The following is a 57671-nucleotide window of genomic DNA, read 5'->3' on the forward strand; positions in this document are numbered from 1 at the left end:
TGGACGCCTCCCAGGGGGCCAGCCACTCGCTGTTGCGGGAGCGGACGGCGGTCCATTCCTTGCGGTCCCGGTACCGGATGGGGCGCAGCACGATGTCACCGCATTCCAGCGTCACCGGCCAGTTGAAGCTGCCCCCCACGGGAGCTACTTGGTCAGGCTGGGGGTGAGGCTGGCAGCGAACTCGGGCAGCCATTCGCGAAGGCCGGGGCCAAGGTCTTCGCTGTCGCAGGCGAGCTGCACGCAGGCCTTGAGGTAGCTCAGCTTGTCGCCGGTGTCGTAGCGGCGGCCGCGGAAGACCACGCCGTACACGCCATAACCATCGCCGTCCCCTGCCGCGAGTTCCTGCAGGGCGTCCGTCAGCTGGATTTCGCCGCCACGGCCGGGGGCGGTGCGTTCCAGGACGTCGAAGACGGCGGGGTGCAGGACGTAGCGGCCGATCACGGCAAGGTTGGACGGGGCGTCCTTGGCGTCGGGCTTCTCCACCAGGTGGTCGATGCGGACGTAGTCCTCACCTTCGACGTCCTTGACGGCGGCGCAGCCGTAGGCGCTGATCTGGGACGGGTCCACCTCGATGAGGGCAACGACGGATCCGCCGGTCTTCGCCTGGACCTCGATCATGGTGCTCAGCAGCTCGTCGCGGGCGTCAATGAGGTCATCGCCGAGGAGGACGGCAAACGGCTCGTGGCCCACGTGCTGCTTGGCGCGGAGGACGGCGTGGCCCAGGCCCATGGGGTCGCCCTGGCGCACGTAGTGGATGTCGCCCAGGTTGCTGGCGGCCTGGATGGACTCGAGCTTGGCCGTGTCCCCCTTGCCCTCAAGGGTGGCTTCCAGCGTGGGAACGCGGTCGAAGTGGTCCTCCAGCGCGCGCTTGTTGCGCCCGGTGATCATCAGGATGTCATTCAGTCCGACGTTGACGGCTTCCTCCACCACGTACTGGATGGCGGGCTTGTCGACGACGGGAAGCATTTCCTTGGGCATGGCCTTGGTGGCCGGCAGGAACCTGGTGCCGAGGCCGGCTGCGGGAATGACGGCCTTGCGGACGGGAGCGTTGGGTGTAGTCACTCGACTAATCTAACGGAGGGACAAGACATTATGTACTTGAGGAGTATTCGAGCCGCGGGAACGGCCCCTTTTCCGGGCCGCGTCTCGGGGAAGGACCAGGCATCATGGCGTCCAAGGAAGAGATCCGTTCCGGGCACCGGGCGGGGCGCGCGGCATTGACCCGTGCCGGGCTGGACAGCGCCGGGGCTGGTATCGCACGGCATGGCCTGGCATGGGCAACCGGGCTGACGGGCGGGAACCCGGGCACCTTCGCCGCCTACCTCGGCGTGGGTTCCGAGCCGCCCACTCTTCCCCTGCTTGCGGCGCTGCATGACGCCGGTCACCGGATCCTGCTTCCGGTCTGCGAGCCGGAGCTGGCGCTGAGCTGGGTGTACTGGACACCGGAGTCAGGGTTTGTCCGGAGCCGCTACGCACCCATCCAGGAGCCGGAGGGGCCGCGCCACGGGACAGCCGTCATGCGGGGCGCCGACGGCATCTTCCTGCCCGCCACCGCCGTCGACCTGTCCGGAAACCGGATCGGCCAGGGCGGCGGGTACTACGACAAGTTCCTGGCGGCGCTGTCCGCCCTCCTGCCCTCCCAGGCGCCCGAGGGCGGCACGTTGCCTCCGCTGCCCACCGCCGCCGTCGTGTACGACGGCGAGGTCCTGCCCGGCGGGAGCATCCCGGCAGAGTCGTTCGACCGGAAGGTGGCGGCCGCCCTGACCCCGGGCGGGCTGGTGCGGCTGCAGCTCGGATAGCCCATCAGTGGCTTATCAAAGGGCGCACTGCCGGGGTGATAGAATTGGCACTCAGGCCCTGCGACTGCTAAGGGACGGATTGGGCCGGGAGACATCCCGGCGCTGACCCGGACCGGACAGCACGGGACCTGCTCGTTTGCCCCAAGGAGGATTTCAAGTGCCCACGTATGCATATGCCTGCAAGGACTGCAGCCACGCCTTCGAGATCGTGCAGTCGTTCAGCGACAGCTCCCTCACGTCCTGCCCCGAATGCCAGGGGACCCTGCGCAAGAAGTTCAACAGCGTCGGCGTGGTCTTCAAGGGCTCCGGTTTCTACCGGACGGACTCCCGCGACTCCAAGGGCAGCACTGTTTCCCCGGCTCCGGCCCCCGCAGCGGCTCCGGCTCCCGCCGCCGCGTCGGCAAGCTAGGCCCGCCTTAGTAGCCGCGGCCCTGCGTCCGCTTCCTTTATCCACATAGCCCGACCGGTGCCTGCCCGGGGTGGTTCCCGGCTCCTAGGCTCGGGTTATGGCCACCCTTCCGCGACCCGCCCGCGCGTCTTCAACCCGTACGTCTTCGAAACGTGCGCCTTCAAAACCTGGGAGCCCGCCGCGGAGGAGCAACCCTCAGGGTCCACCTGACCGCCGGCTGGTGCGCTGGCTGGACCGCAATCGGAGGCTGGTTGTCGCGCTGCTGCTGTGTCTGGCGGCGGGACTCGCCGTCCACCAGCTGACGCCCGCGCCGGCCTCCACCGTGGCCGCGTTCGCTGCTGCCCGGGACCTGCCCGCGGGTGCGGTCCTCGGCGCGGACGACGTCGCCGTCCTTAACGTCCCGCGCACCCTCCTGCCGGACGGCAGTTACGGCGGCACGGACCCGCCCGCCGGCAAGCAGCTTGCCGCGGCACTCCGCAAAGGCCAGCTGCTGTCCGATTCCCAGATCCTGGGGCCCGGCATGCTCGCCGGCAGCCCGCCCGGCTCCGCCGCAGTACCGCTGCGGATGGCCGATCCCGCCTCCATCCAGCTGCTCTCCCCCGGCCAGCTCGTCAACGTGGTGATGACCACCGGCGACAGCTTAGACCAGCCGGCAGCGTCGCAGCTGCTGGCGGCCGCCGTGCCCGTCCTCTGGACGTCACAGCACGGCAGCCAGGCCGGCCCCTGGCCGGCGTCCGGTGAGGCGGACGGCCTGGTGGTCGTGGCGGCCGATGCCGACCAGGCCCGCAGACTCGCCGGCGCTTCCACCCAAGGGAAGCTGTTCTTCGTCCTGGTCACAGCCGCGCCCGGTTAGCGCACCAGCGCGGCCGTCGCGCCCGGCTGAGGACGGGCAGTCCGCTCTCAGCCCCAGTGCGGCGGCTTCTGCTCCCGGAGCCAGGAGTCGTGGTCATTACCGCCGCGCTCATCGCCCCAGCCGCGCGGATCATCCTCTGCCGCCTTGTTCGGGAGCACCCCTGCTGGGACCACGACGGGAACGGCCGGCTGCGGCGCGTTGTCGCGGCCGCGGACTTCGTCGCGGTCCCGCGCGTCACCGCTGTCGGCGGTGCCGCCGCTGTTCTGGTTGGCGCCGTCTGCACTCATGCCGTCGGCCTCCTTACTGCTCTGGGCTGTACTGCCCTGTTCTGTTCTGTCGTGCGGGCCGCCGGCCTGTTCACCGGAGCTCTGCTCACCGCCGGCCTGTTCACCGGACTCCTGCTCACCGGTGGCCTGCTCCCGGCCATTGTCCCGCGGGGCGGCGGGCCATCCGGACGTGGTCCGGCTTTCCGACCCCTGCGCTTCGTTGACGGCGAGGTTTTCGACGTCGTCGTCAAAGAAGCCCGGCGAGGCCTGCTTCCGGTGGGTGGCGGCTGGCTTTTCAAGGCCCAGGTAGCCGCCGATGCGGTCAGCGCAGGCCGACGGATCGGTGAAAACCTCTATGGTCCATAGTGGCATGTAACGCCAGCCGAGTCGCTCCAGAAGCTGCGGACGGAGCCTGCTGCGTTCGCGGACCGTCAGACGGCGGTACTGCTCGGTGCCGTCGGATTCAATGGCCACGGGCCGGGGAATTTCGGCGTCGTCCTGTCCGAGGGTGCTCAGCGGATCGGCTGCAGCCACCATGTTCAGCGCGCCGTCGTACTGGTGCCAGACCCGGGCGCCGCGGGCCCGGAGCCGGTCGCCGAGATCCGCCACCAGGGGGTCGGCCCCCAGGGCCTGTTCGCTGGCGGCCGCGCGCGATGCCGGGCTGCCCAGGTCGGAGTTGCCCGCGATTTCACGGTCCAGCAGCTCGTAGAAGTCCACCGCGCCGTGGTTCAGCCGGGTGACGTCGAGGTCCTCGGGCCGGAAGCAGCTCAGCACGTGCAGGGACCGGCGTGCCCTGGTCATGGCGAGGGCGAACTTGGCCCGGCCGCCTTCCGCTGACAGCGGGCCCAGGCTGTGCAGCGCCCGCCCGTGCGGGGTGCGTCCGTAGCCCGGTGAGAAAATCACGTGGTCGCGGACCAGACCCTGGGCGCGTTCCAGGTCCACCACCCGGAAGGATTCCTCCCCGGCCGTGAAGAAGCTGGCCAGCAGCGGATAGTTGGGCAGCTGCAGGCGGATCGATTCACCGATCCGTGCCGCGTGCCGGAGGCTGCCGGTGACAACGGCCAAGGACGTCCGCGGCCGCAGCCGCGCGTGTTCAAACACCAGCTCCACCGCGCGGTTGACCTCGGCCACCACCGACTCCACGCCGTCATGGTCGGCGCTGGGCAGCCCGGTGCCGTCGGGCAGGTACTCCACCGTGAGGGCACGGTCCAGCCCGGTAGCGGACTGGCCTTCCGGCAGCCGGCGCAGCCCGCCGTCGTAGAAGCCCTTGCTCAGTTGCCGCACCAGGTCTTCGTCGACGGCCCGGTACAGGGTCCGCAGGTTCCAGACGGGCAGCACGGCGGACAGGGCCTTGTAGGCGCTTTCCACCCCCTGATGGGAGCTCTCGCCGGCGGCGAGCCGCTCCACGCTGACGGTGAAGGTCCGCGGGCTGGCAATCCGGTCGTCGCCAAATGCGATGACCTGCTTGGCCCGGGCGACGGCGGGCAGGACCGCCTGCAGGGACGTGGCCTCGGCGTCGAGGATGACAACCGCGTCGAACCGCTGCTCCACGGGCAGGACCGCCGTCAGGAGGTAGGGGCTGACCGACCAGACGGGCACCAGCATGGGCAGCAGGTCCGGCGCCTGGCCGGTCAAAGCCGACAGGGTGACCCGGCCGTCCTTAAGCAGGCTGCGCAGCAGCTCGGCCTGGCGCGGGTGCTCCGCGATGGCGGCCCGCCACCGTTCGGCGAGCGTCCAACGCAGGCGGGCCGCGCCGCTGGCGATGTGGGCGTTGTCCGCGAGGCGGTACTCGGCCTCGAGCTGACGGAGGGCGTCGCCGTCGGACATGGCCAGGTAATCGTCCCCGCTGATCATGGCTTCCAGCGCGGACTGCCACCAGGCGAGTTCCAGTTCCGCGGCGACCGACTCGGCCGGCACCTCGCGCTCGGCCAGGTCGGCGAGGAGTTCGCCGAGCCCGTGCTCGCGCATGTTCTCCACCAAGAGCGTCCGCTCCGGCAGGGTTTCGAGCGTCCCGGTGTCGGCCACCAGCCGTTCGAGGCGCTCCATGAGCTCCTCGTAGGGTGTGCTGCGCAGTTCCCCGCCGGCCGGGGTGTGCCGGACGGCCTGGCCCAGTTCGGCGAGCTCCGCTTCAAGCTCCCGGTACAGGGAAATGATCTCCCCCAGGCCGGACGGAACCGCCGGGTGGCGCTGTGTGGTGGCGTAGTCGGCCCACGCGGCCCGCTGCTCCTGGACCAGGACCAGTGAGCTGTGCAAATCGGCAATGTGGACGCCGGGGCGGACGTATTCCTTCGCCACCCGCCGCAGCCGCGAACGCTGCATGGACGGCATCTCAATGTTCCGTTCGCGCCGCCAGGAGGAGGCCGCCGTGGCCGAAATCAGGTCGTGGACCGGGCGGTCGAAAATATCCGGGGTGAATTTGTCCAGGCTTTCGCGCACCGCCACAAGGAGCCCCACCTGGTCGCCCCACTCGGCGAACGTGCGGCCCAGGCGGATCTCGGCGTGTTCGGCGACGCCGTTCATCAGGTCCCGCAGCTGCGGAAGTTTGCCGGCCACGGACCGGGCCACCTGCTGGGCCTCCTGGGTTTCCTTGCGGGTCAGCAGGCGGGCGCCATGCCACGGGCTGGTGGTCGACGCGCGGCTGAAGCTTCCCAGTTCAGCGGCCCGGCGCAGCCGCCCGGCCAGTTCCTCGCGGTCCCGGATGTTGTCCAGGACGCTGCGCTTGAGCCGGACAGTGGTGGCGGGCGCCGGCTGGATGGACGTCAGTTCCGCCAGCGACTGCATGGCCTCGTACGGCGAGCAGCCCCAGCGCTGGCGGACGTTGTGCAGCGAGGCGACGTGGTCGCGCAGGGCGTGCCGGTGCTCGGTCAGGGTGGCGTGCAGGTTGCTCAGCTGCGGCTCGAGGGACTTCTCGTTGCGCACGATTGCCCTGACCAGCTGGCCTTTGAGCTGCAGCGGTGTGGTGTTGCCGGCGAGCTGGAACAGGGTGGAGTCCAGTCCGAGGGTTTCCAGTTCGGCGGAGATCTCACCCAGGCTGGCCCGCCGGTCCCCCACCACAAGGACAGTCTTGCCCTGGTCGACCAGGGCGCCGATGGTGTTGATGGCCGTCTGGGTCTGCCCCGTGCCGGGCGGGCTGCTGACCACCAGCGAGTCCCCCGCGCGGACGGAGTCGACGACGTACTGCTGGTCCGTGTCGGCGTCGAGCAGCAGCAGTTCATCGGCGGGATCCCGCTCGTCGGTGCTGGGAAAGCGCCCGGGTTCGAGCCGGGGAATGTCGACGGCCTCGCCGGCGGCGGCGCGTCCCAGCGCCGTCACGAGCGGGTGGTTCGCGTTGATCCACGGGTCGTCCAGGCTGCCGGAGAGGTCGGCGAAGGTGGAGACCAGGAGGTTGTGTTCGACCTCGGCGCCGGGGATGGGCTGGATGAGTGTGCCGAGGCGGTCCAGGACCGGCAGCGGGTCGAACCGGGCGGTGCTGTACGCCATGCGGGTGACGGCGTTGACGTCGAAGACGATCCCGTGGATGGTCTTCAGGTGCCGGATCAGCGCCGGGTTGATTTTGGCCTGTTCGGTGAGCTGCAGTTCGTAGTCGTCCTCGCCCTGCCGGACCGTGAGGGAGATGGCGGCCAGCATCACGGGAGCCGAGATGCGCTGCGGCTTGCCGCCCACGGCGGAGGTCCACACGACTGTGCCTGCGGAGAAGTACCCGGCGTCGATTCCGCGGTCGTTGGCGAGTTCGAAGATCTTCGACCGCAGGTTGCGGGACGCCCTGGCCGCCACCACGTACTGCTGGTGGTCCCGGATCAGGGTGGAGAGCCGGGTGCGCCGGCCGGCCATCAGCTGCGCCAGGCCGGAGGGGTGGGCATGGGTCAGATCGATGGAGCCCTCAGGCGTTTTGGTGAAGCGCAGCATGGTGTCCGCTCCGGTGACGGGTTTGAGCCCCGACAGCCATTTCCTGAGCTCCTCGGAGCCCTCGGGGTGGCCTTGACCAACTGACACTGCTGCCTTCTTTTCTGTGCTCGCGTTAACTTTGCCCACGTGATCCGTGCTCGCGCGGGACGTCCTGGACCATACCGGCATGCCTTCGAGGGTAGCCCGAATCCGTTGCCGGTGAGGGTTCGCAACACTGGCGGGACCCAAATTCGGCTCGAATTTGCACGATGGCCGAGCGGCCGCCGCCAAACGGAAATGGCCGGTCCCCAGAGGGTCCCGGCCATTTCATCAGCCCGCTGCGGGGGCTACTCCCACTCGATGGTTCCCGGCGGCTTGCTGGTCACGTCGAGCACCACGCGGTTGACGCCGTCCACCTCGTTGGTGATGCGGTTGGAGATCCTGGCCAGCAGGTCGTAGGGCAGCCGTGACCAGTCCGCTGTCATGGCGTCCTCGGAGGACACAGGGCGCAGCACGATCGGGTGGCCGTACGTGCGGCCGTCGCCCTGGACGCCCACGCTGCGGACGTCCGCCAGCAGCACCACCGGCATCTGCCAGACCTCGTTGTCCAGGCCGGCGGCAGTGAGTTCGGCGCGCGCGATGGCGTCCGCCTTGCGCAGCAGGTCCAGACGTTCCTTGGTGACTTCGCCAACAATCCGGATGCCGAGGCCCGGTCCGGGGAACGGCTGGCGCCCCACGATTTCCTGCGGCAGGCCCAGCTGGGCACCGACGGCGCGGACCTCGTCCTTGAACAGGGCGCGGAGCGGTTCCACCAGTTCGAACTGCAGGTCTTCCGGGAGGCCGCCCACGTTGTGGTGGCTCTTGATGTTTGCGGCACCTTCTCCGCCGCCGGATTCGACGACGTCGGGGTACAGGGTGCCCTGGACGAGGAACTTGATCTTCTCGCCGTGTGCGGCCGCCTCGGCGATGATGGCCAGTTCGGCTTCCTCAAAGGCGCGGATGAACTCGCGGCCGATGATCTTGCGCTTGGTTTCCGGGTCACTGACGCCGGCCAGGGCCGACTGGAAGCGCTCCTGCTCGTTGGCAACGTAGAGCTTGACGCCGGTGGCCGCCACGAAGTCGCGTTCCACCTGCTCGGCTTCGCCCTCGCGCAGCAGTCCGTGGTCCACGAACACACAGGTCAGCTGGTCGCCCACGGCGCGCTGCACCAGGGCGGCGGCGACGGCGGAGTCGACGCCGCCGGACAGGCCGCAAATGACCCGGGCGTCGCCGATCTGTTTGCGGATCCGGTCGACCTGCTCCTCCAGGATGTTGCCCGTGGTCCAGTTCGGTTCCAGCTTGGCGCCCTTGAAGAGGAAGTTTTCCAGCACCTGCTGGCCGTAGGCCGAGTGCTTCACTTCGGGGTGCCACTGCACGCCGTAGAGGCACTTCTCCTCGTTGGCGAAGGCGGCGACGTCGGCGCCTGCCGTCGTCGCGAGGACTTCAAAGCCCTCGGGAGCCTCGTGCACGGAGTCGCCGTGGCTCATCCAGGTGCTCTGGTGCTGGGGCATGCCGGCCAGGATGGAGCGGCCTTCACCGACCGTCGTGGTCTCGGTGGCGCCGTACTCGCGAAGCCCGGTGCGGGCGACCTTGCCGCCGAGGGCGTTCGCCATGGCCTGGAAGCCGTAGCAGATGCCGAAGACGGGGATCCCGGCTTCAAAGAGGTCCGCGCCGACACTCGGCGCGCCTTCGGCATAGACGCTGGAGGGGCCGCCGGAGAGGATGATCGCGGCGGGGTTCTTGGCCAGGAGCTGCTCGGTGCTGTAGGTATGCGGAACCACTTCCGAATACACGTTGGCTTCCCGGACGCGGCGGGCGATCAGCTGCGCGTACTGGGCACCGTAGTCAACAACCAGCACGGGCTTGTGGGACGTCTGGGATGCAGTGGGAGTAGTCACCGTCCTAGAGTACTTTGCGGCGCCGCCCGCCCGCACATTGAGAAGCCCGTCCCGGCCCCGAAACAACGGCCCGGGTAAGCGAACTCACACGGGGCCCGACGGCGGCCTGCCGCGGGTTCAGTAGCGCTGCGGGGCCTGCGGGTTGGCGGCCAGTTCGGCCTCCACTTCGGCGTGGAACTTCTTCTCGACGTAGAAGGACAGGAACGGCACCACGCCGCCAAGGGCCAGCACGATCATCTTCAGGAACGGCCAGCGCATCAGTGACCACAGCCGGAAGTTGGACATCAGGTACACCACGTACATCCAGCCGTGCACGATCAGCACCGCGACGGAGAGGTTCACCCCGCCGATGACGCCCGGCGGCTCGGCGTCGGCGAATCCGAAGCCGAACGGCTCCCCGGTGACGGCGTTGGTTCCGCCTAGGTAGAGGTACTGGCCGAACGCGTACCGGGCGATCAGCTCGGCGCAGAGCAGCAGCAGCATGGTGCCGGTCATGTAGGCGAGCACCTTGTAGAACTTCAGCGCCGAACGGATCTGGGCCTCAGTTCCGCCGAAGCGGCGCTTTTTGCCGCGCGCGCTTCCCGGTGCGTTGGACTGCTGCGGCTGGACGGCCGGCTGGGGCTCGATCATGATTGCACTTTCGGTTCGGTGGGATGCGGTTCGGTGGGATGAGGTGCCGGAGAATGCGGTTCGGGGTCCCCGGCGGCTTCCTGGGCGGCGGCTTCCTGCTCCGCGTCATGGGCGTCTTCGAGGTCGCGGCGGTAGTCGTCCTTCACCAGCCGCCACCAGATGAACAGCGCGAAGCCTGCGAACACCACCCATTCGGCGGCGTAGAAAAGGTTCAGCCAGTTGATCTTTCCGGCGGGCGGCTGCGGCCCGACGTTCAGCGGCCTGACGATGCCGCCGGACGCGGCGGCGCTGACGTCGGTACCGCCGGCAAGCTCGGCGTTCGCGGTGACGAATCCGGGGTAGCTGCTGACTTCCCAGACATTGATGAGTTCCGCGACGGACACGGCGCTGGCCTGCCCGGGCCCGGCGTCGGTCGCGGGCAGCGGCGCCTCGGACGGCAACAGCCGCCCGGTCAGTTCAATGGTGCCCGACGGCGGTGCTGGCGCGTCCGCGGGGGCGGCAACCCAGCCACGGGCCACGGGGATCCACATCTGCGGCGAGGCGCCGGCTCCGGACAGCACGGGGGCGTCCGTCACGGCCAGGGCGGAGACAATCCAGTACCCGGTGGCGCCGCCGTTCAGGCGGCCCGGGACCAGGACCTGCTTCTGGGGATCGTAGCTGCCGGTGACGGTGACCATCTGGTCGGCAACGGACCCCGGGAAGAACTCCCCGGGCTGGAGCACCGCTGTCAGCGGTTTGGGGTCCTCGGTGGTGGTAGCCACCGGGGCCTCCGGGGTGGTCGACCGGCCGAACTGCCACTGGCTGAGCAGCACAAACACCCCTGAAACGACGATCGCGAACACCAGTCCTGCGATCCAGCGGGGTTTGAGGGCAGTTTTCAGCACCCCTTAACCGTACTTCGTCCGCGTGTAGAACAACGAAACGGCAGATGGGACCGTCAGTGGTCGAAGAAGACCAGGCTGGAGTTGATGAGTTCGGCGATGACTTCGGGGTCGTAGGCGCGGCGGAGGGATTCGCGGAAGGATTCCTTCGACAATGACCGGGCAATGGTCGCCAGCACATCGAGGTGCTCGGAGAAGGAACTGGCCGGGGTCGCGATCAGCAGGACCACGGTGGCGGGCCCGTCGGCCGCGCCGAAGTCCAGTGCTTTGCCGTACTTGGTGACGCCCACGGCGATGGAGGTCCGGGAGACGAACTCACTGCGGGCGTGCGGCAGGCCCACGCCACCGGGCAGCCCGGTCGCCATCTGGTGTTCCCGGGCATTGACGTGCTTAAGGAATCCCTCAAGGTCCGAGATCCGTCCCGCGGCATGCATGCGCCCGGCCAATTGGCTGGCGGCGTCGAACTTGTCCGTGGCGTCCATCTCGAGGATCACCATGTCCGGGGTGGTGAGCTCGGCGTCGTACCGGTCCAGTGGTTCCGCCAAGAGGTATCCCTTCAAAATGGCGTCAATGCGCCGGCAGCCCCGGGTTGGGGCTGCCGGCGGACGCTGCCGGTCAGCGCAGCGGAACGATGTCCTCGACGCCCATCCGTGCGGCGTCAGCGGATTCGTCGTCCGGCTGCTCCTGGCTGAGCCGTTCGGCGTCGACTCTGGCCAGGTAATGCTTAATTTCACCCTCGCGCTGGGCATCGCTCCAGCCGAGGACATCTCCCATCAGTTTAGCGACTACCGGCGCGGCGGACACACCGCGGTCCCACGCCTCGATGGAAATCCGGGTCCGCCGGGTCAGCACGTCCTGTACATGGCGGGCACCCTCGTGCGTCACCGCGTACACGGCTTCAGCGGCGAGGTAATCGTCGGCACCCGGCAGGGGCTCCGCGAGTTCAGGCTTTTCCTCAATGAGGGCCAGCACTTCGGGCGCCATCGAACCGTACCGGTTCAGCAGGTGCTCGATCCGCGCCACATGGACGCCGGTCTCTTCGGCCATCCGGTTCCGCTTGTTCCACGCGGCTTTGAAGCCGCTCGCGCCCAGCAGCGGAATGGATTCCGTGCAGCTGGGCGGGACGCGTTCGTCCATGCTGCGGGTCGCCTCGTCGACGGCGTCCTTGGCCATGACCCGGTAGGTGGTCCATTTGCCGCCGGCCACCACAACCAGCCCGGGAACCGGGTGCGCCACCACGTGCTCGCGGGACAGTTTGGCGGTGGAATCGTTCTCGCCGGCCAGCAGCGGGCGGAGCCCGGCGTAAACCCCCTCGACGTCCTCACGGGTGAGCGGACGTTTCAGCACCTGGTTCACGTGCTCCAGGATGTAGTCGATGTCCTTGCTCGACGCGGCGGGGTGGGCCTTGTCGAGGTGCCAGTCGGTGTCCGTGGTGCCGATGATCCAGTGCCGGCCCCAGGGGATGACGAACAGAACGGATTTCTCGGTCCGCAGGATCAGCCCCACGGTCGACTGGAAACGGTCCCGCGGCACCACGAGGTGGATGCCCTTGGACGCCCGCACCTTGAGCTGCCCGCGGTCGGTGACCATGGCCTGCGTTTCGTCCGTCCAGACGCCCGTCGCGTTAATGACCTGCTTGGCCTTGATATTGAAGGAGGTGCCGTCCTCATGGTTCACCACCTTCGCGCCGACCACGCGTTCGCCTTCCCGGAGGAAGTCGACCACGGACATCTGGTTCACCGCATGCGCGCCGTAGTAGGCGGCGGTGCGGACCAGGTTGGCACAGTACTTGGCGTCGTCCACCTGGCCGTCGTAGTACCGGATGGAGCCGACGAACGCATCGTCCTTGAGGCTCGGCGCCGCGCGGAGGGTCCCCCGGCGGCTCAGGTGCTTGTGGAATGGCACGCCGCGGCGCTGGCCGGTGGAGATGGACATGGCGTCGTACAGGGCGATGCCGGCGCCCACGTAGGGCCGTTCCATGAACGGCTTGGTCAGTGGGTAGAGGAACGGGACAGGGCGGGCCAGATGCGGCGCGAGTGCGGAGAGGATCAGTCCGCGCTCGTGCAGCGCCTCCTTGACGAGGGCGAAGTCGAGCATCTCCAGGTAGCGCAGGCCGCCGTGGATCAGCTTCGAGGACCGCGAGGAGGTGCCCGCGGCCCAGTCATTGGCCTCGACGATCCCGACGCTCAGGCCGCGGGTGACAGCATCCAGCGCAGCGCCGGTCCCGACGATTCCGCCGCCGACAATCAGGATGTCGAGTTCCTTGCCCGGGTCCGTGGTGCCCCTGAGTACCGCGAGTGATGCCTCGCGTTCCGCAGGCCCAAGGGCACCACCGGCCTTGGGAGAACCGCCGGGAAAACTGTTCATGTCACGCCTCCATCCGGATCAGAGCTGGTAGTGCACCACACTACTTCCAAGTTCCCCGGATGGGCAGGGGGCGTCAGTTGCCGGCGTAGGGCGAGACGACGACGTCGACGCGCTGGAATTCCTTCAGGTCCGAATAGCCGGTGGTCGCCATGGAACGGCGCAGTGCCCCGATCAGGTTGGACGTTCCGGACGTGTGGTGGCCCGGCCCGAAGAGGACCTCCTCGAGGGGCCCGACGGTGCCGACGTTGACCCTGTCTCCGCGGGGCAGTTCAAGGTGGTGCGCTTCCTGGCCCCAGTGCCAGCCCTTGCCCGGGGCTTCCTGGGCGCGGGCGAGAGCGCTGCCCAGCATCACGGCGTCGGCGCCCATGGCGATGGCCTTGACGATGTCACCGGAGGCCCCCATGCCGCCGTCGGCGATCACGTGGACGTAGCGGCCGCCGGACTCGTCCATGTAGTCGCGGCGGGCTGCGGCGACGTCGGAGATGGCGGACGCCATGGGCGAGTGGATGCCGAGGGCGCGGCGGGTGGTGCTTGTGGCGCCGCCGCCGAAGCCCACCAGGACACCTGCGGCACCGGTCCGCATGAGGTGCAGCGCCGGGGTGTACCCGGCGGCCCCGCCGACGATGACGGGAACGTCGAGTTCGTAGATGAACTGCTTGAGGTTGAGCGGCTCATGGTCCTTCGAGACGTGCTCGGCGGAGACGGTGGTGCCGCGGATCACGAAGATGTCGACGCCTGCGGCCACCACGGTTTTGTAGTGTTCCTGGGTGCGCTGCGGGGTAAGGGAGCCTGCCACGGTGACACCGGCGGCGCGGATCTCCGCGAGCCGGGACGTGATCAGCTCCGGCTGGATCGGTGCCTGGTAGAGCTCCTGCATCCGGCGGGTGACGGCCGGGCTGTTGGTCTCGTCCTCGAGCACGGCGATCTGGTCAAGGACGGCCTGCGGGTCCTCGTAACGGGTCCAGAGGCCCTCCAGGTCCAGGACGCCGAGCCCGCCGAGGCGGCCCAGGGCGATGACGGTCTCCGGTGACATGGCCGAATCCATTGGCGCCGCGATGACCGGCATATCGAACTTGTAGGCGTCGATCTGCCACGCGACGGACACATCCTTGGGATCGCGCGTCCGTCGGTTGGGGACGATCGCAATGTCATCCAGGGAGTAGGCACGACGCCCACGCTTGCCTCGGCCAATCTCAATCTCGTAAGTCACTGGTCTAGGTTATCCCAGCGGACGGACGTGACATCCCTAGACTGGTCCGAGACCGCCCGCCCGAAAGGCTGCAATGACTACTGATGACTACATGAGCGACCCAACTTCCTTCCCCGCGGTCCGGGCCGAGCATCCCCTTGACTACTGGATCTCCCCGGAGCTGGCACGGGTCAGTCCGCCCACCGCGCCATCCCGCTTGCGGCAGCTGGCTGATGCTCAGGGCACCCTCGCCGCCGCCTGGAGCAGCGCCATCGGATCCGGGCCCCTCCTGCTCCTGGCCGGCGGGTTCGGCTCGGCCCTGTCAGGCGACCCCGCATGGGTGTTGATCCTCGGCCTGCTGGGCGCTGCGCTGACGGCGCTGGGCCTGGTCTCCTGGAAACGCGTCCGTTCCACACTGCCGAACACGGACAGGATCCTCATCGCCCGCGGCCCGGGGTCGGCGCGCGGCGGCGTCACGATGGTGTCCGTGCTGGCTCTCATTTTGGCCGGCATTCTGGCCACAGCGTTGCCGGGGACCGCTTCCCGGGGAACTGCGGCGCTGCTCGCCCTGGGCGGCGCGTACGTGCTGTTCCTGGCCCTCCTGGCAGCCCTCATCCTTGTCCCGTCCGTTGTCCTGGGACGGGCCCGGCGGTCCTTCCGGCGCAGGGTCCAGACGGACCCGGGGCTCCGCGCAGCAGTGGAAGGTGATCTGGCGGTCTGGCGGGACCCGCACGGGAACGCGGCTTACGGCCCCCTGTAGAGGAGGAGCGGAACCGCGGCCAGTAGTCTGGCGGGATGACGAATCGCTGGGTCTTCGACGGGCATATCGCCGGGATCGGCACGGAGTCCGGCCTGCGCGTGGTGGTGGGTTTCTGGCAGCAGTCCCCTTTCGGGGCCTTCGCCGACGCCATGGTGCAACTGCCGTCCGGCCACCGGATCCTCCTCGCCCCGTCCGCTGAGGTGGGCGGGTTCATCGCCGAGGTCTACAACTTCGATGAGGTCCGGGTGGTCGACGTCGCCGCCTCCCGCAGCGGGCACCGGCTCAGGGTGGACGCCGGCCCGCTCCGGATCCGCGCCGCCGTCGGGGCCCGGACAAGCCTCGGCGCCCTTGCCCGGCTGGTCCCCCGGCCGGTGGCCGTGCATCCGCGGTGGCTGCGGGCCATCAGCCCGCTCGCAGCCCGGCTCAGCGCCGGGGTCCGCACCGCGGGCGCAGCCCGCGGCGGGCGGCAGGAGTTTTACGGCGTGACTGACCTGCACCGCATCGACTCGGCGAGCGTGCAATGGGACGGCGGCGACGCCGGGGCGCTGGCCGCCATCCGGCCCGCCGTCACGTTCGGGTTCAGCAGCGTTCCCCCGGATCCCAGCCTGGCACGGGTCCGGACGACAGTGGTTCGGACCCACGGAAATAATCGATAGCCCACATCGACTTGACAGGAATTGTCAACTATTTACAAATCCTGAAAATCCCTTTACGTTTGCTTTCGGCCGGCCGGGGATCTCGCCCGCCGGCCTCCACACCCAGTTCCGGGCGATCCGCTGTGCCCGGCCGTAGAAAGCAGAACCCATGGGAAGTGCATCACTCAGGAAGTCCCGCGTCCTGGCCCTGTCGCTGGCCGCCGTCGTCGGCACCATGACCCTCGCCGTCAGTCCGGCGTTTGCCGCCCCCGGCACCGGACCTGTCGCCTCGGAGAACGTCCCGGCGCCGGACGTCAACGCCGGCGAGGCGTACACGCAGTTCATTGTGAGCTTCAAGAAGACCCCCGGGAACGCCACCCCCAGCGGCCGCGCCAACGCCTGGGGCCAGGCCGCCCGGCAGCAGGGGGTCAGTGTCAAGGAGCTGCGAGCCCTGGCCACCGGGGCAACCCTGATCGCCTCCGACAAGGCCCTCTCCGACCAGGCCGCCCGGGACTTCATGAACGAGATCGCCGCCTCCGGCCAGGTCGATGCCGTCGAGCCCGATGCCCGCATGACGGCGGTGCTGACGCCCAACGACCAGCGCTACCCCGAGCAGTGGGACTTCACCGCGGCGAACGGCATGCGCATCCCGGGTGCGTGGGACGTCTCCACCGGCACCGGGTCCACCGTCGCCGTGATCGACACCGGCATCACCGCGCACGCGGACCTGGACAGCAACGTGCTGGCCGGCTATGACTTCGTCTCGGACGCCACGGCGGCCCGGGACGGGAACGGCCGGGACGCCAACGCCCAGGACCAGGGCGACTGGTACGCCGCCGGCGAATGCGGGCAGTCCGCCGCCTCTAATTCCTCGTGGCACGGCACGCACGTGGCCGGCACCGTCGCCGCCGTCACGGGCAACGCCGCCGGTGTCGCCGGCGTCGCGCCCAACGCGAAGGTGGTCCCGGTCCGGGTCCTGGCCAAGTGCGGCGGTTCACTTTCAGACATTGCCGACGCCATCATCTGGGCCGCCGGCGGCACCGTCTCCGGCGTGCCCGCCAACGCCAACCCGGCGAAGGTGATCAACATGAGCCTGGGCGGCTCCGGCGCGTGCGGCACCACATACCAGGCCGCCATCGACGCCGCCGTGTCCCGGGGAACCACCGTGGTGGTGGCGGCAGGCAACAGCAACCAGGACGCATCCGGCTTCCGCCCGTCCAACTGCAACTCAGTAGTCACCGTCGCGGCCAGCAACCCGAGCGGCGCCCTGTCCTACTACTCGAACTACGGCGCCACCGTGGACCTCACGGCTCCCGGCGGCGACACCCGGGTCAGCGGCGGCGGCATCCTCTCCACGATCAACACCGGAACCACGACGCCGGGCGGCGCCGGCTACGCCGGCTACCAGGGCACCTCGATGGCCACCCCGCACGTGGCGGGCCTCGTCGCCCTCATGAAGTCCAAGTCCCCCGCCCTCACTCCGGCCCAGGTGGAGTCCACGCTCCGGCAGGGCACCCGGGCCATGCCGGGCGGCTGCACCAAGGGTTGCGGCGCCGGCCTCTCCGATGCCACGGCCACCATGGCCCTGCTCGGCGGCACCACCCCGCCGCCGTCGGGCAACCTGCTGCTGAACCCGGGCTTCGAGAGCGGCGCGGCGTCCTGGACCTCCAACCGCGCGGACACCTTTGAAACCGGAACCAGCGCCCGCACCGGCAGCGGCTTCGCGGGCCTGAACGGCTGGGGGTCGGCGACGACGTACACGCTCGACCAGACCATCACCGTCCCGGCCTCCGTCTCCGGCTCCACCTTGTCCTTCTACCTCAAGACCCTGACGGACGAGACCACCACCGGCACCGCCTACGACACGCTGAAGGTCCAGGCCATCAGCGGCGGCGTCACCAGCACCCTGGCCACTTACTCCAACCTGAACAAGTCCACCGGCTACGTGCTGAAGACCCTGGACCTGTCCTCGTTCAAGGGAAAGAGCGTCACCCTGCGCTTCCTCGGCGTGGAGGACTCCTCGCTCAAGACCTACTTCTTCGTGGACGACACCTCGGTGACCACCTCGTAGTACCACCGGGCGCCTCCAACAATGGGCATGTCCTCCCCGCAGGGAGGGCATGCCCATTCCTTGTGCCCCGGAGTGGGCATATGGCCACTATGTCCACCGGACGCCGCCGGCGGAGGGCATGCTCATTCTTGTGCCCCCGGCGGGTCAGGTCCCCTCGGCCTCGTCTACGGAGAGCTGGGATTCAAACATCCGGAAGTAGCGGCCGCGCAGGGCCACCAGCTCCTTGTGGGTCCCCTGTTCCACGATCCGGCCGTCCTCGAGCATGTAGACGACGTCGGCCTTCTCGATCGTGGCGAGGCGGTGGCTGATGGCGATGATGGTGCTGCTGCGGTCGGCGAAGAGCCGGGTGAAGATCCGGTGTTCGGCGAGGGCGTCGATGGCCGAGGTGGGCTCGTCCATCACCATAAAGGAAGCGTTCCGGTAGAAGTTCCGTGCCATCGCGAGCCGCTGCCACTGGCCGCCGGACAGCCCGCTCCCCTTCCGTCCGCGCGGATCCTCCATCCAGTTGCTGACGTGGTTGTCCAGGCCGTTCGGCAGTTTGTTGATGAACTCCAGGGCCTCGGCGTCGGCGGCGGCGCGGCGGATCCGGTCGTCGTCGCGCGGGGACTCGACGTCGCCGAACAGGATGTTCTCCGCGGCGGTGGCGAACTCGTACTTCAGGAACTCCTGGCTGAGGACCGCCAGATGGCGGTGCCAGGACTTGACGTCGACGGCGGCGAGGTCGACGCCGTCGAGCAGCACCTGCCCGGAGTCGGGGCGGTAGAGCCCGGCGAGGATCCGGATGAGGGTGGACTTGCCTGCCCCGTTCTCCCCCACGATCGCGATGTGCTGGCCCTCATGGATGGTCAGCGAGATGCCCTTGATGACCTCCAGTTCGCTGCCGGTGTAGGTGAACCGGATGTCCCGCAGCTCCACGGTCCTGGGCGCCTGCAGCAGCGGCGGGGCCGAGTCGGAGTGCACGGGCATCGCCATGAAGAGCTCGTAGTCCTTGAGGTTCGCGAGGTCCTCGTCGATCGAGCTGAGCGAGGAGACCAGGCTGTTGGCGGTGGACAGGGCCCGGCTGACGATCTGCTGGACGTAGAGGAACTGCCCTACCGGCTGGGCCCGGGCGATGATCTGCCCCACCACCCAGATCAGCGACACCACTTCGGCGCCGTACTGCAGGGCGTCCGCGGCGAGCTGTTTGGGGATGTAGCGCTTCTGGAAATCCAGCCGCCGCCGCTCGTCCGCGTCGCGCAGCCGCGACCGCAGCCCCATCAGGTACCCGACGATCCCGTAGAGGCGCATCTCGGCGATGTGCTGGGGCCGCAGGAGGTTGGTTTCGATCATCCGCCGCTGCCTGCGCGAGTCGACCTGGGTGTTCCAGTGCGCGATCTGCTCGCGGGAGAGCTTGAACTGCAGGTACACGCTGGGCACAATCGCGACCAGGACGATCACCGCGATCCACCAGCTGACCAGCAGCAGCGCGCCGATGGCGAGAATCACCGAGACGAGCTGGGTGAAGATGGCGGCGATCCGGTCCAGGACCCGGGCGTAGGAGTCGGAGAAACGCTTGGCCCGGTCGTACAGGTCCACCGTTTCCTTGTCGTCGTAGCGCCAGAAGTCGAGGGCCAGGAAGCGCTCATACATGAGGTCGCCCACGATCGCGCCCACCTTGAAGCTCATGAGCTGTTGGATGTAGCGGTCCACGCTGCTGAACGCGCCCCAGAACAGTCCCAGCGCCGCGGTGATGATGACGTAGACGATCGCCTGCTGCCCGGCCTCGGCGTCGCCCGCGTAGGCCGCCGCGAGGGCCGTCGTCGTCAGCGCCGCGAAGTAGGTGGTGACCAGCGGCAGCAGCGCCGAGATCAGCGACCCCAGCACCTTCATCACGACGGCGGCGGGCGAGGCCCGGAAGCTGACGCGGAGCACCTGGGCCACGGCCCGGGCGTAGGGCCTCAGCGCGAGTTTCCGCTTGGGCTCACGCGCGGGCAGGAGTTCGGACATGGCTCCAGCCTAGTTGGGGCCGCCGCCATGACGGCCGCAGACACCAGCAGGCCATGGGGTGGGATCCCCATGGCCTGCATTTCGCGGAGTCAGCGCGGGTCAGCGCGAACCGTAGTTCGGTGCCTCCACCGTCATCTGGATGTCGTGCGGGTGGGATTCCTTCAGCCCGGCCGCGGTGATCCGGACGAACTTGCCGCGGGCCTTGAGCTCCGGGACGGTCGGGGCGCCGGTGTAGAACATGGTCTGGCGGAGGCCGCCCACCAGCTGGTACGCCACCGAGGCCAGCGGGCCGCGGTAGGCCACCCGGCCCTCGATGCCTTCGGGGATGAGCTTGTCATCGCCGGAGACGTCGGCCTGGAAGTAGCGGTCCTTGGAGTAGGAGGTGTTCTTGCCGCGGGTCTGCATCGCCCCGAGCGAGCCCATGCCGCGGTAGAGCTTGAACTGCTTGCCGTTGACGAAGATCAGGTCGCCCGGGGACTCGTCGCAGCCGGCCAGCAGGGAGCCGAGCATCACGGTGTCCGCGCCGGCGACCAGCGCCTTGCCGATGTCGCCCGAGTACTGCAGCCCGCCGTCGGCGATCAGCGGCACGCCCGCAGGAATGGCGGCCTTGGCGGACTCATAGATGGCGGTGATCTGCGGGACGCCGACGCCGGCGACCACACGCGTGGTGCAGATCGAGCCGGGACCAACCCCCACCTTGATGCCGTCTGCACCGGCGTCGATCAGCGCCTGGGCGCCTTCGCGGGTGGCGGCCTGGCCGCCGATGACGTCCACGTGCGCCGCCACCGGATCGGACTTCAGGCGGCTGATCATGTCCAGCACACCCTGGGAGTGGCCGTTGGCCGTGTCGACGAAGAGGGCGTCCACGCCGGCGTCGATCAGGGCCATGGCCCGCTCCCAGCCGTCGCCGAAGAACCCGATGGCCGCGCCGACGCGCAGGCGGCCCTCGTCGTCCTTGGTGGCCAGCGGGTACTGCTCGGCCTTGGTGAAGTCCTTGGTGGTGATGAGGCCCTTGAGCCGGCCCTGCTCGTCCACGAGCGGGAGCTTTTCGATCTTGTTGGTGGCCAGCTTGTGGGAGGCTTCCTCGCGGCTGATCCCGACGTGACCCGTGACCAGCGGCATCTTGGTCATAACGTCGCTGACCAGCCGGATCGCGAAGTCGGCCTCCGGCACAAAGCGGGTGTCGCGGTTGGTGACGATGCCCAGCAGGCGCATGCCCTCGTCGACGACTGGCAGGCCGGAGACCCGGTAGTGCGAGCAGATCTCGTCGAGCTCGGCCAGCGTGGCTTCCGGGCCGATGGTGAGGGGGTTGGTGATCATGCCGGACTCGCTGCGCTTGACCCGGTCCACCTGGTCGGCCTGGTCGGCGATGGAGAGGTTGCGGTGGACGACGCCGAGGCCGCCCTGGCGGGCCATGGCGATGGCCATGCGCGACTCGGTGACGGTGTCCATCGCGGCGGACAGCAGCGGGGTCTGCACCGAGATGCGCTTGGAGATCCGGGACGAGGTGTCGGCTTCGGACGGGATCACGTCCGTGTGGCCGGGCAGCAGGAGGACGTCGTCGTAGGTCAGTCCAATGAAGCCGAAGGGGTCGTGTTCGGGCTGGGTCATGAGTGCGCCTCTTACCTTGGTTGCGGGTTCACGGGTAGGGGTTGCAACAGATGACCAGCCCGTCATTACGGGCATGGCCTGTGCAGAAGTGTTGAATAAATAGTAGAACCTTGGCGCCGATCCCCATATTCCGGGGCAGTAATGTGAGCAACGGCACCGGCCGGGTGACGGCGGCCCGTTACGTCCAGCCGGTGGCCGCCAGCAGTCGCTGCTCAAACATGGGGATCATGGTCTGGACGTACGTCTTGGTCAGGTGGTTGTCGTCCTTGTACACGTACACGTTCCCGACGACGGCCGGGCAGGTTCCGCCGGCGCAGATGAAGTCGCTGAGGTCCATCAGGTACAGCCCCGGCACCTGCCCGCGGTACGCGTCCAGCGGTGAGGACGCGGCGAGGGACTCCCCGAGCGGCACGTTGCAGTCGGCGGCGTCAGGACCCTTTTTCTGGACGCATTCGGGCATGTTCGTGGCGAACCGGGGGTTGTCGCGGATGCCCACCACTTCCATGCCGGCCTCGGTGAAGGGCCTGATCCCCTCGAGGTACTGCGGCACCTCTGTTTCGAAGGGCGCTTCCTTGTGCGTCAGCGACGCGACGGTGAAGACGGCGTCGGGCTTGTGGTCCAGGACGTACTGCGCGCTGGCCTTGTTGAAGGCGTTGCATTCGGCGTCCCGTTCCGGGGATTCACCGCCGAAGCGGCAGTTGCCCTTCAGGAGGGTGACCACTTCCCAGCCGTGGGCACGGGCGATGGGTCCCAGCGCCGCCATGTACTGCTGGGCGTGGGAGTCGCCGAGCACCACGATGCGTTTGGTGACGGTGTCCGGGCGGCTGTTCTGCAGGCAGCCTGCCAGTAGCGGGTCCGCGGGGACGTTCCCGTCCGTGCACAGCCCGTCGATGTCGGCCCACTCGTTCTTCATGGCCACGGGCGCCGGAATGATCTTGGCCTCCGGCGTCGGCTTGCCCGCGTTTTCGGGGGCAAGGGCGGCGGCGCCGGGGGTCAGCTCCTTCGGCTGCGCGGCCGCGACGGCCTCGTCCGCCATCATTTTGCTCTGCCACACGGAGACCGGTCCCGCGAGCAGGGCGCCGCAGGCCGCGATTACGACGGCGGTGCGCCAGACGCGGCGCTGGGGCCAGTGCCATTCGCGCAGCGGCTTCTCCACGAACCGGGTGGTCAGCACGGCCAGCACGATGGATGCGGCGACGATCAGCAGGCCCTGGAGGAGGTTGGGCGCTGCGATGCCCGTGGCGGCGAGGGACAGCACCAGCAGCGGCCAGTGCCACAGGTACAGGGCGTAGGAGTTGTCCCCCAGCGCCACGAGCGGTTTCCAGGTCAGGAAACGGTCCACGCCGAAGCGGCTGCCGCTCCGCCCGGCGACGATGATGGCCGCCGCGGCCAGCGTGGGCCACAGCGCGATGAAGCCGGGGAAGGAGCGGTCCACGGTCAGCAGCAGCCCGCAGGAGAGCATGGCGGCGAGGCCGGTCCAGCCCAGGACGACCCGGAGCACCTTGCCGGGTTTGAGGTGCGGCAGGGCGAGGGCCAGGAGAGAGCCGAGGGCGAACTCCCACAGCCGGGTGCGGGTGTCGAAGTAGGCGTAGGCCTGGTTGGTGGCGGTCTGCTCGATGGAGAACACCAGCGACACCACGAAGATGGCGCCGAAGGCCGCAGCCAGGAGCGCCGGGTAGCTCACCCTCTCCCCCACCGGGGTCCGGTGCAGGAACCGCAGCAGCAGGGCCGCCCCGGCGAACACCAGCGGCCAGAGCACGAACACCTGGCCCTGGATCGACAGCGACCAGAAGTGCTGCAGCGGGCTGGCCCCGGCGTGGTCTTGGGCGTAGTAGTCGACGGCGGTGTCCGCCAGAAGCCAGTTCTGGCGGTACAGCAAGGAGGCCCATGCCTGGTCCAGCACATCCGGCCAGCGGCTCTGGGGCAGGACCACGCGGGTGCCGGCCAGGACGCCGAGGACCACCACCACAACGGCGGGCAGCAGCCGCTTGAGCAGGTGGAGCCAGTGGCTCGCCAGGCGCAGGGGCTTGCCGGCCTCGACCTTGCGGGCAAAGCTGAGGGTCATCAGGAATGCCGAGATCAAAAGGAAAATGTCCACGCCGCCGGAGACGCGCCCCAGCCACACGTGGTAGGTGACCACCATCAGCACCGCGAGGGCACGCAGCCCCTGGACTTCGGGCCGGTAGCCTGTTTTTGCGCGCGCCGGCGAACCCGCCGCAGCTTCCTTCGGGCTGGTGATGGTTCGCTGATTCGACACAGAGAGCCCCTTCAGGCCGGTTTCCAAAGCATCAATGTTACCGATCCGTAATTTCTCTGGCGAATTCAGGCGGCCGGGAAACCGCCGCCGCGCCGGTCTTCCACGGGCCGGGCGGCCCTCCTGTGGCGCGCTGGCGAGGTCTTCGCTACGGCCGCAGCAGGCCGCGCAGGGTCTGGATTGTGTCCGCGTCCGCCGGGGCCTTGTCCTCCCGGTAGCGCTTGACGCGCGCAAACCTCAGGGCGATCCCGCCCGGGTAACGCGGCGACTGCTGCACGCCGTCGATCGCTATTTCGACGACGGTGACCGGCTCAACCCAGACGGTGCCGGCCGTGCGCCGCACCTCGAGCTCCTGGAACCTCCCGGTCTGCCAGCGCAGCAGTTCGTCAGTGAGGCCCTTGAAGGTTTTGCCCACCATGACGTAGCCGCCGGGTTCGCCGAACTCGCCGCCGGGGTCCAGGGCGCCAAGGTGCAGGTTGGAGAGCATGCCGGTGCGGCGGCCCGAGCCCCATTCGCACGCGAGCACCACCAGGTCATAGGTGTGCACCGGTTTGACCTTCACCCAGTTGGATCCGCGCCGTCCGGCAGCGTAGGCCGATCCGATGGCTTTCACCACCACGCCCTCGTGGCCCGCGGCGAGTGCATCCCGCGACACCCGCTCGGCAACCTCAGGATCGGCGGTGATTTCCCCCGGAATCCGGTGCGCGGGTGCCACGCGCTCCAGGACCTCAATGCGGGTGGCCAGCGGTTCGTCCAGCAGGTCGCGTCCGTCGATGTGCAGCACGTCGAAAAACCAGGGGTGCAGCAGCGTTTCCCGGACTGCGTCGGCACCGAAGCGGGACATGGTTTCCTGGAAGGGCCGCGGCGCGCCGTCCTCGTCCAGGGCGAGGGTTTCGCCGTCCAGGATCACGTCCTGCACCGGCAGCCCGCGGACCAGGTCCGCCACCTCGGGCAGCCGGTGTGTCACCTCCGCGAGGTTCCGGGTGTAGATGCGCACGTCGTTGCCGGAGCGGTGCACCTGGATGCGGGCGCCGTCGAGCTTGTATTCCACCGAGGCCTCCCCCGTGGCTTCCAGGGCTGCACGGGCACTCCCGGCGGTCGCGGCGAGCATGGGTTGTACCGGACGGCCCACCACCAGGCCGACGGCGTCCAGCTCGGCCGGGGTGCCGGTGAGCGCCAGGAGGGCGGCACCCCCGAGGTCGCCGGACAGCATGGCCGCACGGCGCACCGCCTCTACGGGCCTGCCAGCGGCGCGGGCCACGGCATCCGTCAGCACTCCCTCCAGGGCGCCGGTGCGCAGTTCCCCGAGCAGCACGCCGGCGATGAAGGACTGCTCGGACGCGGTGGCCGCCGCCATCAGCGTCCGGAGGATGGCGGCCCGCTCCCCGCCCGAACCGGTACCGGCGGTTGCCAGGAGCCGGTCCAGCGCGGCATCAAAATCGGCCACGGTGAGGCTGGGCTCCGCGGCCGGTTCTTCCTTGGCCGCCGCCATGCCGCTCCAGCCCACGCCCACACGGCCCTGGCGGGGCTTGGCACTAAGCAGTCCCACCGCCGTCGGGATCTCCGCCGGCTCAAGCCGGCCCAGAAGCTGGGCCAGGGCATCCACCTTGGCCAGCCGGGACCGAGTTGATGCGACGGCTGTTGTGGTTTCCACGAGCTCAAGGAGCAGCATGGCACCAATCCTGCCATGGCACTGGACATCGTCCGCGTGCTGCTTCCACAATGGGCGCGTGGGGATCATCGTGGCGAACCTGTTCATCACCCTCGACGGCGTCTACCAGGCGCCGGGCGGCCGTGAAGAAGACCCCGAAGGCGGCTTCGTTTTCGGCGGTTGGCAGGCGCCCGTGTCCGATGAAGGATCCGGCGCTGCCATCGCGGCCGACATCGCGACGATGGATGCCCTCCTCCTCGGCCGGAGAACCTACGACATCTTCGCGGCTTACTGGCCCCACCAAGCGGATGCGATCGCCGGGGCACTCAACCGGGTGCCCAAGTTCGTTGTGTCATCTTCCCTGCAGGACCCCGCGTGGGCGGGCACCATGGTCCTTCCGGATGCCGCGGCAGCGGGCGGGCTCCGGGACCAGTACCGGCAGGTGCACATGTTCGGCAGCGGGGTCCTCATCCGCTCGCTGCTGGCGGCAGGGGTCCTGGACCGCCTCCACCTCTGGCTGTACCCGGTGGTCCTCGGGCAGGGCAGACGTCTCTTCGACGGCGGAGCGGTGCCCGCCACGTTCCGCCTCGCCGAGCCGGCGCGCAGCTTCCCCGCGGGTGCCGTCTCGCTGGTCTACGAGCCTGCGGGCGGCGTAAAAACGCAGGAAATGACGGCCTGACGGCCCGGGCCGGCCTGGCCCGGAACCATCCATGGCACACAAAAAACCGGCCCAGCATTGCTGGACCGGTTTTTTGTTGCGGCGGTGTGCCGTTGACGCGAAGGTCAGTGGCTGTGGCCTGCGTGCTCGTCCTCTTCGGCCGGCTTCTCGACCACGAGGGTTTCCGTGGTGAGCACCAGTGCCGCGATGGACGCCGCGTTGCGGAGAGCCGCACGGGTGACCTTGACCGGGTCGATGACGCCGGCGCTGATCAGGTCCTCGTACTCGCCGGTCTTGGCGTTGAAGCCCTGGTTGATGGCCGCGTCGGCCACCTTGGCGACGACGACGTAGCCGTCGAAGCCGGCATTCTGGGCGATCCAGCGCAGCGGCTGGGTCAGGGCCCGGCGGACGATGCCGACGGCGGCAGCCGCGTCACCTTCGAGGGCCTGGACGGCCGGATCCTCATCGAGCGCCTTGAGGGCGTGGATGAGGGCGGAGCCGCCGCCGGCCACGATGCCCTCTTCGAGGGCGGCGCGGGTCGAGGACACAGCGTCTTCGATGCGGTGCTTCTTTTCCTTGAGCTCCACCTCGGTGGCGGCGCCGACCTTGATGACGCCGATGCCGCCGGCCAGCTTGGCCAGGCGTTCCTGCAGCTTTTCCTTGTCCCAGTCGGAGTCGGTGCGGGTCAGCTCGGCGCGCAGCTGGGAAACCCGGGCTGCGACGTCCTCGGCCGATCCGGCGCCGTCAACGATGGTGGTGTTGTCCTTGGTGACCGTGATGCGCCGGGCGGTACCCAGCACCCCGAGGCCCACCGTGTCCAGGCTCAGGCCCAGCTCCGGGGAGACAACCTGCGCACCGGTGAGGGTGGCGATGTCCTGCAGCATGGCCTTGCGGCGGTCGCCGAAGCCCGGGGCCTTGACGGCAACAACGTTCAGGGTGCCGCGGATGCGGTTGACGATCAGCGTGGAGAGGGCCTCGCCCTCGACGTCCTCGGCGATGATGAACAGCGGCTTGGAGCTCTGCAGCGCCTTTTCCAGCAGCGGCAGGAAGTCCTGGACCGAGGAGATCTTGCCCTGGTTGATCAGGATCAGGGCGTCTTCGAGGACGGCTTCCTGGCGTTCCGCGTCGGTGACGAAGTACGGGGACAGGTAGCCCTTGTCGAACTGCATGCCCTCGGTGAGGACCAGTTCGGTCTGCGTGGTGGAGGACTCCTCGATGGTGATCACACCATCCTTGCCGACCTTGCCGAACGCCTCGGCCAGCAGCTCGCCGACCTCGTCGCTCTGGGCGGAGATGGACGCGACGTTGGCGACCTGGGTGCCTTCGACCGGGCGGGCGTTCTCCAGCAGGCGGGCAGCCACGGCCTCAACCGAGACCTCGATGCCGCGCTTGATCTGGCCGGGAGCTGCGCCGGCCGCAACGTTGCGGAGGCCTTCCTTGACCAGAGCCTGGGCCAGCACCGTGGCGGTGGTGGTGCCGTCGCCGGCAACATCGTTGGTCTTGGTGGCGACCTCCTTGGCAAGCTGCGCGCCAAGGTTCTCGTACGGGTCGTCCAGTTCGACTTCACGGGCGATGGTGACGCCGTCGTTGGTGATCGTGGGGGCGCCCCACTTCTTGTCCAGCACGACGTTGCGGCCGCGCGGGCCGAGCGTCACCTTGACCGTGTTGGCGAGCTTATCGATGCCGGCTTCAAGCGACCGGCGGGCAGCGTCGTCAAACGCAAGCTGCTTTGCCATGGTTTTGTCCTTTCAAGACAGAACCCCGCGCAACTGACCCGTCAAAGAAGGATCGGCGGCGCGGGGTCCAAGAGAGTTACTTTACGACGATCGCCAGGACGTCGCGGGCGGACAGCACGAGGTACTCGGTGCCGCCGGTCTTGACTTCAGTTCCGCCGTACTTGGAGTAGATGACAACGTCGCCGACCGTGACGTCGACCGGAACGCGGTTGCCGTTGTCGTCGAAGCGGCCGGGGCCTACTGCGACAACTTCGCCTTCCTGCGGCTTCTCCTGTGCGGAGTCCGGGATAACCAGGCCGGAAGCCGTGGTCTGCTCGGCTTCGAGCGGGCGGACAACAATACGATCCTCAAGAGGCTTAATAGAGACCGACAAGGACCTCTCCTTTTCGTCAGCAAATTCGTGGACTTTAAAGCGGTGGCGCCAAGGCATGCAGACCGTCGTCGCGGTGCCGGCAGCAGCCTGGCTGCAAAGCTTCAGGTGTTAGCACCCTCCTAGGGAGAGTGCTAATGACGACTCTATGTAAGGAGTTAGCACTCGGTCAAGGCGAGTGCCAGAAGTTCGTTCCCGGTGAACGCCGGGGAGGAGGTTTACGCCCGCCCGCCCAGGTCCTCGAAGTCCACGTCCTCGCCGTCCTCGGCGGCCCGTTCGTTCCGGTGCCGGTAGATCACCAGGGCGCCCGCCGCGGCCAGTGCGGTCCCGGCGGCCAGGAAGGCAATGCCGCCGGCGCGGACAGCGGCGTAGTTGTCGCGGATGTCCTTCGCCTCATCGGTGGCGTCCGCAATGTCCTTGCCGCCCACCGAATAGACGGTGGCGTTGAAGGAGTCCAGGAAGAAGATGATGACCAGCAGCGCGGCGCAGATCCCCGCGATCGCGATTCCGGCGATCAGCGCCGGCCGGGCGTAGCGGGCGAGCCCCCGGCGGGCGGGGCGGCCGCCGCCGTCGCCGTCCTGGGGAGCGTCGGCGTCCGGCCGGTAGTTCTCGTCCGTGCCATTGTTTGCCGTGCCGCTGTAATCCATGCCGTCAAGCCTATCGGTCGGAACGGACCGGCCGCGCCCTGAACTAGGCTTGATCCCATGGCTGACGCACCCCAGGACCAGATCGCGCCCCTTCTCAACCCCGAGGGCTGGGAGCTGCTGGCGTCGCTGGGCCCGTACCGGGAGGACGAGGCGTTCCGCCTCAACGCGTCCCTCCGGAAGGCCGGACACTCCCCCGAACTCGTCTCCGCCGTGCTCACCCAGTCGCGGCTGCGGACCAAGGCCGAGGCCAAGTTCGGCGAGTTCGCCCGGCAGATGATCTTCACCCAGGCGGGCCTTGAGCAGGCCACCCGGCTCACGGTGGCGGCCCGGCATGCGCAGCGTTTCGCGGAAGCCGGCGTGCAGCACGTGGCCGACCTGGGCTGCGGACTCGGCGCCGATGCCATGGCACTCGCGTCCCTGGACCTCCGGGTCACGGCGGTGGAAATGGATGAGACGACGGCGGCCTGCGCCACGATGAACTTGATCCCCTTCCGGAACGCCACCGTGGTCCACGCGGACGCGACGGCGGTGGACCTGGACGGGATGGACGGCGTATGGCTGGACCCGGCCCGCCGGACCACGTCCACATCTGGCACGAAGCGGATCTGGGACCCGGAGGATTTCTCCCCGCCGCTGTCCTTCGTCGAATCCCTGGCCGCCGCGGGCCTGGCCGTGGGCGTGAAGATGGGCCCTGGCATGCCGCACGATTCCGTGCCCGTGGACTGTGAAGCCCAGTGGGTCTCGGTGGGCGGGGACGTGACCGAAGTGGCGTTGTGGTTCAACGCAGTCCGGCGGCCGGGCATCCGGCGGGCGGCCCTGGTCCTGGGCCCCGCGGGGGCAGCGGAGCTCACCAGTTCCGAGGACTTCGACGGCGGCCCGGTTGCCCCGGTGGGGCCGGTGGAGGGGTACCTCTACGAGCCTGACGGCGCCGTCATCCGCGCGGGGCTGGTGGCCGACGTCGCCCTCCAGCTGGGCGGGCACCTGGTGGACGAACACATCGCCTACATCTGCGCCCCGGAACTGCACGACTCGCCGTTCGCCCGGGCCTACAAGGTGCTCGAGGTGATGCCCTACAACGTCAAGGCCCTCAAGGCCTGGGTGAAGGACCAGGGCATCGGCGTCCTGGACATCAAGAAGCGCGGCACGTCGGTCACGCCGGAGGAGCTGCGCAAACAGCTCCTCCCCTCAGGGAAGAACACAGCAGGGAAAAACACAGCAGGGAAGGCGTCGGGGAAAAGCGGCAAGAAAACGGCCACCCTGGTCCTGACCAGGATAGGCGAGGAGCGGGTGGCCGTTGTGGTGGAGCCGGTCTAGGACCGGCACCCGGTCTTTAGATTTCAGGAACCGGCGGGCTACTGGGCCCGCATGAAGTCCTCGGCCGCCCGGACCTGGGCGTCGCTGGGGCGTATCCCCGTGTACAGGACAAACTGTTCCAGCGCCTGGATGGTGGCCACTTCCGCCCCGGTGATCACGGTTTTGCCAGCCGCCCGGCCGGCCTGGACCAGCGGGGTTTCGGCCGGCAGCGCCACGACGTCGAACACCACCTTCGCGGCGTCGATCACCTCCTGCGGGAAGGACAGCGAGCCGGACTCCGGGCCGCCCGCCATGCCGATGGGGGTGACGTTGATGATCATGTCGGCTGTGGCGGAGGGTTCGACGTCGGCGCGCCAGGCGAAACCGTAGAGCCCGGCGAGCGCCCGGCCGGCTTCCTCGTTGCGCGCCACGATGGTGACGTCGCGGAACCCGGCATCGCGCAGCGCTGCCGCGGTGGCCTTGGCCATGCCGCCGGCGCCCCGCAGCAGCACCGAGTGCGACGCCGGGACAGCGTTGCGCTGCAGCAGCTGTTCGATCGCGGTGTAGTCGGTGTTGTAGGCGGTGAGCCGGCCGCCGTCGTTGACAATCGTGTTGACCGAGTCGATGGCCTTCGCGGAGGGGTCCATCACGTCCACGAGGGCGATGACATCTTCCTTGTACGGCATGGACACGGCGCAGCCGCGGATTCCGAGGCCGCGCACGCCGGCGATCGCCTGGACGAGGTCCGTGGGGGCGAAGGCCTTGTAAATCCAGTTCAGGCCCAGCTGTTCGTACAGGTGGTTGTGGAAACGCGTCCCGTTGTTGCTCGGCCGGGCCGAGAGCGAGATGCAGAGGGTCATGTCTTTATTCAGGATGGGCACCACCCCATTAAACGCCAGGCCGGCAGGTCAAGGGCGGTTTGCCGGGCCCGGCGTTTCAGCCGCAGCCGGTTCCCGGCGGCTGCGGCCCGACGGCGACCGGCAGGTTTCCGGGGGCTGTGGCATGACCGGCCAGCACGGCGGCCAGCGCGTCGAAGGCCCCCTGGCTGCGGCCGTACAGGGCGATCCTGGCCGGCGCGTCCGACTCCGCCAGCGGCCACGGCGCATCCAGCGCCACCGCCACGGCAGCGCCGTCCTCCGCTGCCGCCGTGGCGCCGCGCCCGATCAGGGAGACCAGTGGTCCCGCCCCGACACGGATGCCGGCCGTCCGCGCGGCGGCGGCAAAGCGGGCCCGGTCCTCGGCCGTGCCGCCGGTGACGCGGACGCTGGCGGGCACGATCGGCCCGCGGCACGGGCCGGCCAGCACGGTGATGGCCGCTTCGGAGACGTCGCGTGAGGTTTCGGCGCCGCTGCCCGGGGGTGTCCCCGCCCCGGCGCCGGTGCGGCCGCGCCAGATCATCATGGTGACGACGCGCTGGGCCGCCTCGGCAAGCCGTTCCGGCGGCAGGGCACCGCTGTGCAGCGCGCCGATGATCGCGGCGTGGGCCGATTCCACGTTCACGGGCATCAGGAGCAGGTCGGCGCCGGCGGCCAGGGCCAGCGGCGCGGCAGAGTCATTGGGGTACCGGTCCTTGACCGCGGCCATGTTGAGGGCGTCGGTGACGGCGACGCCCTGGAACCCCATCCTCCGCAGTTCCGCGTAGGCCGCCGGGGACACCGAGGCGGGCACTCCGGCCTGCAGCGCGGGGACATCGATGTGCCCGGCCATGACCATCGGCAGGCCGGCGTCGATGGCGGCCTGGAAGGGCACCAGGTCCCGGGCCCGGAGCTGGTCCAGGCTTGCGCCCTGGACGGGCAGCCCGGCGTGGGAATCCACGGTGACCGAGCCGTGGCCGGGAAAGTGCTTCGCGGCGGGCAGGAGCCCGGCGGCCAGCATCCCCTGCGAGAAGGCAACGCCGAAGCCTGACGCCGCGCCGGCGTCGCCGGACATGGACCGGGCGCCGATGGTGGGGTCGGCCGGGCCCATGGTGACGTCGGAGGCCGGGGCGAAGTTCGTGTTGAAGCCGAGGCCCGCCAGTTCGGCGGCCATTGCCTGGCCGCCGGCACCCGCGAGGGGTCCGCTGCCGGCCGCGCCGTAGCTCATCGGGGCTGGCCACTCGGTCAGCGGCGCCCGCAGCCGGGCCACCACGCCGCCTTCCTGGTCGACGCCCACCAGGCCGGGCCACCAGCGCCCGCCGGACCGCGCCGCGGCCTGGAGCCGGCTGGTGACGCCGTGCATCGCCGCGGTGTCCACCGTGCCATCCGGTGTTCCCGGGACGTTGTCCCCCATGATGATGGACCCGGCCAGCTGCAGGCGCTCGATGACGTCCGCCTGCGCCCTGTGGTCCCGCCCGCGGTAGAACGGCATCAGAACCTGCCCCGCCTGCTGCTCGGGGGACATCGCTGCCACCGCCCGCGCCGCGGCGTTCGCGTCCCGCTGCTGCGGGCCCCAGCCGAGCGGACGGGTTCCGGCGCGGGGCAGGCCGTCGGGGATGTCGGGGGTGTCAGCTCCCCCGGGGGCTTCGGGCGGGTGCCCGGAAGGGGCTGCCGGGGCTGGCGGGGCCGTCGGGGCTGTTCGGGCGGGGTCGTTGGCACTTCCCCCGGGATCCGCCGTCGGAGGCCCGGAGCAGGAGGCGGTTCCGATGACGAGTCCCAGAACCGCCGTCAGGGCCGCCCCTATCCGGAGTCTTTTGTGAACACTGTCACGGGTTCGCTGCAATCTGGCCACCGGTTCGATGCTACCCCTGCACTAGACTTGGACCACCGTTGCCCCGCCGGTTGTCCGGCGGATCCCCCCATGGCGCAGCCGGCTCAGGCACGGACATCGACAGCTGAACAATGAAGGGACCACATGAAGATTGATTTCGCTTCATCCAGGCAATCAACTCTTGGTGTGGAATGGGAACTGGCCCTCGTCGACGCGGAAACGGGCGAGCTGGCCTCCGTGGCGCAGGAAGTGCTCCGCGGCGTGGCCGCCGCGCATCCCGAACTCAATGAGGATGACGAGCACCCCCACATCAAGCAGGAACTGCTGCTGAACACCGTGGAACTCGTCACCGGCATCTGCACCACGGTTGCGGAAGCGAAAGCTGACCTGCTCAGTTCGCTCCAGGCGGTGCGGGACGTCACCGACCCCATGGGCGTGGAGGTGTTCTGCGCCGGCAGCCACCCCTTCAGCCCGCCGCAGCTGCAGCCTGTGACGGACAAGGAGCGCTACGCCAAGCTCATTGATCGCACGCAGTGGTGGGGCCGCCAGATGGTGATCTACGGCGTCCACGTCCATGTGGGCCTGGACAGCCGGGACAAGGTCCTTCCGGTACTGGACGGCCTGGTCAACTACTTCCCGCAGTTCCAGGCACTGTCCGCCTCCAGCCCGTTCTGGGGCGGGGAGGACACCGGCTACGCCTCGCAGCGCGCGCTGATGTTCCAGCAGCTGCCCACCGCCGGGCTGCCGTTCCAGTTCGCCCGCTGGGAAGACTTCGAGGCGTACGCCCAGGACATGTTCACCACCGGCGTGATCGACGCGCTCTCCGAGATCCGCTGGGACATCCGCCCGGTCCCGAACCTGGGCACCATCGAGATGCGCATCTGCGACGGCCTGTCCACGCTGGAGGAAGTGGGCGCCATCGCCGCCCTGACGCAGTGCCTGGTGGACGAGTTCTCCACCACCCTGGACAATGGCGGCACCATCCCCACCATGCCGCCGTGGCATGTGCAGGAGAACAAGTGGCGCGCGGCCCGCTACGGGCTGGACGCCATCATCATCCTCGACGCCGCCGGCAATGAGCAGCTGGTCACCGACCATATCCGCGAGACGGTGGCGCGGCTGGAGCCGGTCGCGGCGAAGCTGGGCTGCACCGCGGAGCTGGCCGACGTCCTGAAGATCATCGAGCGCGGCGCCGGGTACCAGCGGCAGCGGCGCGTTGCGGCGGAGCACGGCGGCGACCTGCGCGCCGTCGTACTGGACCTGGTGGAGCAGATGCGCAAAGGCCCCCAGGCCTGAATCTGCCGCCTGAATCCGGCGTCCGGCCCCGCCTGCCTCAGGCCGAGACGGTGGTGACCGGCAGCGAGGAATCCGGGGCGAAGCCGATGCCGCTCGGGGCAACCCCCGCCATCACCAGCTGCGCGCCGAGCGCCGCGACCATGGCGCCGTTGTCGGTGCAGAGGGCCAGCGGCGGGACGGTCAGCCGGATCCCGGCGGCGGTGCAGCGCTGTTCCGTGAGCTGGCGCAGCCGCGAATTCGCCGCCACCCCGCCGCCCAGCAGCAGCTCGGTGATGCCGTTCTCCCGGCACGCCAGCACCGCCTTGGACGTGATGATGTCCACCACGGCCTCCTGGAACGCGGCGGCGATGTCGGCCACCGGCACCTCCTCGCCGCGGGCCTCGAACTGCTCCACGCAGCGCGCGACGGCGGTCTTGAGTCCGCTGAACGACCAGTCGTAGCGGTGCGGGCCGGGTTCCTCCGCGGTCCCCATGTACTTGGGCTGGCTGAGGCCCCGCGGGAAGCGGATGGCCTTGGCGTTGCCGGTGCGTGCCAGCTTGTCGATCGCGGGGCCGCCCGGGTAGCCCAGGCCCAGGAGCCGGGCCACCTTGTCGTACGCTTCGCCGGCGGCGTCATCGATGGTGGACCCGAGCAGCTCAACGTCCCCGGTGATGTTCCGGACCCGCAGGATTTCGGTGTGGCCGCCGGAGACCAGCAGGGCGCCCAGATTCTCCGGCAGGGCGGCGGACGCCGGCCGGCCGCCGTCGTCCGTCTCAAGCAGCCCGACGCCGACGTGCGCGACGAGGTGGTTGATGGCGTAGAGCGGTTTGCCGGTGGCGACGGCGAGAGCCTTGGCGGCGCAGACGCCCACCATCAGGGCACCCGCCAGGCCCGGTCCGGAGGTGACGGCAATCGCGTCGATGTCCTCCAGGGTCACGCCGGCCTCCGCCAGCGCCTCGCGGAGCGTGGGGACGAACGCGTCCAGGTGTGCGCGGGAGGCGATTTCCGGGATCACGCCGCCGAACCGGACGTGTTCCTCCATGGAGGAGGAGACCGTATTGGTCAGCAGCTCCGTCCCGCGGACAATCCCGACGCCGGTCTCGTCGCAGGAGGATTCGATGCCGAGGACCAGCGGCTGGCCTGGCTGGGAGTGGGTCATGGGCGGTCTGCTTCCCTCGGCGTCGTGTCGGGTTCGGAGGCTCCTGTTTCCGGGGCGCCTGGTTCGGGGGCGGCTGTTTCAGGGGCGCCAAGGCGCAGCCGCATGATCAGCGCGTCGACGCCGTCGCGGTAGTAGCGGGGCCGGACATGGATCTGTTCAAAGCCGTAGCGGTGGTAGAGCTGCTGGGCACGCGGATTGTCGGCCCGGACTTCCAGCAGCACGTCCTCGGCCCGGCGCAGCCTGCTTTCCCCGATGAGTTCGGTGAGCAGTGCTGAGCCGATGCCCCGGCCTTCCTCTTCGGGCACGACGGCGATGGTCTGGACGTCCGCGATGGGGCGGATGCACATCAGCCCCGCGTAGCCCACGATCTGCCCGGACCGTTCGGCCACGACGTAGTGCCGGGTTTCTGCCTGTGCGAGCTCGGCCACGAACATCTGCAGCGGCCACGCGTCCACCGGGAACAGCCGGCACTCGAGTTCGTGCACGGCGGGGATGTCCGCCGCGGTCATCCCGCGCAGCGCCACCCCGGCGGGCAGCCGGGCCGTTCCGGCGGCGGTCACAGGGCACGCTTCCGCGGACCGGGCACCTGGGCGTCGGACTCGCGCAGGTACAGCGGTGTGGACTCGAGCAGCTGCTCCCCCGCAGCGAGCCGGGCGAGGGCAAACTGGCCCAGCGACAGGGCCTCCGGCTGGCTGGCGCTGAATTCAGGGACTGCCTTGACGACGTCGGCGTAGAGACCGGCGCCGGCACCGTAGACGGGAAGGTCCGGAAGGTCCGCCGCGAAGCCGACGTGCGGGCCGTCCACCAGCCGCGGCAGCTGCCCGGCGGTAAGGGCATACCGGGCCCAGTAGACCTCTTTCCGGCGGGCATCCGTGGCCACGATGAACTCCGGTGCGGCGTCGGTGGACTCCGCCACCTCCAGGGCGATGGCATCCAGGCTCATGACGCCGTAGAGCGGTTTGCCCCAGACGAACGCCAGGGTGCGTGCGGTCACGATGCCCGAACGCAGCCCGGTGAACGGTCCCGGGCCCACCCCGGTGACCAGGGCATCGACGTCGTCGCCGGTGAGGCCGGCCTCCGCGAGGAGCTCCTCGATGCCGGGCGCCAGCACCTCGGCGTGGCTCCGGGTGTCCTCGGTGGCGAAGCTGCCCACCAGGGATTCCGGGGTGTCGTCGGAGACCAGCGCGGCGCTGGCCACGGCCGAGGTGTCAATGGCGAGGATCAGCATCAGTGCCCTTCCATACGGTGGTGCCGGGGGTCGGCTGCGGGTGCCGGCTCGGGAGGCAGCGCCGCCGGCGGCTGCACCCAGCGGGGGCCGAAGCCGCGGATCACAATGGTGCGGGGTTCGTCGTCGTCCTCGGTGTCAAAGTCCAGCACGGCCGTGCCGTCGGCGGGCGCCTCCCCGCCGGGTCCGCCGGCGTCGCTGACCTCAGGACTGCTGCCGCCGAGGCTCCGGAGCAGGTCCACTTCCAGCCGGCTCTCGCTGAGGTGTTCCACGCGGCCCCGGCCCCACTCCACCACGGTCACGGCGCTGTCCATGGTGTTTTCCAGGTCGATGTCATCGATTTCCGACGCCGAGCCAAGCCGGTACGCGTCCACGTGCACCAAGTCCGGGCCGCCCGGCCGGGGACCGTCGGGCAGGTTCGGGTGGATGCGGACCAGCACAAAAGTGGGCGAAATGATGCCGGCGCGGACCCCCAGGCCCTCCCCCAGGCCCTGGGTGAAGGTGGTCTTCCCTGCCCCCAGCTCACCGGTGAGGACCAGCAGGTCCCCCGCCTGCAGCTGGCCGCCGAGTGCCGCCGCCAGGGCGTGCGTCTGGTCCGCGGTCCGGACGTGCAGGGTCCGTTCCCAGGCTGCCTGGCTCACGGGCGCGGCCCGTCGCTGGCGGGGTCTTCGTTGATGTAGCGCCGCGGTACGCGGGGGCTGATCCGGGTGACGATCTCGTAGTTGTTGGTGCCGGCCGCGCGGGCCCAGTCGTCTGCGGTGGGCCCGCCGTCGGCGCCGTCGCCAAACAGCACTGCTTCGGCACCGAGCACGCTGCGCCCGCCGGCGGAAACGTTGAGCGGGCCGAGGTCGATCACCATCTGGTCCATCGCGATGCGGCCCACCACGGGGTAGGTCACGCCGTCCACGCGGACCGGGCCTCCGGTGGCGATCCGGGGGACGCCGTCGGCATAGCCCAGCGGGATAAGGCCCAGGGTGCTGGTGCTGCCGGTGCGGTAGTTCAGGCCGTAGGAGACGCCCTGCCCGGCCGGGACGTCCTTGCAGTGCGACACCACGGTGCGGATCGTCATGGCGGGGCGGAGGCCCAGCTCGTCCGGGCTCTGCCCCTCAAACGGCGACAGGCCGTAGAGGCCCAGCCCGGTGCGGACCAGGTCAAAATGTGTGTCCGGCCGGGACAGGGTGGCCGGGGTGTTGGCGAGGTGCCGCACTTCCGGGTCCACGCCGGCGTCCTGGGCGATCGCGAGGGCCTCCCGGAAGGCCGCGAGCTGCTCGTCGGTTTCCGGGCGGTCGGGTTCGTCGGCGACGGCAAGGTGCGAGAAGACCCCCACCACCCGCAGCAGGCCCTGGTCCTGGTATTCCATGGCCTCGCCCACCAGGCTGTCCCAGGCGTCCATGGTGGCCCCGTTGCGGCCCAGACCGGTGTCCACCTTGAGGTGCACCCGGGCCGGCCGTTCCTGTTCGCGGGCGGCCGCGACGATGTTCCGCAGTTCCCAGCCCGAGCAGCCGATGTCGATCCCGGCGGCCACTGCGGCGGCGAAGTTGCTCTCCGGGGTGTGCAGCCAGGCCAGGAGCGGGGCGTCGATGCCCGCGGCGCGCAGGGCCAGTGCCTCGGAAATGTGGGCGGTTCCCAGCCAGTTGGCTCCGGCGCTGAGCGCTGCGCGGGCCACCGGAACGGCGCCGTGGCCGTAGGCGTCGGCCTTGACCACCGCCATCACCTGCGCCGGCGACGCCACCGCAGCGAGGCGGCGGACGTTGTGCCGGATGGCCGCGAGGTCGATGACCGCGGAGCGTTCTTCGGCGTAGGCTGCCGGAGCCTCGGGGACGGTCGGGAGGTCACCTGTTGCTGCTGGGTAAGTCACTCAACGATTCTAGGGGTGGCATGGCGCGGGGCTTAATTCGGCCCGGGCGCAGCCTGCCCGCCGCCACGGGACATGCCCAATCTTCGCGGCCACCAACGGGCATAGTGGCATCATGTCCGCTCCCCGCCCCGCAGACAGGGCATGCCCCCTGGCCACCCGCACCACGGCACAACCCCTCCACGGGACATGCCCATTCTTCGCGACCAGCACCGGGCATAGTGGCATCATGTCCGCTCTCTGACTCACAGGGAGGGCATGTCCAGTGGGGGGCTACGCGTCGGAAAGGTGCGCGATGGTCGCCGTCGCCCGGCGCTGCGCTTCCTGCGGCACGTCGCGGATGATGTCCTCGAGGAAACGGTAGCGCCGGAGCCACTGGCTGCCCTGCCGTTCCTTCCGGGCGTTGGCGCGCTGCCACCAGTCGGCGATGTCGCCCCAGCCCGGGGCCGCCAGCGAACCGCCCACCTCCTGCACGGCGAGCGCCGCGCACAGGTTGGCGAACCGCAGCCGGTCGCCGAGCGGCCACCCGGCCAGGCACCCGACGATGAACGCGGCCCCGAAGCAGTCCCCGGCGCCCGTCGGATCGTACGCGGACACCGGCAGCGACGGCACCCACTCCTCTTCGCCGGTCTCGGAGTCCACGGCCATCGCCCCCTGGGCCCCCAGGGTCACCACGGCCACCGGCACCCGGTCCGCCAGTGCGTAGAGGGCCGCCCACGGATTGTCGTGACCGGTGAAGGCCATCGCCTCGTGCTGGTTCGGCATGAAGGCGTGGAAGTACCGCAGGTTATCCAGCCGGGCCGAGGACCACGCACCGGTCGGATCCCAGCCGACGTCACCGAACAGCCGCACCCCCGCCTTGTGCGCATCGAGCGCCCACGGTTCCACTTCCTCGCCAAGCTCGGCCACCGCGGCGAGGGCCGACGGCGGGCAGCCGATCAGCTCGCTGGACGTTACCGGGGCCGCGTGCCCGTGGGTCACCATGGACCGGTCGTGGTCCACGCTGAGGGACACCGTCACCGGGGAATGCCAGCCCGCCACCCGCCGGGACAGGGACAGGTCCACGTGCTCCTGCACCGCCAGGATCTTCCAGTTGTAGTCGCCGTAGCCATCATCGCCGAACGCGGCCGCCAGCCCGGTCCGCAGGCCCAGCCGGGCCGCGGCGATCGCCTGGTTCGCCACGCCGCCCGGGCAGCTGCCCATCCCGTCGCTCCAGATTTCGGTCCCGGCGACGGGCGCGTGGGGCAGGCCGGTGAAGATGATGTCCTGGAAAACAGTCCCGGTCAGCAGCAGGTCGAAGCCCTCCGCCGCCGGAGTCCGGACGGCGGAAAGCGGGTCAAAACGCCGCGTCGGAATCGCGTCCATACCCCGCACATTACGCCGTCCGGGTAGCGCTGCAAAGGCATTCCCCGGGCCCGGCCCAGCACAGTGCATAGACTGTCGGCATGCGGCTGATGATTGCCGGCGGCGGCGGGTTCCGCGTTCCGCTGGTCTTCCGGGCACTCTGTTCAGGACCCTTCGCCGGGCTGGTCCGGGAGCTGGTGCTGTACGACGTCGATCCCGGCCGCCTCGCCGCCATCACCGCCGTCCTGGACTCCTACGCGCGGCAGGACGCGACCCCCGGCACCGCCCCCGCGGTGCGTGCCACCACGTCCCTGGCCGAGGCACTGGACGGCACCGACATGGTATTCGCCGCGATCCGCCCGGGCGGGACCGCCGGCCGGACGGCCGATGAGCGGGTGGCCCTGGACCGGGGGCTCCTGGGCCAGGAGACCACGGGGGCGGGCGGGATCTCCTACGCGCTCCGGTCCATCCCCCGCATGCTGGACCTCGCAGCCCAGATGCGGCGCCGCTGCCCCGACGCATGGCTGCTGAATTTCACCAACCCGGCCGGCATGGTCACCGAAGCCCTTATTCCGGTGCTGGGGCACAAGGTCGTCGGCATCTGTGATTCGGCCGGCGGGCTGGTGTACCGGGCGGCGGCCGCGGCCGGCGTTGAGCTGCCCGCCAACCGGCTCGACGGCGTCGGGTACTACGGCCTGAACCACCTGGGCTGGCTGTACCGCCTGGAGTCCGGCGGCAGGGACGTGCTGCCCGGGCTGCTTGCAGACGCCGAGGCGCTGGCGGGCTTCGAGGAGGGGCGGCTGTTCCCGCAGCGCTTCCTCGCGGACCTGGGGTGCCTGCCCAACGAGTACCTCTATTACTACTACGAGACGGGGCAGGCCCTGGCAGGTATCCGGTCCTCCCCCACCACGCGCGGCGAATCGATCGACCGGCAGCAGGCCGAACTCTATCCGCGGCTCGCGGCCGCCGGGCGGCAGGCCTACCCGCTGTGGGACGCGGCGCGCCGCTCCCGCGAGGAGGGCTATCTCGCCGAGGCCCGGCAGGCCGGCGAGCGCCGGGATGAGACGGACCTGGCCGGCGGCGGCTACGAGCGTGTGGCCCTCGCGGCCATGCGGGCGCTCTCCGGCGGCGGCCCGGCCGAGCTGATCCTGAACACCCGCAACACCGCAGCCGACGGCGGCCCCGGCACCGGCGTCGCGGGTCCCGACGACGGCGGCCCCGGCCCGGGCGCCGCGGCGGCCATCCCGGGACTGCCCGCGGATGCCGTCGTCGAGGTTCCCTGCCGGGTGACCTCCGGCGGTGTCGAGCCCCTGCGGCAGGACCGCCCGGCGCCGGCGCAGCTGGCCCTGCTCCGGCAGGTCAAGGACGTCGAGCGGCTCGTCGTGACAGCCGCAAGCCGCAGGCCCGGCACCACGGGACCGGACCGCCGGGCAGCGGCCCTGGCGGCGTTCGCCGGGCACCCCCTGGCCGGCCCCGGGGACCTCGCGCGGCAGCTGCTGGCCGGGTACGAGGCGGCGTTCCCGGAACTGCAGGAGCTTTTCCGGGACTGACGGGGCCCGCTCAGGAAGCACCGGCCCGGGCCTGTGACCGGCGCCGCCCGCCCGCCTCTGAACCGGCGCGGCGTTCAGGAGTAGTGTTTGATCGAATGCAGTTCCGGCAGTGTAAGAACGGACATGTCCCCCGGGACCTGTCCGAGGGAGGGAGAGAACAATGTCGCTGATCCGCCGGGTAGCGTTCCTCTCCCTGCACACCTCCCCGATGGAGCAGCCCGGGTCCGGCGACGCCGGGGGCATGAACGTCTACATCCGCGCGCTCGCCGCGGCCCTCGCCGAGACCGGCGTCGAGGTGGAAATCTTCACCCGCTCCACGTCCGCCGGCCAGGCCGCCGTCGAACATCCCTCCCCCGGCGTCTGTGTGCACAATGTCATGGCCGGGCCGCCCCGGAAGCTCCCCAAGGAGGAACTGCCCGAGCTGCTGCACAGCATGGTGGCAGAAATCGACCGGATCCGGCAGAGCCAGCCGCACGGCCGCTACGACGTGATCCATTCGCACTACTGGGTGTCCGGCGTGGCCGGACTTGAGCTCGCAACCCTGTGGGGACTGCCGCTGGTGCACACCATGCACACCATGGCGAAGGTGAAGAACCTGCTGCTGGCAGCCGGCGAGCAGCCCGAACCGCGCCGGCGCGAGGACGGCGAGCATCGCATTGTCGACGGCGCCACCCGGCTGATCGCCAACACCGGCACCGAGGCGGCGGAACTGGTCTCCCACTACAACGCGGACAACGACCGCATCGACGTGGCGCCCCCGGGCGTGGACCTGACCACGTTCACGCCGTCCTTCCGCAGCCGCGCCCGGGCCGCCCACGGGATCCCGCCGGGCCGGTTCCACCTGCTCTTCGCCGGCCGGATCCAGCGCCTCAAGGGCCCGCAGATCCTGGTCAAGGCCGCCGCCCTGCTGCGCGCCCGGCGCCCGGACATCGACCTGCAGCTGACCATTGTCGGCGCCATCAGCGGGTCCAAGGACTTCGACCTGAAAGCGCTGATCAAAGCTGCCGGAATGGACGACGTCGTCACGCACCACCCGCCGGTCAGCGCACCGGAGCTGGCGGGCTGGTACCGGTCCGCCGACGTCGTGGTGATGCCCTCCTACAGTGAGTCCTTCGGCCTGGTGGCGCTCGAGGCGCAGGCCTGCGGAACGCCCGTGGTGGCCACCAAGGTGGGCGGGCTGTCCCGTGCCGTCTTTGACGGCCGCACCGGGATGCTCGTGGAGGGGCACAAGGCCGCCGACTGGGCCGACGCCCTGGAGGCCCTGCACGACGACCCCGCCACCCGTGAGGACATGGGCCGCGCCGCCGCGCTGCACGCGCAGGAGTTCGGCTGGCAGCGGACCGCCGCCATCACGCTGGAGAGCTACCACACGGCATTGAGCCAGTATTTTGGAAACCTGACCATTCCGGTGGGCCACACGCCCGTCACCGGAACCCTGGGCCGGTAACAGCGGCCTGAAATCACTGGGCCGGACCACCCGCCGGCGCCACGAGCCAAAGGACAACGATGTCTGAACCCACGAATTCCGGATCCGCTGCCCGGAGCGCGGTTGCGCCTGCGGCGTCTGCCCTGAGCGACCTGGAGATCGCCCAGCGCGCCACGATGCGGCCGATCGAGGAGATCGCCGCGGCGGCCGGGATCAACGCCGAAGCCCTGGACTTCCACGGCCGGTACAAGGCGAAAATCGATCCGGCAAAGCTCACGGGTCCGACGGCGGGCGGCACGCGGCGCGCCCCCGGCAAGGTGGTGCTGGTCTCGGCCATGTCCCCCACCCCCGCCGGCGAAGGCAAGTCCACCACCACCGTGGGGCTGGCGGACTCCCTCGCCCGGGCCGGGCACAAGGTGATGATCGCCCTGCGGGAACCCTCCCTCGGCCCGATCCTGGGCATGAAGGGCGGAGCCACCGGCGGCGGCTACTCCCAGGTACTGCCGATGGACGAGATCAACCTGCACTTCACCGGCGACTTCCACGCCGTCACGTCGGCGAACAACGCCCTCATGGCCCTCGTGGACAACCACATCTACCAGGGCAACGAGCTGAACATCGATCCGCGCCGGATGACCTTCAAACGGGTGCTGGACATGAACGACCGGTCGCTGCGGGAGGTGGTGATCGGCCTCGGCGGCCCGACGCAGGGCATCCCCCGGCAGGACGGCTTCGACATCACCGTGGCCTCGGAAATCATGGCGGTGTTCTGCCTGGCCACGGACCTCGCCGACCTCCGGGAGCGGCTGGGCCGCATCACCTTCGGCTACACCCACGACCGGCAGCCGGTCACGGTGGCCCAGCTGGGTGTGCAGGGGGCCCTGGCCATGCTGCTCAAGGACGCCATCAAACCGAACCTGGTGCAGACCATCGCCGGGACCCCGGCGCTGGTCCACGGCGGGCCGTTCGCCAACATCGCCCACGGCTGCAACTCGCTGATCGCCACCCAGACGGCCCACAGCCTGGCGGACATCGTGGTCACCGAGGCGGGCTTCGGCGCCGACCTGGGCGCGGAGAAGTACATGGACATCAAGTCGCGCGTCGCCGACGTCGCCCCGTCCGCCGTCGTGGTGGTGGCGACCGTCCGGGCGCTGAAGATGCACGGCGGAGTCCCCAAGGACCAGCTCAAGGAGCCCAACGTGGAGGCGCTGGCGGCCGGCGTCGTCAATCTGCAGCGCCACGTGCGGAACGTGGAGAAGTTCGGCATCACCCCGGTGGTGGCGATCAACCGGTTTGGCACGGACACGAAGGAAGAGCTGGACTGGCTGCTGGACTGGTGCGCCGCGGAGGGCGTCCAGGCGGCGGTGGCCGACGTCTGGGGCCGCGGAGGCGGGGGCGACGGCGGGGACGAGCTCGCGGCGAAGGTGGCCGCAGCGATCGAGGCGCCGCACACGTTCCGGCACCTGTACCCGCTCGAAATGTCGGTGGAGGACAAGATCCGCACCATCGTGCAGGAGGTCTACGGCGCTGACGGGGTGGACTTCTCCGTCCCGGCGCTCAAGCGGCTCGCGGAGATCGAGAAGAACGGCTGGTCCGGCTTCCCGGTGTGCATGGCGAAGACCCAGTATTCCTTCAGCGACGACGCCACCAAGCTCGGTGCCCCGAAGGGGTTCACCGTGCACGTCCGCGACCTCATCCCCAAGACCGGCGCGGGCTTCATCGTGGCCCTCACCGGCGCCGTCATGACCATGCCGGGGCTGCCGAAAGTCCCGGCCGCCATGCGCATGGACGTCGACGCCGAGGGCAACCCCGTCGGCCTCTTCTGACCCTCCCGCTTGATCCATCACTTTTGGGGGCCATTCCCGCCGAATGGCCCCTACAAGTGATAGCGCAACAGGCTTCTGTGGATAACCAAAGCGGGGATGCGGACTTCGGATCAGAATGGTCGGCATGCGCCCACCAGCTGCCCTGCCGGCCCACCTCGCGTCGGCCCCTTTCACCGTCTACGAAGCCCGGGCCGCCACGATCGGCAACAACCGGCTCCGTTCCTCCGATCTCGCCACCGCCGGCCGGTTGCTGTACTTGCCGGCCGGCTGGGAGTTCGAACTCCGCGGGCTGGCCCGTGCCTTGTCTGCTGCGACCCCGGGCGCCTGGATTTCCCACCTCACGGCCGCGGTCCTGCTGGGGCTGTGGCTCCCGCCTTGGTACAGCGGGTGCCGGGAACTTCATCTCAGCAAGCCCAGAGCCCTGCCGCAGGTGCGCCGTCACGGCGTGGTGGGGCATACAGTGCTGGTGTTCGACGACGAACTCATGGACTGGGACGGGATCCGGATTTCGACGCCTGCCCGCACCTGGCTGGACCTGGCCCACACGCTGCCGCTGAAGGACCTCGTGGCGATCGGAGACCAGTTGGTGCGGCAGCCGCATCCCGGGCTGGAGTACCGCACGGAGCCCTGGACCACACGTCTCCGCCTCGCGGCGCTGCTCGGGAGGCACCCGAAACTCAAGGGAATCGTGAAAGCACGCCAGGCGCTGGAACTGGTCCGGCCGGGCTCCGACTCGGCACCGGAAACGTTCCTTCGCCTGGCGTTGACTGCGGCCGGGCTCCCGGAGCCTGAGCTCCAGGTCAGGATCCTGCCGGATGACCCCTACTCCCCTCCTGCGGACCTCGGCTACCGCAGGCAGAGAGTCGCTATGCAGTACGACGGCGGCCACCACCTCACCCGCGAACAGCAGTCCCGCGACAACCAACGGGACGAGGCGTTCAACGCAGCAGGCTGGCGCTACTTCAAATTCAACGCCAACGATCTGGCCGATGACTTCCGCGGAGCCGCGCGGCGTGTCCGGGCAGCCTTGCCCCCCGTTAAGCGCCGGTTGCCCTATCACTTATCGGGTCCAAACCAGGGGTTTGACCACCACAAGTGATAGGGCAACACGGAAAAGGGGGTTAGCGCTCCAGGTCGCCGCGGATGAAGGCCTCGACCTTTTCACGGGCGAGGTCGTCGTTGAACTGCTCCGGCGGGGACTTCATGAAGTAGCTCGACGCCGAGAGCAGCGGGCCGCCGATGCCGCGGTCCAGGCCGATCTTGGCGGCACGGATGGCGTCAATGATCACGCCGGCGGAGTTGGGCGAATCCCAGACCTCCAGCTTGTACTCCAGGGACACCGGGGCGTCGCCGAAGTTGCGGCCTTCCAGGCGGACGAAGGCCCACTTGCGGTCATCGAGCCACTGGACGTAGTCCGACGGGCCGATGTGCACGTCCTTGGCGGCCAGGTCGGCTTCCACGTTGGACGTGACGGCCTGGGTCTTGGAGATCTTCTTGGACTCGAGGCGGTCGCGCTCCAGCATGTTCTTGAAGTCCATGTTGCCGCCGACGTTCAGCTGGTACGTGCGGTCCAGGGTGACGCCGCGGTCCTCGAACAGCTTCGCCATGACGCGGTGCGTGATGGTGGCGCCGATCTGGCTCTTGATGTCGTCGCCCACAATCGGGACGCCGGCCGCGGTGAACTTGTCCGCCCACGCCTTGGTGCCGGCGATGAAGACCGGCAGGGCGTTGACGAACGCCACGCCGGCGTCGATGGCGCACTGGGCGTAGAACTCTGCGGCTTCCTGCGACCCGACCGGCAGGTAGCACACCATCACGTCAACCTCGGCGTCCTTGAGGGCCTGGACGACGTCGACCGGCTCCTCCGGGGACTGCTCGATGGTCTCGAGGTAGTACTTGCCGAGCCCGTCGAGGGTGGGCCCGCGCTGCACGGTCACGCCGGACGGCGGCACGTCGGCGATCTTGATGGTGTTGTTCTCGCTGGCCAGGATGGCGTCGGACAGGTCCTGGCCCACCTTCTTGCCGTCGACGTCGAACGCGGCGACGAACTTCACGTCGCCCACGTGGTACTGGCCGAACTCCACGTGCATCAGGCCGGGGATCGTGGCCTTGGGGTCGGCGTCCTTGTAGTACTCAACGCCCTGGACCAGCGAGGCGGCGCAGTTACCTACGCCGACGATTGCAACACGAATCGGATGTGAAGACACGGAACTCCTTTAAGGGACAACGTCATGTGCCCGGCGGAAGTACTCTGATGCACGACGGCGGCAGCGGGCACGGCGCCCAACGGCGCCTTTAGCATTCTAATCAACTGCGCGGCGGCCCGGATTGTTCCCGCCCGCCGCGCAGCCTGTCTTACAGGGAGGTGCGGCCTGTTACTTCTGGGCCCACAGATTGATGTCGGACTCGACGGCGAACTCATCGATCGCCGTCAGCTCCGCGGCGGTGAAGTCCAGGTTGTTGATGGCGGCCAGGTTGTCCTCGAGCTGCCGGACGCTGGATGCCCCCACCAGGGCGGACGTCACCGCGGAGCCCTTGCCCTGTTCGCGCAGGATCCAGGCGATGGCCATCTGCGCGAGCGACTGCCCGCGGCCTTCAGCGATCCGGTTGAGCCCCCGGACGCGGGCCAGCTTGTCCTCGGTGATGCTGTCCTCGTCCAGGGACTTGTCCTGCGCGGCGCGGGAATCGGCGGGGATCCCGTGCAGGTACCGGTCGGTGAGCATGCCCTGGGCCAGCGGCGAGAACGCGATGGACCCGGCACCCACCTGGTCCAGGGCTTCGTACAGGTTGGGGCTGCCGTTCTCGGTCCAGCGGTTCAGCATCGAGTAGCTGGGCTGGTGGATCAGCAGCGGGGTGCCCAGCTCCTTCAGGATGCGGGCCGCCTCGAGGGTCTGCTCCGGGGTGTAGGAGGAGATGCCCGCGTACAGGGCCTTGCCGGAACGGACCGCGTGGTCCAGCGCCCCCATGGTCTCCTCCAGGGGTGTCTCCGGGTCCGGGCGGTGGCTGTAGAAGATGTCCACGTAGTCCAGGCCCATCCGGGTCAGGGACTGGTCGAGGCTGGCGAGCAGGTATTTGCGGGAGCCCCATTCGCCGAACGGGCCCGGCCACATGTTGTAGCCGGCCTTGGTGGAGATGATGAGCTCGTCGCGGTACGGGGCGAAGTCGTCCCGCAGGTGCCGGCCGAAGTTCGTTTCGGCGGATCCGGCGGGCGGCCCGTAGTTGTTGGCGAGGTCGAAGTGGTTGACGCCGAGGTCGAAGGCGCGGCGCAGGATGGCGCGCTGGACCTCGAAGGCCTTGTCGTCGCCGAAGTTGTGCCACAGGCCGAGGGAAACGGCGGGAAGCTTCAGCCCGCTGCGGCCCACACGGCGGTACGGCATGGAGTCATAGCGGGTCTCTGCTGCAACGTAAGTCATGGGAAGTCCTGTCCTATTCGGAGATGATGGCGGCGCTGTGGCCCGGCAGGTCCAGCTGGCCGGCGGCGAGCCGCACGCCGTCGTCGGTGGCGAGCGCCACCGAGGCGCCGGCCACGGCGAGGCTGCGCGCTTCGGCAGAGAAGTTCATCGCCACCTCCACGCTGCCGCGGCGCAGGCGGAGCCAGCGCTCGGCCTCGTCGAACGCCACGGCGGTGTCCTCGAAGCCGAGACCGGACAGCTCCGGCGTGGCGCGCCGCAGCGCGATGAGCTGGCGGTACAGCTCCAGCAGGCGGGCGTGGTGGCCCTGCGCGGCTTCGTCCCAGTTGAGCCGGGAGCGGGTGAAGGTTTCGGGGTCCTGCGGGTCGGGCACGACGGCGGGGTCCCACCCCATCCGCTCGAACTCCCGGATCCGGCCCTCCGCCGTGGCCTTCCCGAGTTCCGGTTCCGGGTGCGAGGTGAAGAACTGCCACGGCGTGGTGGCGCCGTATTCCTCGCCCATGAACAGCATCGGCGTGTACGGCGAGGTGAGGGTCGCGACGGCGGCGAGCGCCAGCTGCCCGTAGCCCAGGGTCTGGGACAGCCGGTCGCCGGTGGCCCGGTTGCCGATCTGGTCGTGGTTCTGGCTGCAGACCACCAGCGCGGCCGGGTGGACCAAGCGGGCGTTGATGGGCCGGCCGTGGTGCCGCCCGCGGAAGCTGGAGTAGCTGCCGTCGTGGAAGAACCCGTCCACCAGGACCTTGGCCAGGGCCTCCATGGAGTCGAAGTCGGCGTAGTAGCCCGTGGTCTCGCCGCTGACGTTGACGTGGACGGCGTGGTGGAAGTCATCGCTCCACTGCCCGGCCAGGCCGTACCCGTTGACGTTCCGCGGGTAGAGCAGCCGCGGGTCGTTGAGGTCCGACTCGGCGATCATCGTCGCCGGCCGCCCCGTTTCCGTGGCCACCTCGTCCGCGAGCGCACCGAAGTCCTCCAGCAGGTGGACCGCCCGCTCGTCCTTGAAGGCGTGCACGGCATCGAGCCGCAACCCGTCCACGTGGTAGTCCCGCAGCCACATCGCGGCGTTGTCCAGGATGTAGCGGCGCACCACGTCGGAGCCGGGGCCGTCGAGGTTCACGGAGTCGCCCCACGTGTTCCCCTCCCCCGACTTCAGGTACGGGCCGAACCGGGGAAGGTAGTTCCCGCTGGGCCCGAGGTGGTTGTAGACCACGTCCTGGATGACGCCCAGCCCGGCGGCGTGGGCGGCATCGACGAAGCGCTGGTACGCGGCGGGCCCGCCGTAGCCTTCGTGGACCGCGTACCAGAGGACACCGTCGTAGCCCCAGTTGTGGGTGCCGTTGAAGCCGTTCACCGGCAGCAGCTCCACAAAGTCGATGCCGAGCTCCGCCAGGTAGCCGAGCTTTCCGGCGGCGGCGTCCAGCGTCCCCTCGGGGGTGAAGGTGCCCACGTGCAGCTCGTAGATCACCGCGCCCTGCAGGTCCCGGCCCTGCCACTGCCCGTCCGCCCAGTCGTGGCTGCCGGCGTCGAACGTCCGAGACAGGGCATGGACGCCGTCGGGCTGCCGCCGGGACCGGGGGTCCGGCAGCGGTGTGGTGTCCCCGTCGATCAGGTAGCCGTAGTCCACGTCCCCGGCAGCGGGGGCGTCCGGCGCGGTCCACCAGCCGCCGGAGCCGTCCGCGTTGGACAGAGCGCCGTCCGCGGCGCCGGGGACCCGGCTCATCGGGTACTCCCGGCCGCCGGCGAGCAGCGTGATGGTCTGCGCGTCCGGGGCCCAGACGTTGAAGCGTTCGGATCCGTGTGCAGGCAAGGTCATGGCATTCTTCCGTTCCCCAATATCAGGTTGTCAGTGCGTGCGTCAGGCGCCGGGCACCAGCAGCGCCACCGGGTAGTGGCGCAGGATGTCCGCCACCGGCACGGGTCCCGGGCCGAAGGCCGTCCCCGTCAGCTGGTCGGTCATTTCGGCGGACAGTTCGACGGCGGTGTCCTGCCAGCCGCCGCGCTGTTCCAGTCCGCGGGGCAGCCGGGTGGCGAGGGTGAGGGCCCCGGCGCCCGCGTCGGTGCCGCGTTCGAACGCGACCAGGTGCCCGGCCGCCGGCCCGGTTGCCTTCACGGGGAGGTATCCGGTGAAGAGCTCGGGACGGTCCCGGCGCAGGCGCAGGGCGCGCGAGGTGACCAGGAGCTTGGCGGCGTCGTCGGTGTACGACGCCGGGCGGTCGCCGGCGTCGAGCGCGGCCAGGGCCGCGCGCCGGGCGCCGTAGTCGAACGGCCGCCGGTTGTCCGGGTCGGTCAGCGAGCGGTCCCAGAACTCGGTGCCCTGGTAGACGTCCGGAACGCCCGGCATGGTCAGCTGCACCAGCTTGGCGCCGAGCGAGTTGATGGCCCCGTAGGGTGCCACCAGCTCCACGAGGGATTCCAGTTCCGCCCGGACGGCGTCGTTGTCGAAGGCCGCGTCGACGGCGGCGGCAAGCTTCTTCTCGAAGTCCTCGTTCGGGTCCAGCCAGTCGGTGGAGTTGCCGGCCTCGCGGGCGGCCTTCTGCGCGTAGGACTGCAGCCGGTCCCGGTCCGCGGGCCAGGCGCCGGCGATGGCCTGCCACAGCAGGTTGGCCAGCGGCCCGTCGGGCAGCGGCGCCAGTTCCTGCAGCCGGGCCAGGGCGGCCCGCCATTCCGGGGCCGCCTCGGCGAGCACGGAAATCCGGGCGCGGGTGTCCTCGCTGCGTTTGGTGTCGTGCGTGCTGAGCGTGGTCATGGACAGCGGAATCTCGGCCTGGCGGCGGGCCATGCGGCGGTGGAACTCCTCCGGTGCCACAGCGAACTCGGTGGGATCGGCGCCCACCTCCGTCAGGGTGCCCAGCCGGGTGTAGCGGAAGAACGCGGTGTCCTCCACGCCCTTGGCCATGACCATGCCCGAGGTCTGCTGGAAGCGGCGCCCCAGCTCGGTGCTGTCCTCCGGGCCGGCCTCCAGGAGCAGCGGGAGCAGGCGGCCGACGGCGTCGTCCAGATCGGGGCGGCGGCGGGCCGCGAGGGCGCACGCCTCCTTCAGGACGTCGGCGCCGTCGGGCAGGTAGCTGCGGTACACCGGGAAGGCGGCAATGATTTCCGAGAGGGCGTCCGCGGCGAGTTCGCTGCTGAGCCCGGCCGCGGGCGGCACCAGCCGCGCCAGCCGGAGCATCTCCGAGTGCAGGATGCCGTCCGTGATCCGGCGCTTGGTGCCCCGGATCATCTCCTCGTAGTCCGGCACCTCGCCGCCGCGCAGGTCGGCGTCGAGCGCGTCGAGGGCCTCCTGCCCGGCGGGATCGACGAAGAGCCGGTCCACGTCCGCGAGGGCGTCGTAACCCGTGGTCCCCTCGCAGTCGAAGCCGGCCGGAAGCACCTCGCCCGGCTCCAGGATCTTCTCGATCAGCAGGTAGCTGCCGCCCGTGGCCTCCCGGAGCCGGTGCAGGTACCCCGCTGGATCGGCCAGACCGTCCGGGTGGTCGATCCGGAGACCGTCCACCAGGCCCTCGCGGAACCAGCGGACAATCTCGGCGTGCGCTTCGTCGAAGACCTCCGGAAGCTCCACCCGGATGCCGGCCAGGCTGTTGACGGCGAAGAACCGGCGGTAGTTCAGGTCGTTGTCCGCCCGGCGCCAGCCCACCAGCTCGTAGTGCTGGCGGTTGTGGACCTCGCGGGGGTCATCCCCCTCGGTGTAGCTGCCCTCAGCCAGCGGGAAGCGGTGGTCGTAGTAGCGGAGTTCCCCGTCCTTGACCTCGAGGGCGTCAACGTCCGCGTCCGATCCCAGCACGGGGATGCGGATGCGGCCGCCGCCGAAGTCCCAGTCGACGTCGAACGCCTGGGCGTAGCGGGACTGCTGCCCCTCCTTCAGCAGGGACCACCACCACGGGTTCTGGGCGGGGGTGGCGACGCCGACATGGTTCGGCACAATGTCGACGAGCACCCCCATTCCCGCTTCCCGGGCGGCAGCCGACGCGGCGGCCAGGCCTTCCGGCCCGCCGCGGTCGGAGTCGATCGCGGCGGGGTCGGTGACGTCGTAGCCGTGGTCGGAGCCCTCCTCCGCTGTCAGGATCGGCGAGAGGTAGAGCCAGTCCACGCCGAGTGCCTTCAGGTAGGGCACGGTCTGGGCTGCGTCCTGGAGGGTGAAACCGGGACGGATCTGCAGCCGGTAGGTGGAGACGGGGGTCCTCATTCGGCGGCAGCCTTCCCGGAAGCCGCGTCGGAAACCTTGTCGGCGGCCTCGTCCTGGGCCTCCGCCATTTCCTCGAAGGCTTCCTCGTGCTCGGCCATGGAGGCCAGCGACGCGGCTGCGGAGTAGTCAACTTCCACCTCGGGGCCGGAGTGCGCCCGGAGCACCACCATGGACTTGGCGGCGAGCTTCAGCACCGAACCGGCGCGGAGCGGTTCCTCGGTACCGGTCTGGTCCGAGGTGTCCACCAGCACGTCCCAGAGCTTTGAGTACTCCTCGGTGGGCAGGACAAAGTCCACGTCGCCGTCATGGGCGTTGAACGCCATCAGGAAGTTGTCGTCGGTGATCCGGCGGCCGCGGGAATCCTGTTCCTGGATCCCGTGCCCGTTGTAGAACACGCCGATGGTCCGGCCGAAGCCGCTGCCCCAGTCCTCCGGCAGCATTTCGGTGCCGTCAGTCTTCAGCCACACGATGTCCGGCAGCTTCTCGCCCTCGCCGCGGCGCACCGGGCGGCCGTCGAAGAAGCGGCTGCGCCGGAACGTCGGGTGGTCGTGGCGGATCTTGTTGACGAAGGCGGTGAACTCCACCAGCGGCTGGTCCATGGCTTCCCAGTGGATCCAGCTCAGCTCGGAGTCCTGGCAGTAGGTGTTGTTGTTGCCGGCCTGGGTGCGGCCCAGCTCGTCACCGTGCAGCAGCATCGGAACGCCCTGGGAGAGCAGCAGGGTGGCGATGAAGTTGCGCTGCTGGCGGGCGCGGAGCGTCAGGACCTCGTCGTTGTCCGTGTCCCCCTCCTCACCGCAGTTCCAGGAGCGGTTGTGGGATTCGCCGTCGTTGTTGCCTTCACCGTTGGCGTCGTTGTGCTTCTCGTTGTAGGACACGAGGTCGCGCATGGTGAAGCCGTCGTGGGCGGTGACGAAGTTGATCGAGGCCACGGGGCGCCGCGCCGAGCTTTCGTACAGGTCCGCAGAGCCGGTCAGGCGGGAGGCGAATTCACCCAGCGTGGAGGGTTCGCCGCGCCAGAAGTCGCGGACCGTGTCGCGGTACTTGCCGTTCCATTCGGTCCACTGCGGCGGGAAGTTGCCCACCTGGTAGCCGCCGGGACCGATGTCCCAGGGCTCGGCGATCAGCTTGACCTGGGAAACGATCGGGTCCTGCTGGATGAGTTCGAAGAAGGTGGAGAGCTTGTCGACGTCGTAGAACTCGCGGGCCAGCGTGGAGGCGAGGTCGAAGCGGAAGCCGTCGACGTGCATTTCCGTCACCCAGTAGCGCAGGGAGTCCATGAGGAGTTGAAGGGAGTGCGGGTGCCGGACGTTGAGGGAGTTGCCGGTGCCGGTGTAGTCCATGTAGTGCTTCATGTCGTCGTCCACCAGGCGGTAGTAGGCCTGGTTGTCGATGCCCTTGAAGGACAGGGTGGGGCCCAGGTGGTTGCCTTCGGCGGTGTGGTTGTAGACCACGTCCAGGATCACTTCGATGCCGGCACGGTGCAGGTCGCGGACCATGGCCTTGAACTCCTGCACCTGGTGCCCGACGTCGCCGGTGGAGCTGTAGGTGTTCTGCGGGGCGAAGAAGCCGATGGTGTTGTAGCCCCAGTAGTTGTTGAGGCCCTTCTCCTGGAGCGTGCCGTCATTGACGAACTGGTGGACGGGCATGAGCTCGATGGCGGTGACGCCGAGCTTCTTCATGTGCTCAATGACCGCCGGGTGCGCGACGCCGGCGTAGGTGCCGCGCTGTTCCTCGGGGACCTCCGGGTGGAGCTCGGTGAGGCCCTTGACGTGCGCCTCGTAGATGACCGACTGGTGGTACGGGATGCGCAGCTGACGGTCGCCGTCCCACTCGAAGAACGGGTTGATGACCACGCCGTGCATGGTGTGGGGCGCCGAGTCGGCGTCGTTGCGGGAGTCGGGGTCACCGAATTCGTAAGTGAAGAGCGCGGGGTCCCAGTCGATCTGGCCCTGGACGGCCTTGGCGTAAGGGTCCATCAGCAGCTTGTTCGGGTTGAAGCGGTTGCCGTTTTCCGGTTCGTACGGGCCGTGCACGCGGTAGCCGTACTTCTGCCCCGGCTGGATCTGCGGCAGGTAGCAGTGCCACACGTAGCCGTCCACTTCGGTGAGCTCGATCCGCGTCTCAGTCAGGTCATCGGCGAGGAGGCAAAGTTCCACCCGTTCCGCTCGTTCGCTGAACAGGGCAAAGTTGGTGCCGGTTCCGTCAAAGGTGGCTCCCAGCGGGTACGCCGTTCCGGGCCAGACTTCCATGTGTTCTCCTCGTGCTGATGCGGACAATCTCTAGACAGACTACTTGTAAGTAATGTTACTAATTGACAGCGGGTGCAGTGCGCGCGCGATTGTTACAGCCGTGCCATCACCTCCGGCAGGGATTCCGCGATGGCCGACGCCGTGAGCGGGCCGCCGCCGGAGGCCAGGGAGCCTGCGCGGCCGTGCAGGCTGGCTGCCATCGCGGCGACGGCGGCCCACCGGTCCGGGCGTGTGATGCCGCGGGCGCTGAAGGTCCCGGTGGTCTCGGCCAGCTGGGCGAGCAGGGATCCCAGCACGCCGGCCAGGACGTCGCCGCTGCCGGCGCTGGCCATCCAGGGGCTGGCCTCGGCCTGGCTGAACACGGCGCCGGAAGGTGCGGCCACAAGGGTGGTGGCGCCCTTGAGCAGCACCGTGGCGCCGGTCAGGTCGCTGGCTTGCCGGGCCGCGGCCAGGGTGGCGTCCTCCACGCTGCCGCGCTCCGGGTCCGCGCCATAACGGCCCAGCAGCGCAGCCAGTTCGCCGGCGTGCGGGGTCAGCACGGTGCCGGGGTCAAGCCGTTGCGGCAGGGCGGGAAGCGCACCGGCGTCGGCCACCACCGGCAGTCCGGTGGCCGCGGCGGCGCGGACGCGGTCCAGCTGCTGGTGGGCTTCCTCGTCCAGCCCCGGGCCGAGGAGCCAGGCCTGAACGTGTGCGTCGGCGGGGCTGCCGGTTCCGCACACCACCTCAGGGCAGGACTGGCGGACCAGGTCGGCCACGTCCGGCGGACCCAGGTAGCGCACCATGCCCACACCGGCCGCCAGCGCGCCGCGGCAGGCCAGCACGGCCGCTCCGGGGTAGCGCGAGGAACCGGCCACTACGCCCAGGACGCCGCGGGAGTACTTGTGGGAGCGCCGGCCGGGATGCGGCAGCAGTGCGGACAGGTCCGCTGCCTCGAGGCGGCGCAGGGCGGGCCGGGTCAAGCCGGCCTCGATTCCGATCGGGATGACCTGGACTCTGCCTGCGAAGTCCGCGCCGGGATCGGCCAGCAGTCCGGCCTTGGCGGCGCCGAAGGTGACGGTCAGGTCCGCGGGGAGTACCGGCAGGTGGGCCTCTCCGGTGCCGGCGTCCACGCCGCTGGGAATGTCGCACGCCAGCACGAGACCGGGCCGGGAGCGTTCCAGCGCCTCCATCAGCGCGGCGGCGGGCCCGCGGAGGCCGCCCTGCGCGCCCGTGCCCAGCACCGCGTCGATGACGACGCCGGTGCGCGAGGCGGCCGCGGCCGCCTCGCCCGTGTTCTCCTCGTCCAGCCGGAGCACCCGGCCGCCGGCCTTCTCAAAAGCCGCGAGCCCCTCCGGGTGGGCCTCCCCCGCGGTGAGAACCGCCGTCGTCCGCATGCCGCGGCCGGCCAGCATGGCGGCGGCGAACAGGCCGTCCCCGCCGTTGTTGCCCTTGCCGGCCAGCACGGTGACGCTGGCGCCGTAGAGGCGGTGGCCGCGGGACCGGAGTTCCCGGATCACGGCGTTGGCCAGCCCGTAGGCTGCCCGCTGCATCAGAACAGCGCCCATACCGGTGTCCAGGAGAGGCCGCTCAGCCTCGCGTATCTGGGTTCCGGTATAGGCGCTGATCATGGGTGCGGTCCGTTCTCGGTGCAGTCGCTGCGGGAAGCCCGGCGAGGGCCGGGCCGGACGGGCCTAGCCTTCGGCGATCACCGTCGCCGTGGCAATGCCGCCGTCGTGGCTCATCGAGACGTGCCAGCGTTTGACGCCTTTCGACTCCGCCACGGCCAGCACGGTGCCCTTGACCTGGACGGTGGGACCGTTCTGGTCCAGCCCGATCCAGCAGTCCTGCCAGTTCATGCCGGCCGGAGCGCCCAGGACCTTGGCCACGGCCTCCTTGGCGGCGAACCGGGCAGCCAGGGACCGCGTGTTCAGTTCGCGTTCCGCGGGGACGAACAGCCGGTCGCGCAGCCCGGGGGTGCGCTCCAGCTGCCGGCCGAACCGTTCAATGTCTACGACGTCTACGCCAATGCCAACGATCATGGCGCTATTCTACGGTCACGCTCTTGGCCAGGTTGCGAGGCTGGTCCACGTCGTAGCCCTTGGCGGAGGCCAGGGCGAGGGCAAAGATCTGCAGCGGGACGGTGCTGAGCAGCGGGGCCAGCAGGGTGGGGGTCTCCGGGATGTAGAAGACGTGCTCGGCGTAGGCCTTGACGGCTTCGTCCCCTTCCTCGGCGATCACGATCGTCTTGGCGCCGCGGGCCCGGACTTCCTGGATGTTGGAGACCACCTTGGAGTGCAGCGAGTCGCGGCCGCGCGGCGAGGGGACCACCACGAAGACGGGCTGGCCCTCTTCGATCAGCGCGATCGGGCCGTGCTTGAGCTCGCCGGCGGCGAAGCCCTCGGCGTGGATGTAAGCCAGCTCTTTGAGTTTGAGGGCACCTTCCATGGCCACCGGGAAGCCGACGTGGCGGCCCAGGAACAGGACGGACTTGGCGTCGGCCATGGACTGGCCGAGTTCCTTGATCTGCGCTTCGTTGTCGAGGATCTGCTGGATCTTGGCGGGGATCTTGTTGAGGTCCGCGAGGACGTCCTTGATCTCGCCCTGGAACTTGTTGCCGCGGAGCTGGGCGAGGTAGAGGCCCAGGAGGTAGGCGGCGGTGATCTGCGCCAGGAAGGCCTTGGTGGAGGCGACGGCGATTTCCGGGCCGGCGTGGGTGTAGAGCACGGCGTCGGATTCACGCGGGATGGTGGAGCCGTTGGTGTTACAGATCGAGACGGTCTTGGCGCCCTGTTCCTTGGCGTAGCGGACGGCCATCAGCGTGTCCATGGTCTCGCCGGACTGGGAGATCGAGACGATCAGCGTGTTCTGGTCCACGATCGGGTCGCGGTAGCGGAATTCGTGCGAGAGCTCCACCTCGGTGGGGATCCGGCACCAGTGCTCGATCGCGTACTTGGCGACCTGGCCGGCGTACGCGGACGTGCCGCAGGCGAGGACGATGATCTTGTCCACGCTCTTGAGCAGTTCCGGATCAATCCGGAGCTCGTCCAGGGTGAGTTTGCCGTTGATGTCCGAGCGGCCCAGCAGGGTCTGCAGCACGGCGTCCGGCTGGTCGTGGATTTCCTTTTCCATAAAGGACGGGAAGCCGCCCTTTTCCGCCGACGCCGGATCCCAGTTGACGTGGTATTCCTTGCCTTCGGCCGGGGCGCCGTAGAAGTCGGTGATCTCCACGGTGTCCGCCGTGATGGTGACGATCTGGTCCTGGCCAAGTTCCACGGCGCGGCGCGTGTAGTCGATGAAGCCGGAGACGTCGGAGCCCAGGAAGTTCTCGCCGTCGCCCAGGCCCACCACCAGCGGGGAGTTGCGGCGGGCGGCCACGACGACGTCGGGCTGGTCCGCGTGGACGGCGAGAAGGGTGAAGGCGCCTTCGAGGCGCTGGCAGGCCAGCTGCATGGCCTTGGTGAGGCCGCCGTTGGAGACGTCGCCGCCGAGCTGGTTCCGGTAGATGTCGCCCAGGAGCGCGGCGGCTACTTCCGTGTCGGTCTCGGACCGGAACGTGACGCCCTTGCGCAGCAGTTCCTGCTTGAGCTCGGCGAAGTTTTCGATGATGCCGTTGTGGATCA

At 69.4% G+C, this 57671-nt stretch carries 45 protein-coding genes (2 of these 45 running past the window's edge); 13 read left to right on the top strand and 32 right to left on the bottom strand.

What is annotated here, in order from left to right:
• Positions 1 to 139 carry the 5' portion of a GNAT family N-acetyltransferase gene (locus ACTWQD_RS05345; RefSeq protein WP_443195138.1) on the bottom strand. 482 nt of this gene lie to the left of the window's left edge, so only the first 139 of its 621 coding nucleotides appear in the window; the start codon lies at positions 137 to 139; its stop codon lies off the left edge, out of view.
• A 5-nt stretch (positions 140 to 144) separates the two neighbouring features.
• Complete coding sequence (gene galU / locus ACTWQD_RS05350) at positions 145 to 1062, bottom strand: UTP--glucose-1-phosphate uridylyltransferase GalU (protein ID WP_443195139.1); 918 nt, start codon at positions 1060 to 1062, stop codon at positions 145 to 147.
• Positions 1063 to 1166: 104 nt separating this feature from the next.
• On the opposite strand from galU, the gene ACTWQD_RS05355 reads away from it, so the two are divergent.
• The 3 genes from ACTWQD_RS05355 to ACTWQD_RS05365 all read left to right on the top strand — a co-directional run bounded on the left by ACTWQD_RS05355 (position 1167) and on the right by ACTWQD_RS05365 (position 3061).
• A complete protein-coding gene (locus tag ACTWQD_RS05355; RefSeq protein ID WP_443195140.1) occupies positions 1167 to 1799 on the top strand; it encodes a 5-formyltetrahydrofolate cyclo-ligase in 633 nt (210 codons plus the stop codon).
• A 157-nt stretch (positions 1800 to 1956) separates the two neighbouring features.
• The gene (locus tag ACTWQD_RS05360) at positions 1957 to 2208 is read left to right on the top strand and encodes an FmdB family zinc ribbon protein (protein ID WP_443195141.1); all 252 of its coding nucleotides are present in this window, start codon (positions 1957 to 1959) and stop codon (positions 2206 to 2208) included.
• Between the two features lie 220 nt (positions 2209 to 2428).
• Positions 2429 to 3061, top strand: coding sequence for an RcpC/CpaB family pilus assembly protein (locus ACTWQD_RS05365; RefSeq protein ID WP_443195142.1), 633 nt, complete (start codon positions 2429 to 2431; stop codon positions 3059 to 3061).
• 47 nt (positions 3062 to 3108) lie between these two features.
• Here ACTWQD_RS05365 and ACTWQD_RS05370 read toward each other — a convergent pair whose 3' ends face one another.
• The 7 genes from ACTWQD_RS05370 to ACTWQD_RS05400 all read right to left on the bottom strand — a co-directional run bounded on the left by ACTWQD_RS05370 (position 3109) and on the right by ACTWQD_RS05400 (position 14237).
• Positions 3109 to 7320 carry an AAA family ATPase gene (locus tag ACTWQD_RS05370; protein ID WP_443195143.1) on the bottom strand — a complete coding sequence of 1404 codons (4212 nt, stop codon included), beginning with the start codon at positions 7318 to 7320 and terminating at the stop codon, positions 3109 to 3111.
• Between the two features lie 239 nt (positions 7321 to 7559).
• The gene (gene guaA / locus ACTWQD_RS05375) at positions 7560 to 9149 is read right to left on the bottom strand and encodes a glutamine-hydrolyzing GMP synthase (protein ID WP_066437063.1); all 1590 of its coding nucleotides are present in this window, start codon (positions 9147 to 9149) and stop codon (positions 7560 to 7562) included.
• Between the two features lie 117 nt (positions 9150 to 9266).
• Entirely contained in the window at positions 9267 to 9779 is a 513-nt protein-coding gene (locus ACTWQD_RS05380) for a DUF3817 domain-containing protein (protein WP_443195144.1), read from the bottom strand.
• Complete coding sequence (locus ACTWQD_RS05385; protein WP_443195145.1) at positions 9776 to 10663, bottom strand: SURF1 family protein; 888 nt, start codon at positions 10661 to 10663, stop codon at positions 9776 to 9778. The genes ACTWQD_RS05380 and ACTWQD_RS05385 overlap by 4 nt, the downstream gene beginning before the upstream one ends.
• Positions 10664 to 10716: 53 nt before the next feature.
• Entirely contained in the window at positions 10717 to 11205 is a 489-nt protein-coding gene (locus ACTWQD_RS05390; protein ID WP_443195146.1) for a PTS sugar transporter subunit IIA, read from the bottom strand.
• 70 nt (positions 11206 to 11275) lie between these two features.
• On the bottom strand, positions 11276 to 13027 hold the full coding sequence (locus ACTWQD_RS05395) for a glycerol-3-phosphate dehydrogenase/oxidase (protein WP_443195147.1): 1752 nt from the start codon (positions 13025 to 13027) through the stop codon (positions 11276 to 11278).
• 73 nt (positions 13028 to 13100) lie between these two features.
• A complete protein-coding gene (locus ACTWQD_RS05400; RefSeq protein ID WP_443195148.1) occupies positions 13101 to 14237 on the bottom strand; it encodes a GuaB3 family IMP dehydrogenase-related protein in 1137 nt (378 codons plus the stop codon).
• Positions 14238 to 14310: 73 nt separating this feature from the next.
• On the opposite strand from ACTWQD_RS05400, the gene ACTWQD_RS05405 reads away from it, so the two are divergent.
• The 3 genes from ACTWQD_RS05405 to ACTWQD_RS05415 all read left to right on the top strand — a co-directional run bounded on the left by ACTWQD_RS05405 (position 14311) and on the right by ACTWQD_RS05415 (position 17682).
• Positions 14311 to 14976 (top strand): hypothetical protein, encoded by a 666-nt coding sequence (locus ACTWQD_RS05405; protein ID WP_443195149.1) that lies wholly within the window; start codon positions 14311 to 14313, stop codon positions 14974 to 14976.
• A gap of 35 nt (positions 14977 to 15011) precedes the next feature.
• Positions 15012 to 15632 (top strand): hypothetical protein, encoded by a 621-nt coding sequence (locus tag ACTWQD_RS05410; RefSeq protein WP_443195150.1) that lies wholly within the window; start codon positions 15012 to 15014, stop codon positions 15630 to 15632.
• 148 nt (positions 15633 to 15780) lie between these two features.
• Positions 15781 to 17682, top strand: coding sequence for a S8 family serine peptidase (locus ACTWQD_RS05415; protein WP_443195151.1), 1902 nt, complete (start codon positions 15781 to 15783; stop codon positions 17680 to 17682).
• A 144-nt stretch (positions 17683 to 17826) separates the two neighbouring features.
• Here the strand turns inward: ACTWQD_RS05415 and ACTWQD_RS05420 are convergent, their stop codons facing one another.
• The 4 genes from ACTWQD_RS05420 to ACTWQD_RS05435 all read right to left on the bottom strand — a co-directional run bounded on the left by ACTWQD_RS05420 (position 17827) and on the right by ACTWQD_RS05435 (position 25205).
• A complete protein-coding gene (locus ACTWQD_RS05420) occupies positions 17827 to 19668 on the bottom strand; it encodes an ABC transporter ATP-binding protein (RefSeq protein ID WP_443195152.1) in 1842 nt (613 codons plus the stop codon).
• A gap of 99 nt (positions 19669 to 19767) precedes the next feature.
• Positions 19768 to 21279 (bottom strand): IMP dehydrogenase, encoded by a 1512-nt coding sequence (guaB, locus tag ACTWQD_RS05425; RefSeq protein WP_443195153.1) that lies wholly within the window; start codon positions 21277 to 21279, stop codon positions 19768 to 19770.
• A gap of 178 nt (positions 21280 to 21457) precedes the next feature.
• Complete coding sequence (locus ACTWQD_RS05430; protein ID WP_443195154.1) at positions 21458 to 23536, bottom strand: acyltransferase family protein; 2079 nt, start codon at positions 23534 to 23536, stop codon at positions 21458 to 21460.
• Positions 23537 to 23681: 145 nt separating this feature from the next.
• Positions 23682 to 25205: an ATP-dependent DNA ligase gene (locus ACTWQD_RS05435; protein ID WP_443195155.1), complete on the bottom strand. Its 1524-nt coding sequence runs from the start codon at positions 25203 to 25205 to the stop codon at positions 23682 to 23684.
• 58 nt (positions 25206 to 25263) lie between these two features.
• On the opposite strand from ACTWQD_RS05435, the gene ACTWQD_RS05440 reads away from it, so the two are divergent.
• Positions 25264 to 25863, top strand: coding sequence for a dihydrofolate reductase family protein (locus ACTWQD_RS05440; RefSeq protein ID WP_443195156.1), 600 nt, complete (start codon positions 25264 to 25266; stop codon positions 25861 to 25863).
• A gap of 104 nt (positions 25864 to 25967) precedes the next feature.
• Here the strand turns inward: ACTWQD_RS05440 and groL are convergent, their stop codons facing one another.
• The 3 genes from groL to ACTWQD_RS05455 all read right to left on the bottom strand — a co-directional run bounded on the left by groL (position 25968) and on the right by ACTWQD_RS05455 (position 28595).
• The gene (gene groL, locus ACTWQD_RS05445) at positions 25968 to 27578 is read right to left on the bottom strand and encodes a chaperonin GroEL (RefSeq protein WP_443195157.1); all 1611 of its coding nucleotides are present in this window, start codon (positions 27576 to 27578) and stop codon (positions 25968 to 25970) included.
• Positions 27579 to 27654: 76 nt separating this feature from the next.
• Positions 27655 to 27951 (bottom strand): co-chaperone GroES, encoded by a 297-nt coding sequence (gene groES / locus ACTWQD_RS05450; RefSeq protein WP_066437027.1) that lies wholly within the window; start codon positions 27949 to 27951, stop codon positions 27655 to 27657.
• 215 nt (positions 27952 to 28166) lie between these two features.
• Positions 28167 to 28595 (bottom strand): hypothetical protein, encoded by a 429-nt coding sequence (locus tag ACTWQD_RS05455; protein WP_443195158.1) that lies wholly within the window; start codon positions 28593 to 28595, stop codon positions 28167 to 28169.
• 57 nt (positions 28596 to 28652) lie between these two features.
• On the opposite strand from ACTWQD_RS05455, the gene ACTWQD_RS05460 reads away from it, so the two are divergent.
• Positions 28653 to 29909 (top strand): THUMP-like domain-containing protein, encoded by a 1257-nt coding sequence (locus tag ACTWQD_RS05460; RefSeq protein WP_443195159.1) that lies wholly within the window; start codon positions 28653 to 28655, stop codon positions 29907 to 29909.
• Between the two features lie 38 nt (positions 29910 to 29947).
• Here ACTWQD_RS05460 and ACTWQD_RS05465 read toward each other — a convergent pair whose 3' ends face one another.
• Positions 29948 to 30769, bottom strand: a complete 822-nt coding sequence (locus tag ACTWQD_RS05465) for a shikimate 5-dehydrogenase (RefSeq protein ID WP_443195160.1) — start codon at positions 30767 to 30769, stop codon at positions 29948 to 29950.
• Between the two features lie 55 nt (positions 30770 to 30824).
• Positions 30825 to 32594 (bottom strand): glycoside hydrolase family 3 N-terminal domain-containing protein, encoded by a 1770-nt coding sequence (locus ACTWQD_RS05470; RefSeq protein ID WP_443195161.1) that lies wholly within the window; start codon positions 32592 to 32594, stop codon positions 30825 to 30827.
• A 123-nt stretch (positions 32595 to 32717) separates the two neighbouring features.
• Between ACTWQD_RS05470 and ACTWQD_RS05475 the strand changes: the two genes are divergently transcribed.
• The gene (locus ACTWQD_RS05475; protein ID WP_443195162.1) at positions 32718 to 33869 is read left to right on the top strand and encodes a glutamate--cysteine ligase; all 1152 of its coding nucleotides are present in this window, start codon (positions 32718 to 32720) and stop codon (positions 33867 to 33869) included.
• 37 nt (positions 33870 to 33906) lie between these two features.
• Here ACTWQD_RS05475 and tsaD read toward each other — a convergent pair whose 3' ends face one another.
• From tsaD to ACTWQD_RS05505, 6 genes are all read right to left on the bottom strand, one after another.
• On the bottom strand, positions 33907 to 35007 hold the full coding sequence (gene tsaD, locus ACTWQD_RS05480; RefSeq protein WP_443195163.1) for a tRNA (adenosine(37)-N6)-threonylcarbamoyltransferase complex transferase subunit TsaD: 1101 nt from the start codon (positions 35005 to 35007) through the stop codon (positions 33907 to 33909).
• The gene (gene rimI / locus ACTWQD_RS05485; RefSeq protein WP_443195529.1) at positions 35004 to 35516 is read right to left on the bottom strand and encodes a ribosomal protein S18-alanine N-acetyltransferase; all 513 of its coding nucleotides are present in this window, start codon (positions 35514 to 35516) and stop codon (positions 35004 to 35006) included. Before rimI ends, tsaD begins: the two co-directional genes overlap by 4 nt.
• A gap of 47 nt (positions 35517 to 35563) precedes the next feature.
• A complete protein-coding gene (gene tsaB, locus ACTWQD_RS05490; protein WP_443195164.1) occupies positions 35564 to 36235 on the bottom strand; it encodes a tRNA (adenosine(37)-N6)-threonylcarbamoyltransferase complex dimerization subunit type 1 TsaB in 672 nt (223 codons plus the stop codon).
• Positions 36235 to 36873: a tRNA (adenosine(37)-N6)-threonylcarbamoyltransferase complex ATPase subunit type 1 TsaE gene (gene tsaE / locus ACTWQD_RS05495; RefSeq protein ID WP_443195165.1), complete on the bottom strand. Its 639-nt coding sequence runs from the start codon at positions 36871 to 36873 to the stop codon at positions 36235 to 36237. Before tsaE ends, tsaB begins: the two co-directional genes overlap by 1 nt.
• A complete protein-coding gene (alr, locus tag ACTWQD_RS05500; protein ID WP_443195166.1) occupies positions 36870 to 38090 on the bottom strand; it encodes an alanine racemase in 1221 nt (406 codons plus the stop codon). Before alr ends, tsaE begins: the two co-directional genes overlap by 4 nt.
• 270 nt (positions 38091 to 38360) lie before the next feature.
• Complete coding sequence (locus ACTWQD_RS05505; protein WP_443195167.1) at positions 38361 to 39452, bottom strand: PfkB family carbohydrate kinase; 1092 nt, start codon at positions 39450 to 39452, stop codon at positions 38361 to 38363.
• Positions 39453 to 39532: 80 nt separating this feature from the next.
• Between ACTWQD_RS05505 and ACTWQD_RS05510 the strand changes: the two genes are divergently transcribed.
• The 4 genes from ACTWQD_RS05510 to ACTWQD_RS05525 all read left to right on the top strand — a co-directional run bounded on the left by ACTWQD_RS05510 (position 39533) and on the right by ACTWQD_RS05525 (position 45332).
• Complete coding sequence (locus ACTWQD_RS05510; protein ID WP_443195168.1) at positions 39533 to 40981, top strand: family 4 glycosyl hydrolase; 1449 nt, start codon at positions 39533 to 39535, stop codon at positions 40979 to 40981.
• Positions 40982 to 41141: 160 nt separating this feature from the next.
• Positions 41142 to 42428: a D-inositol-3-phosphate glycosyltransferase gene (gene mshA / locus ACTWQD_RS05515; RefSeq protein ID WP_443195169.1), complete on the top strand. Its 1287-nt coding sequence runs from the start codon at positions 41142 to 41144 to the stop codon at positions 42426 to 42428.
• 59 nt (positions 42429 to 42487) lie between these two features.
• Positions 42488 to 44233: a formate--tetrahydrofolate ligase gene (locus ACTWQD_RS05520; RefSeq protein ID WP_443195170.1), complete on the top strand. Its 1746-nt coding sequence runs from the start codon at positions 42488 to 42490 to the stop codon at positions 44231 to 44233.
• A gap of 124 nt (positions 44234 to 44357) precedes the next feature.
• Positions 44358 to 45332, top strand: coding sequence for a DUF559 domain-containing protein (locus ACTWQD_RS05525; RefSeq protein ID WP_443195171.1), 975 nt, complete (start codon positions 44358 to 44360; stop codon positions 45330 to 45332).
• Between the two features lie 22 nt (positions 45333 to 45354).
• Here the strand turns inward: ACTWQD_RS05525 and ACTWQD_RS05530 are convergent, their stop codons facing one another.
• The 8 genes from ACTWQD_RS05530 to glmS all read right to left on the bottom strand — a co-directional run.
• The gene (locus ACTWQD_RS05530; protein ID WP_443195172.1) at positions 45355 to 46440 is read right to left on the bottom strand and encodes an inositol-3-phosphate synthase; all 1086 of its coding nucleotides are present in this window, start codon (positions 46438 to 46440) and stop codon (positions 45355 to 45357) included.
• 168 nt (positions 46441 to 46608) lie between these two features.
• Positions 46609 to 47646: an L-glyceraldehyde 3-phosphate reductase gene (gene mgrA, locus ACTWQD_RS05535; RefSeq protein ID WP_443195173.1), complete on the bottom strand. Its 1038-nt coding sequence runs from the start codon at positions 47644 to 47646 to the stop codon at positions 46609 to 46611.
• Between the two features lie 13 nt (positions 47647 to 47659).
• Positions 47660 to 49453: a malto-oligosyltrehalose trehalohydrolase gene (gene treZ / locus ACTWQD_RS05540; RefSeq protein ID WP_443195174.1), complete on the bottom strand. Its 1794-nt coding sequence runs from the start codon at positions 49451 to 49453 to the stop codon at positions 47660 to 47662.
• Between the two features lie 42 nt (positions 49454 to 49495).
• Positions 49496 to 51823: a malto-oligosyltrehalose synthase gene (treY, locus tag ACTWQD_RS05545; protein WP_443195175.1), complete on the bottom strand. Its 2328-nt coding sequence runs from the start codon at positions 51821 to 51823 to the stop codon at positions 49496 to 49498.
• Positions 51820 to 54072 carry a glycogen debranching protein GlgX gene (glgX, locus tag ACTWQD_RS05550; protein ID WP_443195176.1) on the bottom strand — a complete coding sequence of 751 codons (2253 nt, stop codon included), beginning with the start codon at positions 54070 to 54072 and terminating at the stop codon, positions 51820 to 51822. Before glgX ends, treY begins: the two co-directional genes overlap by 4 nt.
• Before the next feature lie 92 nt (positions 54073 to 54164).
• Entirely contained in the window at positions 54165 to 55679 is a 1515-nt protein-coding gene (locus tag ACTWQD_RS05555) for an NAD(P)H-hydrate epimerase (RefSeq protein WP_443195177.1), read from the bottom strand.
• Between the two features lie 63 nt (positions 55680 to 55742).
• Positions 55743 to 56090 carry a holo-ACP synthase gene (locus ACTWQD_RS05560; RefSeq protein WP_443195178.1) on the bottom strand — a complete coding sequence of 116 codons (348 nt, stop codon included), beginning with the start codon at positions 56088 to 56090 and terminating at the stop codon, positions 55743 to 55745.
• A 4-nt stretch (positions 56091 to 56094) separates the two neighbouring features.
• Positions 56095 to 57671, bottom strand: partial view of a glutamine--fructose-6-phosphate transaminase (isomerizing) gene (glmS, locus tag ACTWQD_RS05565; protein WP_443195179.1) — the 3' portion only. The gene runs 316 nt beyond the window's last position; the window shows 1577 of its 1893 coding nt (coding positions 317-1893); its start codon lies beyond the right edge, outside the window — the gene reads right to left on this strand; it ends in the stop codon at positions 56095 to 56097.

It is taken from the genome of Pseudarthrobacter sp. 1C304 (assembly GCF_052245515.1).
Lineage (GTDB): Bacteria > Actinomycetota > Actinomycetes > Actinomycetales > Micrococcaceae > Arthrobacter.

Bases quoted from the DNA above. Each gene is read 5' to 3' on its own strand.
- glgX (WP_443195176.1), bottom strand. From the start codon at position 54,072: ATGGAAGTCTGGCCCGGAACGGCGTACCCGCTGGGAGCCACCTTTGAC.
- ACTWQD_RS05455 (WP_443195158.1), bottom strand. From the start codon at position 28,595: ATGGATTACAGCGGCACGGCAAACAATGGCACGGACGAGAACTACCGG.
- ACTWQD_RS05510 (WP_443195168.1), top strand. From the start codon at position 39,533: ATGCGGCTGATGATTGCCGGCGGCGGCGGGTTCCGCGTTCCGCTGGTC.
- ACTWQD_RS05555 (WP_443195177.1), bottom strand. From the start codon at position 55,679: ATGATCAGCGCCTATACCGGAACCCAGATACGCGAGGCTGAGCGGCCT.
- ACTWQD_RS05460 (WP_443195159.1), top strand. From the start codon at position 28,653: ATGGCTGACGCACCCCAGGACCAGATCGCGCCCCTTCTCAACCCCGAG.
- rimI (WP_443195529.1), bottom strand. From the start codon at position 35,516: ATGACCGCGGCGGACATCCCCGCCGTGCACGAACTCGAGTGCCGGCTG.
- ACTWQD_RS05435 (WP_443195155.1), bottom strand. From the start codon at position 25,205: ATGCTGCTCCTTGAGCTCGTGGAAACCACAACAGCCGTCGCATCAACT.
- ACTWQD_RS05560 (WP_443195178.1), bottom strand. From the start codon at position 56,090: ATGATCGTTGGCATTGGCGTAGACGTCGTAGACATTGAACGGTTCGGC.
- ACTWQD_RS05395 (WP_443195147.1), bottom strand. From the start codon at position 13,027: ATGAACAGTTTTCCCGGCGGTTCTCCCAAGGCCGGTGGTGCCCTTGGG.
- mshA (WP_443195169.1), top strand. From the start codon at position 41,142: ATGTCGCTGATCCGCCGGGTAGCGTTCCTCTCCCTGCACACCTCCCCG.
- groL (WP_443195157.1), bottom strand. From the start codon at position 27,578: ATGGCAAAGCAGCTTGCGTTTGACGACGCTGCCCGCCGGTCGCTTGAA.
- tsaD (WP_443195163.1), bottom strand. From the start codon at position 35,007: ATGACCCACTCCCAGCCAGGCCAGCCGCTGGTCCTCGGCATCGAATCC.
- tsaB (WP_443195164.1), bottom strand. From the start codon at position 36,235: ATGCTGATCCTCGCCATTGACACCTCGGCCGTGGCCAGCGCCGCGCTG.
- ACTWQD_RS05525 (WP_443195171.1), top strand. From the start codon at position 44,358: ATGCGCCCACCAGCTGCCCTGCCGGCCCACCTCGCGTCGGCCCCTTTC.
- mgrA (WP_443195173.1), bottom strand. From the start codon at position 47,646: ATGACTTACGTTGCAGCAGAGACCCGCTATGACTCCATGCCGTACCGC.
- ACTWQD_RS05405 (WP_443195149.1), top strand. From the start codon at position 14,311: ATGACTACTGATGACTACATGAGCGACCCAACTTCCTTCCCCGCGGTC.
- treY (WP_443195175.1), bottom strand. From the start codon at position 51,823: ATGAGGACCCCCGTCTCCACCTACCGGCTGCAGATCCGTCCCGGTTTC.
- ACTWQD_RS05410 (WP_443195150.1), top strand. From the start codon at position 15,012: ATGACGAATCGCTGGGTCTTCGACGGGCATATCGCCGGGATCGGCACG.
- ACTWQD_RS05355 (WP_443195140.1), top strand. From the start codon at position 1,167: ATGGCGTCCAAGGAAGAGATCCGTTCCGGGCACCGGGCGGGGCGCGCG.
- ACTWQD_RS05380 (WP_443195144.1), bottom strand. From the start codon at position 9,779: ATGATCGAGCCCCAGCCGGCCGTCCAGCCGCAGCAGTCCAACGCACCG.
- ACTWQD_RS05505 (WP_443195167.1), bottom strand. From the start codon at position 39,452: ATGGACGCGATTCCGACGCGGCGTTTTGACCCGCTTTCCGCCGTCCGG.
- ACTWQD_RS05475 (WP_443195162.1), top strand. From the start codon at position 32,718: ATGAAGATTGATTTCGCTTCATCCAGGCAATCAACTCTTGGTGTGGAA.
- ACTWQD_RS05420 (WP_443195152.1), bottom strand. From the start codon at position 19,668: ATGTCCGAACTCCTGCCCGCGCGTGAGCCCAAGCGGAAACTCGCGCTG.
- ACTWQD_RS05415 (WP_443195151.1), top strand. From the start codon at position 15,781: ATGGGAAGTGCATCACTCAGGAAGTCCCGCGTCCTGGCCCTGTCGCTG.
- ACTWQD_RS05520 (WP_443195170.1), top strand. From the start codon at position 42,488: ATGTCTGAACCCACGAATTCCGGATCCGCTGCCCGGAGCGCGGTTGCG.
- treZ (WP_443195174.1), bottom strand. From the start codon at position 49,453: ATGACCTTGCCTGCACACGGATCCGAACGCTTCAACGTCTGGGCCCCG.
- guaB (WP_443195153.1), bottom strand. From the start codon at position 21,279: ATGACCCAGCCCGAACACGACCCCTTCGGCTTCATTGGACTGACCTAC.